The organism is Rhodococcus sp. P4_F5, from assembly GCF_056401315.1.
Window position 1 is genome coordinate 1 of sequence record NZ_JBFUJP010000017.1, and the last position, 57,671, is coordinate 57,671.

Genomic DNA, 57,671 nt, shown 5'->3' on the forward strand with positions numbered 1-57,671 from the left:
CCTCGGTACCGATGCTCGGCTGCCGCTGCGCTACGCCTCGGTACCGATGCTCGGCTGCCGCTGCGCTACGCCTCGGTGCAGATGCTCGGCTGCCGCTGCGCTACGCCTCGTCCAGCAGGTCGGACGTGACCACGGACTCCGTGTCCGGGATGCCGGTCTCGCGGGCCTTGCGGTCCGCCATCGACAGCAGCCGCCGGATCCGGCCCGCCACCGCGTCCTTCGTCATCGGCGGGTCGGCCAGCTGGCCGAGCTCCTCCAGTGACGCCTGCCGGTGCTCGACCCGCAGGCTGCCCGCGGCCGCGAGGTGGTCCGGCACGTCCTCACCGAGGATGTCCAGCGCCCGCTCCACCCGGGCGGCCGCGGCCACCGCGGCCCGCGCCGAGCGCCGCAGGTTCGCGTCGTCGAAGTTCGCCAGCCGGTTCGCGGTCGCCCGCACCTCCCGGCGCATCCGGCGCTCCTCCCAGGTCAACCGCGTGTCCTGGGCGCCCATCAGGGTCAGCAGCGCGCCGATGGCCTCGCCGTCCCGCACCACCACCCGGTCCGCGCCCCGCACCTCACGGGCCTTCGCCGCCACCCCGAGTCGACGAGCCGCGCCCACCAGGGCCAGCGCCGCCTCCGGCCCGGGGCAGCTCACCTCGAGCGACGAGGAGCGGCCCGGCTCCGTCAGGGAACCGTGTGCCAGGAAGGCCCCGCGCCATGCCGCCTCCGAGTCGGCGAGGCTGCCGCCGACCACCTGGGCCGGCAGTCCGCGCACCGGACGACCGCGCAGGTCCAGCAGCCCGGTCTGGCGCGCCAGCGCCTCGCCCTCCTTTGCCACCCGGACGATGTACCGGGAGGTCTTGCGGAGCCCGCCGGCGCCGAGCACGTGGACGTCTGCCCCGTAGCCGTACAGCTCGAAGATCTCCCGGCGCAGCCGCCGCGCGGTGTTGCCCAGGTCCACCTCCGCCTCGACGACGACCCGGCCGGCCACGATGTGCAGCCCGCCCGCGAATCGGAGCAGCGACGAGACCTCTGCCTTGCGGGCCGAGACCTGGGTCACAGCGAGCCTGCTCAGCTCGTCCTTGACCTCCGCTGTCATTGCCACGAAGTGGACTCCCTTCCGGGGGTTGAGTGAAGTGCGGAGCGCTCGCCGGCTCCGACCGCCAGCAGGCTGTCGAGCGCGGCGGCGAGCTTGCCCGCGTGATGGGTGGCGGTGCCGGGCTCGGCGACGTCCGCGTAGGTCACCGCGGCGCCGAGGCGCCGGGCGGCGCGGCACAGGTGCTCGCGTTCGCTGCCATCCGGCACCGAACTCGAGTCGACGATCACGTCGTCGACGGTGAGTTCCGGCGCATGCTGGGAGAGCACGTGCAGGTGACGCTCAGCGGAGAAGCCGGCGGTCTCGCCGGGCTCGGCCGCCAGGTTCAGGATCAACGCCTTGCGGGCGCGGGACTGGATCAACGCCTGCAACTGCTCCGGCACCAGGACGTGCGGGATCACGCTGGAGAACCAGGACCCGGGCCCGAGCAGCACCAGGTCGGACCGCTCGATGGCGTCCAGGGCGTCCGGGCACGCCGGCGGGTCGGACGGCAGCAGCCGGACCCGTCGGACCTTGCCCGGCGTGGTGGCCACCGCGACCTGGCCGCGGATGCACCGGCTCACCCGCGGGTCCGACTCGAGTCCACCGACATCGGCCTCGATCGCGAGCGGGATCGGCGACATCGGCAGTACCCGGCCCTGGATCCGCAGCACCCGCGACATCTCGTCCAGCGCGGACACGGTGTCCCCCAGCACCTCCGTGAGGCCCGCGAGGATCAGGTTGCCGACCGAGTGACCGGCCAGCGCGCCGGTGCCGCCGAACCGGTGCTGCAGCGTCTCCGTCCAGGTTCGCACGTCGGGTTCGTCGGCGGCGAGGGCCGCCAGCGCCATCCGAAGGTCGCCGGGCGGGATCACCCCGAGTTCCGACCGCAGCCGGCCGGAGGACCCGCCGTCGTCGGCGACGGTGACCACCGCGGTCACGTCGGTGCTGAGCCGGCGCGCGGCGCGCAGGGTGGCGAACAACCCGTGCCCGCCGCCGAGGGCGGTGACCACGGGGCCCGACACGATCGCCTCGCCCGTCATTCGCGCCCCAGGTCCCGGTGCACCACGGAGACGGTGACAGAACTGTCCCGCCCGAGCCGCGCCGCCAATGCCTCGGTCATTGCGACGCTCCGGTGCTTCCCACCGGTGCATCCCACCGCAATCGTCATGTACCGCTTGCCTTCCCGACGGTATCCGTTGGTTGTCAACTCCACCACGTGCCGATAGGTCTCGAGGTAGTCCTCGGCGCTGTCCTGGCCGAGGACGAAGTCCCGGACAGCGGCGTCTCGGCCGGTGTGCTCGCGAAGTTCGGGGACCCAGTGCGGGTTCGGCAGGAACCGGACGTCGCACACCAGGTCGGCATCCATCGGCAGGCCGTACTTGAAGCCGAAGGACTGCACCGTCACCGCGATGGTGTCGACGTCGCCGCCACCGAAGGCGGCCTCGATCTTCTGCCGCAACTCCTGGGCCAGCAGCTGCGAGGTGTCGATCACCAGGTCCGCGACCGCCTTCACCGGCTCGAGCTGGGACCGCTCGGCCGCGATGCCCTCCATCAGCGTGCCGTCGATGCTCTCGGCCTGCAGCGGGTGGCTGCGGCGAACCTGCCCGAATCGTCGCACCAGCACCGGATCCGCGGCGTCGAGGTACAGCACCCGGGTCCGTGTGGTCTTCGGCGCGACCTCGCCGATCACCGAGACCAGGTCACCGGTGAACAGCCGGCTGCGCACGTCGATCACGACGGCGAGCTTCCGGATCCTCGATGCCGGCTCGAGCCCCAGATCGACCATCCTGGAGAGCAATTCGGGCGGCAGGTTGTCCGCCACGTACCAGCCGAGGTCCTCGAACACCTTGGCCGCTGTGCTCCGGCCCGCGCCCGAGAGCCCGGTGACGAGCGCCACCTCGATGCCCGGGTCGACGTCGTCGGTCTGAATGTCCACTCGATGCCCCCCCTCACTCCCTCGACGTGTCGAGCGCCGCTCCCGACTGCGCACCCGGCCCATCATCCCCCACCGGGCCGCTGACGACCGATGCTTCGACCCTGGACAGTACTTCCGTGTCCGCCGCCCGACTCGTCCCGGTGTCCGGTTCGGGCTCCGCGCCGAGCGCCGCCAGCACGGCCCGGGCGGTGGTGACCCCGATGCCCGGCACCGCCGTGATCTCGTCCACGGTGGCCTGTTTCAGCTTTGCCACCGAACCGAAGTGGGTGACCAGTGCCGTGCGCCGGGTCTCGCCGAGCCCGCGAACCGAGTCCAGTGCCGACGCGGTCATCCGGCGGGAGCGCTTGCTCCGGTGGAACGTGATGGCGAACCGGTGCGCCTCGTCCCGGACCCGCTGCAGCAGGTACAGCGCCTCGCTGGTGCGCGGCAGGATCACCGGATCCTCCTCCCCCGGCACCCACACCTCCTCGAGTCGCTTGGCCAGCCCCACGACCGCGACGTCGGTGACGCCCAGCTCGTCCAGCACTGCTGCCGCCGCCGCGACCTGCGGCGCGCCGCCGTCGACCACGAACAGGTTCGGCGGGTAGGCGAACCGGCGGGGCCGGCCGGTCTGCGGGTCGAGCGCGGCCTCCGGCGCGGTGTCCCCGCCGTTGTCGGTCTCGTCCCCCGGCGCGGGCACCGGGCCCGACTCGGCCCGGCCGGTGTCGAGACCGTGCCGCAGGAACCGCCGCCGGGTGACCTCCGCGATGCTCGCGACGTCGTCCGAGTGCCCGTCCCCCGCGGCCTCCCGGATCGAGTAGTGCCGGTAGTCGGACTTGCGCGGCAGGCCGTCCTCGAACACCACCAGCGACGCCACCACGTCGGTGCCCTGGACGTGGCTGATGTCGATGCACTCGATGCGCAGCGGCGCCTGGTCCAGGTCGAGCGCGTCCTGGATGCCCTGCAACGCCGCCGACCGCGACGTGAGGTCGCCGGCCCGGCGCAGCTTGTGCTGGCCCAGGGCCTCCTTCGCGTTGCGCTCGACGGTCTCCGCGAGCGCCTTCTTGTCGCCGCGCTGCGGCACCCGCAACGCGACCGCGGACCCGCGCAGCCCGCTCAGCCACTCCTGCAGCTGCCCGGAGTTGCCGGGCAACACCGGCACCAGCACCTCCCGCGGGACCACCGTGGCCTTGTCCGCCTGCAGCTCCGGGGCGTCGGTGAGGGCGGCCTGCTCGCCGTAGAACTGGGTGAGGAACTGCTCGACGAGTTCCTCGGTGCCGCTGTCCCCCGTCCGTTCCACCACCCAGCCGCGCTGACCGCGGACCCGGCCGCCGCGCACGTGGAAGACCTGCACGGCCGCCTCGAGCTCGTCCGCCGCGAACGCCACCACGTCGGCGTCGGTGCCGTCGCCGAGCACCACCGCCTGCTTCTCCAGCGCCTTGCGCAGCGCGCCGAGGTTGTCGCGGAGCCGGGCGGCGGACTCGAAGTCCAGCTCGTCCGAGGCCTCCTGCATCCGGCGTTCGAGCTCCCGGACCAGCTTGTCGGTGCGGCCGGCCAGGAAGTCGCAGAAGTCCTCGACGATCTCGCGGTGCTCGACCGCGGAGACCCGCCCGACGCACGGCGCAGAGCACTTGTCGATGTAGCCGAGCAGGCACGGCCGGCCGATCTGGTTGTGCCGCTTGAACACCCCCGTCGAGCAGGTCCGCGCGGGGAAGACCCGCAGCAGCAGGTCCAGCGTCTCGCGGATCGCCCAGGCATGCGAGTAGGGGCCGAAGTAGCGCACGCCCTTGCGGCGCGGGCCGCGGTAGACGAACAGCCGCGGGAACTCCTCGTTCAGCGTGACCGCGAGCACCGGGTAGGTCTTGTCGTCCCGGTAGCGGACGTTGAAGCGGGGATCGAACTCCTTGATCCAGTTGTACTCGAGCTGCAGCGCCTCGACCTCGGTGGTCACCACCGTCCACTCGACGCTGGCGGCGGTGGTGACCATCTGCCGGGTGCGTGGGTGCAGCGACGCGACGTCCGCGAAGTACGAGTTCAGTCGGCTCCGCAGGCTCTTCGCCTTGCCGACGTAGACGACCCGGCCGTGCGGATCGCGGAATTTGTACACGCCGGGCGCCACCGGGATGGTTCCCGTGGCGGGGCGGTAGCTGGCGGGATCTGACACCCCACCAGGCTAGTCGTCCGCCCCGACAGGCCACGGCGTCACTCCCGGCGGACGCTGTCCACGCTCGTGGAAGACCCTGCCCAGGCCCCCGACGGAGCCTCTCTACGCTCCCGCAGAACCCTGATTCGTCTGCACCGGCGCGTATTTCGCCTCGAGGGTCCGGAACCGGCGGACCGCGTCGACCGCGTGCTCCCGGTCGTTCGCCTGGATCGCCAGCACCGGGATGTACTCGTCGTCGGGCAGGTCGATGCGGGCCCACGCGGCGCCGTCGGGGAACGAGAGCCCCTGTACCAGGTCCCACTCCACGAAACGTTCGGAGATCGCGTTGCGCACCCCGACGCCCTCCGCGTTGACCCGCAGCCGCGGCCGCGTCAGGATCAGCGTTCCACCGGCCAGGGCCACACCGATCCCGGCCATCGACAACTGGTCGACGAAGCGGAAGTACACGCCGGTCTGCGAGCCGCGCAGCAGCACCCCGAGCACCACGAACACCAGCACGAAGACCGCCGCGATCACGACCGCGAAACGGGCGGTCTTCCTGGACCGGACCTCCATCTCCCAGGCACTCATCGGAAGGAATCCTCCGTCCACGGCTGTCGCAGGTGCTTGAGCGTGACCGCGGTGTCGATCGCGGCCGCGCACGCCTGCCCGCCCTTGTCCTCGACCGATCCGGGCAGCCCCGAGCGGTCCCGGGCCTGCTGCTCGTTGTCGGTGGTGAGCACGCCGTTCCCGACCGGGGTGCTCTCGTCGAGGGAGACCCGGGTCAGCCCTGCGGTGACGGCGTCACACACGTACTCGAAGTGCGGGGTGCCGCCGCGGATGACGACGCCGAGCGCGACGACCGCGTCGTGCGTGCGGGCCAGGGCCTGCGCGACGACCGGCAGCTCGATGGCGCCTGCCACCCGGATCAACGTGACGTCCTCGATCTGCGCCTGCTTGGCCACCCGCTTGGCGCCCGCGATCAGCGCCTCGGAGATCTCGGTGTGCCACGACCCGGCCACGATGGCCAGCTTGAGGTCCTTGGCCGCGCCCAGCTGCAGGGACGGAAGTCCTTCACCGCTCACCGTGCTCCTCCGGTCTCGAAGTCGTCCAGTCCGACCAGGTCGTGGCCCATCCGGTCCCGCTTGGTGCGCAGGTAGGTCAGGTTCTCGGCGTTCGCGCGCAGCGGCATCGGCACCCGCTCGGTGATCTGCAGGCCGTAGCCGTCCAGGCCCACCCGCTTCGCCGGGTTGTTGGTCAGCAGCCGCATCGAGGTGATGCCGAGGTCGACGAGGATCTGCGCGCCGATGCCGTAGTCACGGGCGTCGGCGGGCAGGCCCAGCTCGAGGTTCGCGTCCACCGTGTCGGAGCCGGCGTCCTGCAGCTGGTAGGCCTGCAGCTTGTGCATCAGGCCGATGCCGCGGCCCTCGTGGCCGCGCATGTAGAGCACCACGCCGCGCCCCTCCTGGGCCACCATGTCGAGCGCGGCGTCCAGCTGCGGGCCGCAGTCGCAGCGCAGCGAGCCGAAGACGTCGCCGGTCAGGCACTCGGAGTGCACCCGCACCAGCACGTCGCTGCCGTCGCCGTCCGGGCCCGCCAGGTCGCCGCGGACCAGGGCGACGTGCTCGACCTCGTCGTAGATGCTCTGGTAGCCGACGGCCCGGAAGTCGCCGTGGGCGGTGGGGATCCGCGCCTCGGCGATCCGCACCACGTGCTTCTCGTGCTTGCGACGCCAGGAGATCAGGTCGGCGATCGAGATCATCGCCAGGTTGTGGTCGTCCGCGAACACCCGCAGCTCGTCGGTCTGGGCCATGTGGCCCTCGTCCTTCTGGCTGACGATCTCGCAGATCACGCCGGCCGGACGCAGGTCCGCCATCCGGGCCAGGTCGACGGCCGCCTCGGTGTGGCCGGGGCGGCGCAGCACGCCGCCCTCCTTGGCGCGCAGCGGCACCACGTGGCCGGGGCGGGTGAAGTCGTGGGCGCCGCTCGACGGGTCCGCCAGCAGCCGCATGGTCGCGGCGCGGTCGGACGCCGAGATGCCGGTGCCGATGCCTTCCTTGGCGTCGACCGTCACCGTGTAGGCGGTGCCGTGCTTGTCCTGGTTGCTCGAGACCATCGGCGGCAGGCCGAGCCGGTCGCAGTCGTCCCCGTCCAGCGGCACACAGAGATAGCCGGAGGTGTACCGCACCATGAACGCCACGAGCTCGGGCGTCGCCTTCTCCGCGGCGAAGATGAGGTCGCCCTCGTTTTCGCGATCCTCGTCGTCGACGACGACGACGGCCTTGCCTGCGGCGATATCGGCTACTGCGCGCTCGATACTGTCGAACCTGGTCACGTGCCTGCGCTCCATCAATGTCATGAATAGCCCTGTGTGCACCCGTCGATGCACCTCAACAGTACGACCACCGGGTGTGGCGGCCGTAATTCGACCTGCCTAGCGGCCGGCGGTCTGCAACCGCTCGACGTACTTGGCGATCACGTCCACCTCGAGGTTCACCGGGGTGCCGACCACCGCGGCGCCGAGCGTGGTCATCTCCAGGGTGGTGGGGATCAGCGAGATCTCGAAGTACTCGCCGTCTGCGTCCGCGCCGAGCGAGGAGACGGTCAGCGACACGCCGTCGACGGTGATCGAGCCCTTCTCCACCACGTACCGGGAGATCGAGGCGGGCAGCGAGATGCGCACCACCTCCCAGTTCTCGGAGGGCGCCCGGTTGACCACGGTGCCGGTGGCGTCGACGTGGCCCTGCACCAGGTGCCCGCCGAGCCGGCTGTTCAGCGCGGCCGCGCGCTCGAGGTTGACCTTGCTGCCGACGGACAGCGCGCCGAGGCTGGAGCGGTCCAGCGTCTCGGCCATCACGTCGGCGGTGAACGAGTCACCGTCCAGGATGTCGACCACGGTCAGGCAGACGCCGTTGACCGCGATCGAGTCGCCGTGGCCGGCGTCGGAGGTCACCAGCGCGCCGCGCACGGTGAAGCGCGCCGCGTCGGCCAGGTCCTCCTTCGCGACGACCTCACCCAGTTCTTCGACGATCCCGGTGAACACTTCAGTCCGCTCCTTGCGTGTGGTTCTTCTCTGATGACGACGGAAAACTCGGGGTCAGGCTGAGCAGCAGGTCGTCGCCGACGGTCTCGACCGACTCCCGGTGGAACCGCAGGGCCTGCCCGATGGTGCCGACCCCAGCATCCTCCACCGCGCTCGCGCCCGCACCGAGCAGTACCGGTGAGAGGAACGCGAGGACCCGGTCGACGAGCCCGGCGGCGAGGAACGCCCCGGCCAGGTGCGGTCCGCCCTCGAGCAAGACGTCGGGCCGGTCGGCCAGCGCGTCCAGCACCTCACGCGGGTCCCGGGTCCGCAGCACCAGGGTGGGCGCGGCGTCGTCGAGCACCTTCGCGCCGGCCGGGATCGGCCGCTGCCCGACGACCACCCGCAGCGGCTGGTGCGCGGCGAGGGTGCCGTCGGGGTTGCGGGCGGTCAGCCACGGGTCGTCGGCCAGGACCGTGCCGGTGCCGACGACGATGGCGTCGAGCTTGGCGCGCTGCGCGTGCACCCGGGCCCGCGCCTGCGGTCCGGTGATCCACTGGCTGGTGCCGTCGGCGGCGGCGCTGCGGCCGTCGAGACTGGCGGCAAACTTCCAGGTGACGTGGGCGCGGCCGGTGCGCTGGCGGTGCAGCCAGGCCCGCAACGGTCCGGATTGGACGTCGTCGTGGCCGAATCCGGCGATGACCTCGACGCCCGCCGCGCGCAGCGTGTCGGCTCCCCCGGCGGCCTGCGGGTTGGGGTCCGACACGGCGAACAGCACCCGGGTGACGCCCGCCGCGAGCAGCGCCGCCGAGCAGGGCCCGGTCCGGCCGTGGTGGTTGCACGGCTCGAGCGTCACCACCGCGGTGCCGCCGCGGGCCCGCTCCCCCGCGGCCCGCAGCGCCGCGACCTCGGCGTGCGGCCCGCCGGCGGGCGCGGTCGCGCCGACCCCGGCGACGACGCCGTCGGCGTCGAGGATCACCGCACCGACCGGCGGGTTGGGGCTGGTGGTGCCCCGCACCCGCTCGGACGCGTCGACGGCCAGGAGCAGTGCCGCCGCCTCCGCCGCGGTGGGCTCGTGGGGTGCCGGCACGCTACTGGACGAGCGTCAGGTGCGGCGACGCGGAGGCGGCCTGGGCGCGCAGTGCCCGCACCGCCGCGGCCGGGTCCGCCGCGCCGTACACCGCGGAACCGGCGACGAAGCAGTCGACACCGGCCTCGGCGGCGGCCTCGACGGTGTCGGTGTTGATGCCGCCGTCGATCTCCACCACCAGGGTCAGCTCGCCCGAGTCCACCAGGCGACGGACGGCGCGAGCCTTGCTCAGCACCTCCGGCATGAAGGACTGGCCGCCGAAGCCCGGCTCCACGCTCATCACGAGCAGCGTGTCGAACTCCTTGAGGATCTCCAGGTACGGCTCGATCGGGGTGCCCGGCTTGACGGACAGCCCGGCCTTGGCACCGGCCGCGCGGATGTCCCGGGCGACCGCGATCGGGTCGTCGGTGGCCTCGGCGTGGAAGGTGACGTTGTGGGCACCGGCCTCGGCGTAGGGCGGGGCCCAGCGGCCGGGGTTGTCGATCATCAGGTGGCAGTCCAGCGGGATGTCGGTGGCCTTGAGCAGCGACTGCACCACGGGCAGGCCCAGGGTGAGGTTCGGTACGAAGTGCGCATCCATCACGTCGACGTGCAGCCAGTCGGAACCCGCCACGGCGGCGGCCTCCTCGGCGAGCCGGGCGAAGTCGGCGGACAGGATGGACGGGGCAATCATCGGGTGGGCCACGGGCGCCAAGTTTAGTGGGTGCCGCCGCGCCGCTCGCCGAGGCTCGGGCGGAGCCGGGCCGGGGCCTTGATCAGCCACGCGTCGGTGAGCAGTTCGAGCAGTTGCCGACGGTCGACGCGGTCGAGGTCCACCAGGATCGCGCCGTAGCCGTCGTAGTGCGCGGTGGTGTAGAACGCCTGGTCGCCGGAGTCGAGCAGGGCCGCCTTCTCGTCGAGTCCGCACATCACCACCAGCCCGCCCTCGACCTCGCTGCGCAACCTCGCGAAGCCCTTGCCTGCGACCTTGAGCGCCGGGGTGCGATACCAGGTGCTCTCCTCGACCTCGGGCAGGTCCCGGGCGAGCTCGACGACGTCGTCCCACGTGTGCATGAACTCAGCATGCGCCCACCCGTCCCACGACGCGTGGTGAAGCGGGTGGCTGCGGATCCTCGATCTGTAGGCCTCGCGCGGTAGCGCGCGCGCCGACCACTCCGCGGCTACTCTCGAACGGTGACGCCCGAGCGCATCGTCCGCGTCCGACGCGAGGCGTGGGGATTCGCCGTCGGATCGATCTTCTTCGCCGTCGGGGCGGTACCGCCGTACGCCGAGGCGGTCGGCCCCGTGCTCACCAACCTCACGTTCTTCGTCGGCGCCATCTTCTTCACCCTTGCCGCCCTGATCCAGCTCGCCCTCAGCGGCCGGCGCCCGCCCCGACGGTCCACGAACCCGGCCGACCGGGCGGACTGGTGGGCCGCCGCCATCCAGTTCGGCGGCACGCTGTTCTTCAATGTGAGCACCACGGACGCCCTGATCACGGCAGTGAACGCCGAGGCCCGTCTGTCGGACGGCTGGCGTCCCGACGCCTTCGGCTCGATCTGCTTCCTGGTTTCCAGCGGACTCGCGGTGGTGGCCACGAGGGATCGCAACACGCTGTGGGACAAGCGCGCTCGCACGTGGCACGGCACGTGGCTCAACATGCTCGGCTCGGTCTTCTTCGGCTTCTCCGCGGTCGGCGCGTACGTGCTTCCCGCGACCGACGACCTCGTCAGCCTGTTCTGGGCGAACCTGGGCACCTTCCTCGGTGCCCTGTGCTTCCTCGCCGCGGCGGCACTGAGCCGGCGATCCGTCCCCACGGACGTAGCGCCGGCTCAGGCCTGAACGACCCGCAGCGATCCGGGTGCCAGTCGGGCCTGGCGGTCACTCAGGCTCACTGGTCACTCCGGCTTGCTGGTCACTCCGGCTTACGCAGCGCGGCCATGAACATGGCGTCGGTGCCGTGCCGGTGCGGCCACAGCTGCACCCCGAGACCGTCGCCGAGCGAGGGCACCCCGGGCACCAGCTCCCGGGTGTCGAGCGGGGTGACGCCGTAGCGCCGGACCGCGTCGGCGACCACGGCCACCGTCTCCGACAGGTGCGGCGAGCAGGTGGAGTACAGCACCACGCCGCCGGGCCGGACCAGTTCGATGGCCGAGGCCAGCAGCTCGCGCTGCAACGACACCAGACCCGCCACGTCCGAGGGCTGCCGGCGCCAGCGCGCCTCCGGGCGGCGGCGCAGCGCGCCCAGCCCGGTGCACGGCGCGTCGACGAGCACCCGGTCGTAGCCGGGGGTCAGTCCGGACTCGCGCCCGTCCGCGACGTGCACGTCGACCGGCAGGCCGCGGGTGGTCTTGCGCACCAGGTCGGCCCGGTGTTCGGCGGGCTCGACGGCGTCCACCCGGGCGCCGTCGATGTCCGCGAGCGCGCCGAGCAACGCGGCCTTGCCGCCGGGCCCGGCGCACAGGTCCAGCCAGCGTCCGCCGTCGGTGCCGGAGATCGGGGCCAGGGTCAGCGCGCGGGCCACCAGCTGGCTGCCCTCGTCCTGCACGCCGGCGAGGCCCTCGCGGACCGCCTCGAGCTGGCCGGGGTCACCGCCGTCGAGGTACACCGCGTACGGCGAGTAGGTGCCGACCTCGCCGCCGGTCGCCATCGCCAGCTCCTCGGCCGAGATCTCCCCGGGCCGCGCCACCAGGTGCACGACGGGCCGGGCGTCGTCGGCGGCCAGCACGGCCTCGAGCTCGGCGGCGTCGGGTCCGAGGGCGTCCGCGAAGGCCTGTGCGATCCAGGTCGGGTGCGCGTACCGGAACGCGAGGTGCCCGACCGGGTCGGCGGTGGCGGAGGGGGCCAGCCGGGCCACCCACTCGTCCTCGGACCGCTCCGCGACCCGGCGCAGCACGGCGTTGACGAATCCCGCTCGGCCGCCACCGAATTCGTCACGCGCCAGGTCCACCGAGGTGGCCACGGCCGCGTGTGGGGCGATGCGGGTGCGCAGCAGCTGGTAGGCGCCCAGGCGGAGCACGTCGAGGATCGGTCCGTCGATCTCGTCGACGGAGCGGCCGGCGCCCTCGGCGATGACGGCGTCGAGCAACCCGCGCGCACGGCACGCGCCGTAGGCGAGTTCGGTGGCGAGAGCGGCGTCGCGGGCGTCGAGCTTGCGCTCGCGGAGCAGGCCGGGCAGCACCAGGTTGGCGTAGGCGTCGCGCTCACGGACCGCGCGCAGCACGTCGCGCGCGGCAACCCGCGGCTGGTCGACGGCTGCCGCGGCCGGGTCCGGGCGGCGGGCCTGGCGCGGCCGGTTGTTCGGACCGCCCTGCTTGCCCTGACCGCGCTGTCCGCGGGCCGGTCGACGGGATTCGGTCACAGTGCACGCACCTCGGGGTCGAGGCGCGCTCCGCGCGCCCAATCGGCGGCCGCCATGGCCTTCTTACCTTGCGGCTGAACGTGACTGAGCCGGACCGGAGTGGTCGCGGTGCCCACGTAGCAGCCGTCTTTTCGGACGAGGAACTGTCCGGGTTCCAGCGCCTGGTCGAGGAGCGTCGCCTCGACCGGGGTGACCGGGCCGACCTTCAGCCGCAGGTCACCGACCTGGGTCCAGGCGCCCGGTGCGGGCGTGACCGCACGCACCAACCGGTCCACGGCGAGCGCCGGCTGGTCCCAGCGGATCCGCGCGGCCTCGACGGTGATCTTGGACGCGTGCGAGACGCCTTCTGCCGGTTGCGGAACCGGCGTCAACGCGCCGTCCTCGATTCCGTCGAGCACCGACTCGAGCAACTGGGCGCCGCTGTCGGCGAGGCGGCCGAGCAACACGCCGGCCGTGTCGTCCGGGCGGATGCGCTCGGTCATCACGCCGAACACCGGCCCGGTGTCGAGGCCCTCCTCGAGCAGGAACGCGCTCGCGCCGGTCATCTCGTCACCCGCGGCGATGGCCGCCTGCACCGGCGCGGCACCGCGCCACGCGGGCAGCAGCGAGAAGTGCAGGTTCACCCAGCCGTACTTGGGCACGTCCAGCACCGGGCGCGGCAGCAGCGCCCCGTAGGCGACGACGGGGCAGCAGTCCGGCGCCAGCTCGGTGAGCCGGGCCAGGAAGTCGGGATCCGACGCGCGCGCCGGGGTGAGCACCTCGATGCCGTGCTCGTCTGCCAGCTGACCGATCGGCGACCGGGTGACCTTGCGGCCGCGGCCGGCGACGGCGTCGGGGCGGGTGACCACCGCGACCACCTCGTGCCGCTCGGACGCGAGCAGCCGGGCGAGGGACGGCACCGCGGGATCGGGGGTGCCTGCGAAGACGATCCGCATGTCAGCGATCACCGCCGAGCGTCGAGACCGTCTGGCGCCCGAACCACTGCGACTCACGGATCTGCCGCATCGCGGCCTTGCGCGCCGCCGGGTCCAGCCGCTGCATGAACATCACCCCGTCCAGGTGGTCGGTCTCGTGTTGGACGCACCGGGCGAGGATGTCGGTCGCGTCGAAGGTCACGGGCTCGCCGTGCATGTCGAAACCGCTGGCGGTCACCCGCTTGGCCCGCAGGCACTCGGCCCGCACGCCGGGCACCGACAGGCAGCCCTCCTCGCGAAGAACCTGCTCGTCGCCGACCACCTCGAAGGTGGGGTTCACCAGGTGACCGGACGCACCGCCGCAGTCGTAGGCGAACACCCGCAGGCCGACGCCGATCTGCGGGGCGGCGATGCCGGCGCCGCCGCGGGCGCGCATGGTGTCGACCAGGTCGGCCACGAGGACACGGAGTTCGTGGTCGAAGTTCACGACCTCGTCCGCCCTGGTCCGCAGGACGGGATCGCCGAACAGGCGAACCGGCTGGATGGTCACGGAGTCTGCTCCCCTGCTCGGGCGTCGCCGCGGCCGCGGCAGCGTCGAATCGAATGTCACGGACAGTCTAGGGATGTCGCGGCACACCGCTGAACCACCCGCGCCAGGAAAACTCTCGAGGATTTCCCGGCGAATCGCCGAGCGAAAGAATTCGCGCGGCGCCGACGCGGGTATTGACTGTCCCTGATCGACCCGAAAGCCGTGCGACAGCGGAAATCGGCGCACGGCAACGCTGAAATGTCACGCACTCATCTGGAGGTTGCCATGGCTGGAACTGCGAACAAACTGATCAAAGCGTGGGAAGACAAGACCCTCGAGGAAATCGCGAAGGCCCCGGTGACCGCGTTGCAGGGCGTCAGCGAGTCCGATGCGGAGCACCTGCTGGCGGCGTTCAACATCAAGACCGTCGAGGACCTGGGTACCAACAAGTTCTTCCTGTGGGCACAGGCGTTCGCCAAGCTGTCCGAATAGCGTTCCCACGTGGGCACACTCGCCGCGGCCGGGCAGTCCGGACGCGGCGAGTGCCGCCGTCGACGGGGATGGGGTGGACGTCAGACTCCGAAATTGCTGGCGATCATCATCTCGACCATTCCGGTGCCCAGCGGAACGGGTGCACACAATGGCTCGGGCGCGTGCTCGGGATCGAGTGCACCCACCACCAGCGAAATGGTGAACGGGTCGTACGCCATGTTCATGTGCCCGGTCTTGTTCTGCGGGCACAAATCCTGAATCAGGACATTCCGCGCACCGGCGCCGTGCAATTCGACGTTTGTGTACGGCTGGATCATCTCGTCGTACCGGGTGCCGATGGTGGTGTAACTCACGCCGGGGACGGTGTCGCCGCCCGCATTGAGCGCGGTGAGCAACTCCGATCCCTGCACCTGCTGCGCGACCGCCTGGCCCAGCACCGCGGCGATCACGGCCGTGCCGCCGGGAATCGCGGCCGCAACCGGCGCGACTCCGTAGAACTGCCCGCCGTAACTGGGCGAGGCCACGCCGACCCACCGGTCGACCACCGCGGCGCCGCCCATCTGGTTGACGAACATGCGGGTCACCGTCGCACCCTGGGAGAAGCCGACCAGGTCCACCTTCGCGGCGCCGGTCGCCGTCCGCACCCGGTGCACGAAGTCCGCGACCTGGCCGGCACTGACATACATGTCCTCGGTGCCGAACCGGGCCCCGCCCGGCTTGCCGCCGTAATTCACCGCGAATACGCAGTACCCGGCGGACTTCAGCTGCGGCGAGATCGCCGACCAGTCGGAGTAGGCGGTGGCGTCGGTGCCGTGCGCCAGGATCACCGGTTTCGGGTGCGCCGCGGTGGGGACGCAGCCGAAATCGTTCGAGCCGGGCGGCGCGGACCCGGGGTGCTTGCCGTCGTACACCGTGGCCGCGGCGTGGGTGGGCTGGGGCGGCCCCGGCAGTTCGGGGACCTCGGTCACCGATTCCGCCGCCACCGACGACCCCGCAGATCCTAGATCCACAGATCCGAGATCCGCCGACCCGAGATCCGCCGACCCGGTCGCACCGGCAGCCGGCGCCATCAGCAGCGATCCGGCCAGCAGCGCAGCCGAGACCACGGTCACCGCGCGCTCTCTCGCCGCCTGCCGTTCGACAATTCGACGGTTGGTTCCCCGCATGGCGCCCCCTCGCGACGATGGTTCAGAGCTCCATCATGAGCGCTGCGGGCTGCACTGTAACCATCAGGGGGCTAGCTTTTCGTCGAATCAGCGTCGGCATCATCCATCGTGGACGGATCCTCGGCGAGCATGCGGTACAGCGAACGCCGAGCCTCGACGAGAATCTGCCCGGCCGCGCTCACCTGCTCGGGGGTCCCGACTGCGGCGACCTGCCCGACCGCACCCATCAACTGGCCGACGAGTCCTCGCAGGTCCTGCGTCTCACGCCCGACGCCGGCGCTCACCTCGTCCCAAGGGCTGCCGAGGTCGGTCTTGTTCTCCTCGACGTACGTCGCACCGGCCTCGGTGAGCCGCGCGGTCTTCCTGCCGGCCACCTTCTCGATCAGTACGAGACCCTCGTCCTCGAGCTGGGCCAGCGCCGGGTAGATCGATCCGGGACTCGGCTTCCAGATCCCGTTGCTGCGCTGCTCGATTCGCTGGATCAGTTCGTATCCGTGCATCGGCCCCTCGGCGAGGAGCAAGAGGATCGCGGCCCGCACGTCGCCGCGCCGACCCCGTCCACCGCGACCGCGGCCCCGGCCGAAGCGCGGCCCGCCGCCGGGTCCGGGCCCGAATCCCGGGCCGAATCCGTCCGGCCGGCGGTCGCGCCCCACGCGTCCCGGATGGCGCCTGCCGCGCCGATGTTCCCTGTTCATGTTCATGCCTTCCATGTCAGCCTCCTACGACTGTCACCTCGACTACGTGGTTCGTGTCGATCATGTTATCGACGATATATCGACAATCTATCGACGGCAAGGTCGATTCAGGCGCCCCCGGCACCTGTGCGCACTTCTGGTTGCCCAGAGCTACCAAAAGCATGCACAGGACACAGGCCGTTCACCAGGCGAAACATCATTGTGATCGAATGCGCGTGCGAGTAGAATTTGGTGTATGAAACTCGACGCCATGCTCACCGACCCCGCCCGGGTCGAGGCATGGCGACTCGACGAGACCGAGATTCTGGCGGCGGTGCCGGAGCTGGTTCAGGACATGCGTAGGCGGGAGGCGCTACTGGTCCGGTTCGTCCGCGAGGCCGACCAAAGATGCCTGCCCGAGCACGCCGGGGCCGCGGACACCACCGCCTGGCTCGCCGGCATCACCCGGATGCACCGAGCCCATGTCGCGCAGATCGTCCGACTCTCCCGCGAACTCCCCCTGCACCCACGGATAACCGACGTGCTGAACGAGGGACGGATCGAACTCGCCCACGTCCAGGTGATCGTCAACTTCCTGGACCGCCTCGCGAAACTCACCCGCGACTTCGACATCGAACCCGCCGAAACCGACTGGGACCATCCCGACCCCGACAGCGGACGGGCCGACGACTGCGAGGCCTACCTGCTCATCGCCGCCCGCGTCGAGGACCCCGCACAGTTGCGCAAGCGGGCCCGCGAGATGGAGATCTTCTTTGAGCGCGACAGCGATCTCCCCTCGGACGCCGAGAATCCCGAGCTCAACGAATTCCACGCCTCCAGCACCCTGGGCGGTCGGGTGCTCGTGAAGGGCAGCTTCGACGCCGAGTCCGGCGAGGCCCTACAGACCGCCCTGTCCGGGCTGTCCAAGCCGCACCCGACCACCGACGACGCCGGCAACCCGATCCGCGACCCTCGCACCGCCTCCAAGCGCAATGCCGACGCATTCACCCAGATCGTCCGCGGCCACCTCGACAACGCTCGTGGCCCGATGGAAGGTGGGGAACGACCGCACGTCACCGTCACCATCGACGTCGACGCCCTCAAGGACGCAGTCACCGCGACCGCGCCGGCCCCCGCGACCGGAGCCTGGACGAAGAACGGCTGGGCCTACCACGCCGGCAACGCAACCGGACCCGTCGGCGGGGAACCTGACCACCGCGCCTGCGGGACCTGCGAGAACTGCACCGCCGGTAAGGACTGCCGGTGCAACGCCGGCTGCACCAGCCCCGCCGGAACGAGACCRCCCCGCCGGTACCGCCGCGTCCGGCACGCCAGCATGCCCTGGGCCGGACCCGTCTCCGCGGCCATCGCCGCCCGCCTGTCCTGCGACGCGAAGGTCACCGCGGTCTTCGTCGACAAGGAAGGCAACCCACTCGACGTCGGCCATACCACCCGCATGATCTCCCCGCGACTGCGGAAAGCATTGGTGGCGCGGGACTGCGGCTGCGCRTTCCCCGGCTGCGGCCGACCCGCCGCSTGGACCGACGCCCACCATATTTGGCACTGGTCCAAGGGTGGTCCGACAGCGCTGTCGAACCTGGTGCTGCTGTGCAAGAAGCACCACACGATCATCCACAAGAACCACTGGGCGGTGGCCATCGGCGACGACGGCCATCCRTGGTTCACCCCACCCGCCTGGGTGGACCCGTTGCGAAAACCACGGCCGGCCCACAACCGGCGCGCGATCCACGGGGCCTGACCCACAGGCACAGACCCGAACACTCACCCACAACCAGACCGGTTGCGGCCGAGACACACTCGGCCGCAACCGGTCGGCGCTGCGCCAGGAGGCCAACAACGGAGATTCCACGTCATTCAATCCGGCACCCGAGGCCACCCCAGACTCTGCGCCTGCTCCACTCAAACGTCAGCGTCGTCCGGCCACGGAATCACCGTCAATCGTGGCCACTCCGCCAGCCACCGAACTGCCTTCGCCTCGTAGACCTCCCGTGGCGCCAACACCGGGTTGGGCCGCAGCACCATGCCGAAGAGGTCGTCGAACCCGTGCGGTGCATACACCCGGAGCTCGCTGTCTGCGGCTTGCGTGATCCCGAAACAGCAGGTGGTGGATGCGAAGTGGTCGATCGCATCCTCGGTGCTGGCGAAGGGGGCCGCCGGGACCCCGAAATGCTCCTCGTACCAAAGGTGGACCCGCGCCTCGTTGCGCACCTCGACGGGCCGGCCGATGTCGGAGAAGAGTGCCCTGGCTCTCCTGATGATCCGGTCCTCGGCGTCGTAGCCCAGGTCCGATGCGTCGAAGTAGAAGAGGTCGTAGTCCCTGATGCCGGCCCGCAGATCGCGGCCGTCCAGGTGGTTCCAGACCGTCTGAAACACCCCGCCAGCGGTGAGGTACCAGTCTCGAACACCGAGTTCGTCGGCGCGATCGACGATCCTGCGCACGTCGGGGTTGGCGAGCACGATCTCGAGCATTCGATGCTCGTCAGCGTGTGAGCTCACGACGACAATCTTGCACGGCAGCGGCCGCATTCGTGGTGTCCCCGTCCACTACGCCACCACGGCGTCCGTGGACGATCGGTCGCCCGCGAACTTGGCGGCCGCGACGCCCAGCGCGATGGCGCTGAACGTCCCGCACCACAGGATCCAGGCACCCGCGTAGTACAGCAGCCACAGCGCGAACCGGAGTTGGATCACGATGAACGGGATCAACGCGATCGAGCGGAGGGTTCGCAGGTCACCGGCTCGATACAGGATCTCGGCGAGGACGCAGACCGCCGCGAGCACCGTGAAGAACGGCAGGTTGTGCCATTTCAGGGCGTTGGTCCAGTAGGCCTCACCCGAAACCCAGCTCATGCGTTCAGACGCGTAGTAGCCCAGTACGCAACCGGTCAGCCAGTAGGCCGTTGGCGCCGCGACTGCCCGCGACAGCAGGCTGCGCCTGCCCACGGGGTAGGACACGGACTCTTCCACGGCCTCGAATGTACTGATGGCCGAGGTGCGGGGAACTGGAAACCTCCCCGACCGGCCGCCGAGTCAGCCGATCCGCACCGGATCCATCTGCACCCGAACCGAACCCACGGCCCGCCGCGCACTCCGCACCGCCTGCGCCTCCGCCAACGCACGCGCCAACGCACCGCCCGCGGCCCGCGGCACCCGCAGCAACATCCGCTCCACCTCGACCGGTTCGGGTCCGTCACCGGAGAACGGCAACCGCTCCCCCGGCGGCAACGGCACCGGACCCAACGGCTCCACCCCGTCGGGCAGCGCCGCCGCCGCGAGCAGGTCCTCGATGGCGGCTCGGCCGCCGTCGACCGCGGCCAGGTGCACCGCGGGCGGGAAGCCGACCTCCGCCCGCTGCTCGAGCTGAGACTGCGCCGCCCCCACCGGATCCCACCGCACCAGGGCCTGCACCGTCGGCAGCCCCGCGTCGGCGACCACCACCACCTTGCCGCCGGCACCCGCCGGGCGCACCAACGCGCCCGCCGTCATCCAGCGTCGCAGCGTCTCCTCCTCCGCCCGCAGGTCGGCCCGGCCGAGCAGCGCCCAGCCGTCGAGCAGCAGCGCGGCGCCGTAGCCACCCGGCATCACCGGCTCCGCCCCCACCGTCGCGACCACCAGGCTGGCACCGGCAGGCACCGTCGCGGACACCTCACCGCCACCGGAGGTGCGTACGGGCACTCCGGGGAACGCGCGCCCCAGTTCCTCGGCCGTCCGGCCCGCGCCCACCACCACCGCGCGCAGCGAACGGTTCCCGCAGGCCTGGCACCGATGGTTCGCGTCGGCGACACCGCACCACCGGCAGGCTGGCGTGCCCGCGCCGTCCGGCCCGACCGCCGACGGCAGCGACAACGGACCGTTGCAGCGGCGGCACCGGGCGGGCGCCCGGCACTTCCCGCAGGCCAGCGACGGGACGTAGCCGCGACGCGGCACCTGCACCAGCACCCCGGCACCCGCCGTCAACGCCTCCCGGGCCGCGGCGAACGCGATCGCGGGCAGTCGCGCCGCCCGCGCCCCCGGGTCACGGGCCAAGGCATGGTCGCTGTCGGCCAGCGCGGTCACGTGCGGCGCCCGGGCCCGCACCTCCGGCCGCCCCGCGACCAGGTCGTGCGCCCACCCGGAGTCCACCAGCGCCTGCGCCTCCGCGGTCCGCGCATGACCGCCCAGGATCACCGCGCAGCCGGTGCCGAAGGCCCGCAGCAACGCCACCTCCCGGGCATGCGGGTAGGGCGAGCGCGGCTCCGAGTGGTTGTCGTCCCCGTCGTCCCACACCGCGATCAACCCGAGCTCGGGGACCGGCGCGAACACCGAACTGCGGGTACCGACCACAATCCGTGCGGTGCCTCGCAGGGCGGCCAGCCAGCGCCGATACCGCATCGCGGGACCCAGTCCCGCCGCCAGCGGCACCACCAGGTCGTCACCGACCAGCGCGACGCACGCGGCCGCCACCCGGTCCAGGTCCTTCTGGTCCGGCACCACCAGCACCGCGGACCTGCCCCCGCCCGCGACGACGGCAGCCAGCTCCGCCAGCCTCGTCGGCCAGTCCTCGCCGGGCAGCGCCTGCCAGGCCGCCCGCGGGCCACGGCCGGCCTGCACCGCGGACACGAAGGCCTCGCCGTGCACGTAGGCGGCCCACGCCTCGACATCCGGGACCACCTCCGGCGCCGTCACCGGCTCGGGCACCGGCTCGGCCTCGACCCGCGCGTGCCGCGGCGGCACCGCCAGCCGCAGCACGTCCGCGCGGGTGCCGGCGTACCGGCGGGCGACGGCGTCGACGAGATCGGAGACCTCCGGGGTCAGGACCCGCTCGGCCGAGACCACCCGGTCGAGCCAGCCCAGCTTGCCGGGGTGCTCGCTGGTCGCGACGCGGGCGACGACGAACCCGTCGACCAACCGGCCCGCGAAACGCACCCGCACCCGCACCCCGGGCTGCGCCTGTTCGTCGAGTTCGGCCGGAACCCGGTAGTCGAACTCCCGGTCCAGGTGCGCGAGCGGCATCATCGGAAGTACCCGGGCGACAGGCAGTTCCGGCGCGGGCTCGCGCTCGGCCTTCACCGCCACGGGACCACCCGCACATCTCGGTGCAGGGTGCACCGCCAGCGACCCGGCCCGAGGCTCCGCCCGAGAGCAGACGAGCCGCCCACCACGATCGGTGAGCGGCTCGGTGCTGACGCCATTTAGAGCCCGGCGGCCGCGCGCAGCTTCTCGGCGCGGTCCGTGTGCTCCCAGGGCAGGTCGATGTCGGTGCGACCGAAGTGCCCGTAGGCCGCGGTCGGCGCGTAGATCGGCCGCAGCAGGTCCAGGTCACGGATGATCGCGCCGGGACGCAGGTCGAAGATCTCCGTGATCGCGGTCTGGATGCGAGCCGGGTCGACCTTCTCGGTGCCGAACGTCTCGACGAACAGTCCGACCGGCGCCGCCTTGCCGATGGCGTAGGCAACCTGCACCTCGATGCGCTCGGCCAGACCGGCGGCGATCGCGTTCTTGGCAACCCAGCGCATGGCGTAGGCCGCGGACCGGTCGACCTTCGACGGGTCCTTGCCCGAGAAGGCGCCGCCGCCGTGACGGGCCATGCCGCCGTAGGTGTCGACGATGATCTTGCGACCGGTCAGGCCGGCGTCGCCCATCGGGCCGCCGAGGACGAACTTGCCGGTCGGGTTGACCAGCAGCCGCACGTTCGAGGTGTCGAGATCGGTGTCGCCGAGGTCGGCGAGCACCGAGCCGAGCACCTTCTCCCGGACGTCGGGGGTCAGCAGGTTGTCCAGGTCGATGTCAGCGGCGTGCTGGGTGGAGACGACGACGGTGTCGAGTCGGACGGCCTTGTCGCCGTCGTATTCGATGGTGACCTGGGTCTTGCCGTCCGGACGCAGGTACGGCARCACGCCGGTCTTGCGGACCTCGGTGAGCCGGCGGGAGAGCCTGTGCGCCAGCGCGATCGGCAGCGGCATCAGTTCCGGGGTGTCGGTGCACGCGTAGCCGAACATCAGGCCCTGGTCGCCGGCGCCCTGACGGTCGATCTCGTCGTCGGTGACGCCGTCGACGCGAGCCTCGTGCGAGTGGTCGACGCCCTGCGCGATCTCGGGCGACTGCGCGCCGATCGCGATGTTCACGCCACAGGAGTTGCCGTCGAAGCCCTTGGCGGACGAGTCGTAGCCGATGCCGAGGACGACGTCGCGAACGATCTTCGGGATGTCGGCGTAGGCGGTGGTGGTGACCTCACCGGCGACGTGCACCTGGCCGGTGGTGACCAGGGTCTCGACGGCGACCCGGCTGCGGGGATCCTGCTCGAGCAGCGCATCCAGGATGGAGTCGCTGATCGCGTCACAGATCTTGTCCGGATGGCCCTCGGTCACGGACTCGCTGGTGAATAGCCGACTACCGGACTTGCTCACAGATCTCCCTCTCGCCAACGCTGCTGTTGTGTACCGAGCCAAACCTAGTGCGAGGCACGGCAGATGTGCACTGCTGAAATCACGTCAAAACCGAAATTCACGAAGATCGGGAATCGCGCCGAACCCGACGCGACACCGATTTCCACATTACGAGCTTTTTTCACATTACGAGCACCGGACTCAGCCGGCACTCGCGCCCCCGCCGACGGCCAGCAATGCCGACGTCGCGTCGACGACCCGGCTCGCCATCAGCGACTTGGAGCCGTGCGCCAGCGCCCGCTCCGAACCGTCGGCGCCGAGGATCCAGCCACTGTTGTCGTCGACCTCGAAGGCCTTGCCCTCGCCGACCGCGTTGACCACCAGCAGGTCGCAGCCCTTGCGGGCGAGCTTGCTGCGGGCGTGGGTGAGCACGTCGCCCTGCGCGTCCCCGGTCTCGGCGGCAAAACCGACGATCGCGGTGGTCAGCGGCAGGTCGCCGTCGTTGCGTGCCTTCACCAGCCCCGCCAGGATGTCGTCGTTGCGGGTCAGCGGGATCATGTCCGGCTCGTCCGCGCCCTTCTTGATCTTGGCGGTGGCCACCGTGGACGGACGGAAGTCGGCGACGGCAGCGGCCATCACCACGGCCTCCGCACCGACCGCGGCCTTGTCGACGGCCTCGCGCATCTCCTGCGCGGTGCGCACCCGGATCACGTCGACCGCGGCCGGGTCGGACAGTTCCGCGGTGTACCCGGCGATCAGCGTGACCTGGGCGCCGCGCTGCGCCGCGAGCCGGGCAATGGCGTAGCCCTGCTTGCCGGAGCTGCGGTTGCCGAGGAACCGGACCGGGTCCAGCGGCTCGCGGGTACCGCCGGCGGAGACCACGATGCGACGACCCGCGAGGTCCCGGGGCAGTGCATCGGGACGCTCCAACAGCAGGGTCGCGAGCCCGACGATCTCGTCCGGTTCGGGCAGCCGACCGGCGCCGGTGTCCTTCCCGGTGAGCCGGCCGGACGCGGGTTCGATCACGGTGATGCCGCGCGAGCGCAGGGTCGCCACGTTCGCGACCGTGGCCGGATGCTCCCACATCTCGGTGTGCATCGCGGGTGCGAACACGACCGGACAGCGGGCGGTGAGCAGGGTCGCGGTGAGCAGGTCGTCCGCGCGGCCGTGGGCGGCGCGGGCCATCAGGTCCGCGGTCGCCGGGGCGATGACGACCAGGTCGGCCTCCTGGCCGAGCCGTACGTGCGGCACCTGCGGCACGTCCGTGAAGACACCGGTCTGCACCGGGTTCCCGGACAGCGCCTCGAAGGTCGCGCTGCCGACGAACTCCAGCGCGGCGTCGGTCGGGATCACGCGGACGTGGTGTCCGCTCTCGGTGAAGCTGCGAATTATCGCGCAGGCCTTGTAGGCCGCAATGCCGCCACCCACTCCGACGACAATGCGCCGGTGCCGGGTGGCGGCACCCGAGTCAAGTTCGGTCACGGCCGGCGGTCACTCGCCTTCGGTGTGCTCGAGCAGATCGGCGTGGATCTCGCGCAGCGCGATGGAGAGCGGCTTCTCCTGCAGGCCGGGCTCGACGAGCGGGCCGACGTACTCGAGGATGCCGTCACCGAGCTGGTTGTAGTAGTCGTTGATCTGACGGGCCCGCTTGGCCGAGTAGATGACCAGCGCGTACTTCGAGGAGGTGCGCTCGAGCAGCTCGTCGATCGGCGGGTTGGTGATACCGAGCGGGGTGTCGTACGCCGGCACGCCGTGGCGATCGGCTTCGGACGCGGCTGTCTGAGTGGCACTCATGTGCGTATCTCCTGAAATTGGTCGGCGCTGGGTCAAGCTTTGTGTACTAGTCAGGACTGACTGGAGGTCAGAGCTGGGTACAAGTCGGTACGGCGAAATACGACGGCGGTCGGCTACCGCTGACCACCAGCCAACAAGGATACCAACTCCTCGCAAGCACGATCGACATCCTCGTTCACGATGACCGTGTCGAACTCGTCCTTGGCCGCCAGTTCGACCTTCGCGGTCTCCAGGCGGCGGGCCACAACCTCTGCCGACTCGGTGCCCCGCGAGGTGAGCCGGGACACCAGCTCCTCCCAGCTCGGGGGTGCCATGAAGGCGAGGACCGCCTCCGGCATCGCAGCGCGCACCGCGCGGGCGCCGACCAGGTCCACCTCCACCAGCACCGGATGGCCTGCCTCGAGGGCCGCCTCCACCGGGGCCGCCGGGGTGCCCGAACGCTGCAACCCGCCGTGGATGTCCGCCCACTCGAGCAGTTCGCCCGCTTCGATCATCCGCTCGAACTCGGCCGCCGTGACGAACCGGTAGTCCTTGCCGTCCACCTCGCCGGGGCGAGGGTCTCTTGTCGTGGCAGACACGCTGAAGACCAGTTCAGGCATGCGTTCGTGGAGCTTGCGCACCACGCTCGACTTGCCTACGGCGGAGGGGCCGGCCAGAACTACCAGCCGACCCCTCTGCACTGCACTGTCCCCGGCCACATTCACCGAGGTGGTCTTGCTGCTGTCTGACACCTGTTCTGCGTCAGCCACCACGTTTGTTCTCAGGCCTCGAAATCGAACCTGGTCAGCAGGGCCTTGCGCTGACGATCGCCGAGTCCGCGCAGACGGYGCGTCGGGGCGATCTCCAGCTCGGTCATGATCTCCTGCGCCTTGACCTTGCCCACCTTGGGGAGGGCCTCGAGCAGGGCGGACACCTTCATCTTGCCGAGAATCTCGTTCTCTTCGGCGTCCTTGAGGACCTGCTTCAGGTCGGTGCCGCCGCGCTTGAGGCGCTCCTTGAGCTCAGCCCTGGCCTTACGGGCGGCAGCCGCCTTCTCCAAAGCAGCGGCGCGCTGCTCATCAGTCAACTGGGGAAGGGCCACGGTTCCTCCGTCTCGTAGTGTGCAAATAGTGTTCAACCACTGGATAACCAGCGGCGATAGCGACCGTACTCACGCTTCGCCACGATTGCTAACTCGCCCCCGGACTCCGGTGGCGAATCTCGTCAGCTATGCGAGTCCGGCCTCGACCTCGTCTCGGACCCGTTCCGCCGCCGCACGCAGCGCCGAAACTGAGGGACCGTGACGAAGTACATCACGAGAAGTGTTGGGCAACAACAACTCTCGTGAATCATAGAATATCTCTGCGAGATCGGCCACAGTGGCACCCTGCGCGCCCAGCCCGGGCGCCAGGATCGGACCGGAAAACTCCGACAAATCCAATCCGTGCCCGCGTGTCGCACCCACGACCAGGCCCACCGTGTCACGGCCGTCACGGTTGTGCGCGACCGCGTCGTCCACCACCGACTGTGCCACAGACACCGCCTGGACTGGGGAAACCTCGCCGTCCGGGGCGCCGGAACCCGACGTTTCGGACAACCGGGCACCCTGCAGGCGCCCGCCCTCCGGATTGGAGGTGCGCGCCAGCACGAACACCCCCCGCCCCGTCTCCGACGCCAGCGTCAGGGCCGGGTCGAGCGACCCGAAGCCGAGGTAGGGCGACGCCGTGACGGCGTCCGAGGCCAACGGAGAGCCGTCGCCGAGCCAGGACTGCGCGTAGGCGGCCATGGTCGAGCCGATGTCGCCACGCTTCGCGTCAGCGACCACCAGCGTGCCCGCCGAGCGCACCACCGAGATGGTGCGCTCGAGTACGGCGTAGCCGGCGGAGCCGTAGGCCTCGAAGAACGCGACCTGAGGCTTCACCAGGGCCACCTCCCCGACGAAGGCCTCCACGCAGATCTCGGAGAACGCCTCGACGCCCTCCGCGGTCTCCGGCAGCCCCCACGCCTGCAACAGCGACGGGTGCGGGTCGATGCCCACGCACAGCCGGCCCCGGGCTCCGATCGCGGATCGGAGCCGGTGACCCCAACTGTGGCCGTGGCTCATGACCGCGCTGCCGGCTCGCGCAGCGTCGCGTGCAGGTCCTGCAGGGACTGCACCCCGATGTCGCCACGGATGGCGGCCTCGATGCCCTGCACCGCCGCGGAGGCGCCCTGGACGGTGGTGATGCACGGGATGGTCGCCGCCACCGCCGCGCTCCGGATCTCGTAGCCGTCCACACGGGGGCCCGAGTTGCCGTACGGGGTGTTGATCACCATGTCGATCTCGCCGGCCCGGATCTGGTCGACGATGGTCTGCGCGCCCTCCGGGTGGTCCTCACCCGACTGCTTGTAGACCTGCTCGCAGGCGATGCCGTTGCGGCGCAGCACGTCCGCGGTGCCCTCGGTGGCCAGGATGGTGAACCCGAGGTCCGCGAGCCGCTTCACCGGGAAGATCAGCGACCGCTTGTCCTTGTTGGCCACCGACACGAACACCGAACCCGACGTCGGCAGCGAGCCGTACGCCGCGGTCTGGCTCTTGGCGAACGCGGTGCCGAAGTCGGAGTCGATTCCCATGACCTCGCCCGTCGACTTCATCTCGGGGCTGAGCAGGGTGTCGACGCCGGTGCCGTCCGCCTTGCGGAAACGGTTGAACGGCAGCACCGCCTCCTTGACCGCGATCGGCGCGCCGGCCGGGGTGTTGCCCCCGTCGCCGGTCGCGGGCAGCACACCGCTCGCGCGCAGGTCCGCGATGGATTCCCCCAGCATGACGCGGGCACAGGCCTTGGCCAGCTGCACCGCGGTCGCCTTGGAGACGAACGGCACGGTCCGGCTGGCCCGCGGGTTCGCCTCGAGCACGTAGAGGATGTCGTCCTTGAGCGCGTACTGGACGTTGAGCAGGCCCTTGACGCCGATGCCCTTCGCCAGCGCCTCGGTGGACCGGCGCACGTTCTCCAGGTCCGCCCGGCCCAGGGTGATCGGCGGCAGCGCACAGGCCGAGTCGCCGGAGTGGATGCCGGCCTCCTCGATGTGCTCCATCACGCCGCCGAGGTACACCTCGGTGCCGTCGCACAGCGCGTCGACGTCGATCTCGACCGCGTCCTCCAGGAACCGGTCGACCAGCACCGGCCGGTCGTCGGAGATCTCGGTGGCACGAGAGATGTAGTCCTGCAACGACTTCTCGTCGTACACGATCTCCATGCCGCGACCGCCGAGCACGTAGGACGGGCGCACCAGCACCGGGTAGCCGATGCCGGCCGCGATCTCGCGGGCACCGTCGAAGGTGGTGGCGGTGCCGAACTTCGGCGCGGGCAGGCCGGCCTCGGTGAGCACCCGGCCGAACTCGCCGCGGTCCTCCGCCAGGTCGATGGCCTCGGGGCTGGTGCCCACGATCGGGACACCCGCCGCCTTGAGCCGCTTCGCCAGGCCCAGCGGCGTCTGGCCGCCGAGCTGGACAATGACGCCCGCGACCGTGCCGGAGATCGACTCCGCGCGGTACACCTCGAGCACGTCCTCGAACGTCAGCGGCTCGAAGTACAGCCGGTCCGCCGTGTCGTAGTCGGTGGAGACGGTCTCGGGGTTGCAGTTGACCATGACGGTCTCGTAGCCGGCCTCGGACAGCGTCAGCGCCGCGTGCACACAGGAGTAGTCGAACTCGATGCCCTGGCCGATGCGGTTCGGGCCGGACCCGAGGATCAGCACCTTGGGACGCTCGGTCTGCGGCGCCACCTCGGACTCGGCCTCGGGGTCGAGCTCGTACGTGGAGTAGTGGTACGGCGTCTTGGCCTCGAACTCGGCCGCGCAGGTGTCCACCGTCTTGTAGACCGGGTGCACCTTCAGCTCGTCACGCAGGGCGCGGACGCCGTCCTCGTCGCCGAGTTCGGGGCGCAGCGCGGCAATCTGCCGGTCGGACAGGCCGTGGTACTTCGCCTGACGCAGCAGCTGCTCGTCGAACGCCGCCGCCTCGCGGATCTCGTTGCCCAGCTCGTGGATCTGGAGCATCTGGTCGAGGAACCACGGATCGATCTTGGTGGCCTCGAAGAGCTGCTCGACGGTGGCGCCGAGGGCAAAGGCCTTCTCGATGCCGTACATCCGGCCGTCCTGCGGAACGCTCAGGTCGGCGAGCAGCGACTCCAGGTCGGTGGCCTCCACCTCGGGGCCGGTCCAGTAGCCCGCGCGCTTGGTCTCGAGCGAGCGCATCACCTTGCCGAAGGCCTCGGTGAAGTTGCGGCCGATGCTCATCGCCTCGCCCACGGACTTCATCGTGGTGGTGAGCGTGCCGTCGGCGCCGGGGAACTTCTCGAAGGCGAACCGCGGCGCCTTGACGACGACATAGTCGAGCGTCGGCTCGAAGCAGGCCGGCGTCTCCTTGGTGATGTCGTTGACGATCTCGTCGAGCGTGTAGCCGATCGCCAGCTTGGCGGCCATCTTCGCGATCGGGTAGCCGGTCGCCTTCGACGCCAGCGCCGACGAGCGCGAGACCCGCGGGTTCATCTCGATGACGACCAGGCGGCCGTCCGTCGGGTCCATCGCGAACTGGATGTTGCAGCCGCCGGTGTCGACGCCCACCTCACGCAGGATGTCGATGGAGAGGTCGCGCATCTTCTGGTACTCGCGGTCGGTCAGCGTCATTGCCGGGGCGACGGTGACCGAGTCGCCGGTGTGCACACCGACCGGGTCGACGTTCTCGATGGAGCAGACGATCACGACGTTGTCACGGCCGTCGCGCATCAGCTCGAGCTCGTACTCCTTCCAACCGAGGATGGACTCCTCGATCAGGACGTTCGCGGTCGGCGACGCGGCCAGACCGCCACCGGCGATCCGGTTCAGGTCCTCCTCGTTGTACGCCATGCCCGAGCCGAGGCCGCCCATGGTGAACGAGGGGCGCACGACGACCGGGTAGCCGAGTTCGGCGACCGTGGCGTGCACCTCGTCCATCGTGTAGCAGACGGCGGACTTCGCGGACTCGCCGCCGACCTTGGCGACGATGTCCTTGAACTTCTGCCGGTCCTCGCCGCGCTGGATGGCGTCGAAGTCGGCGCCGATCAGCTCGACGTCGTACTTCTCGAGGATGCCCTGTTCGTGCAGCGCGACCGCGGTGTTCAGCGCGGTCTGGCCGCCGAGGGTGGCGAGCACCGCGTCGATYGGGTGGCCCTTCGCCGCCTCGAGCGCGATGACCTTCTCGACGAACTCGGCGGTGATCGGCTCGACGTAGGTGGCGTCGGCGAACTCCGGGTCGGTCATGATGGTGGCCGGGTTGGAGTTGACCAGGCTCACGCGCAGGCCCTCCTCGCGCAGCACGCGGCAGGCCTGGGTGCCCGAGTAGTCGAACTCACAGGCCTGGCCGATCACGATAGGCCCGGAGCCGATCACCAGGATGTGCTTGAGATCTGTGCGGCGTGGCATTACTTGCTGCCTTTCTTGGTCGAGCGAGCCTCGAGCAAGCCGGTGAAACGGTCGAAGAGGTATGCGGCGTCGTGCGGGCCTGCGGCGGCCTCGGGGTGGTACTGGACGGAGAAGGCGGAGTCGTCGAGCAGTCGGACGCCCTCCACGGCCCCGTCGTTGGCGCAGGTGTGGCTGACCACGGCCCGGCCGAAGGGGGTGTCGAACTCCTGTCCGGCCTCACCCTCGAGGGCGAACCCGTGGTTCTGCGCGGTGATCGCGATGCGACCGGTGTGGTGCTCGATGACCGGGATGTTGATGCCCCGGTGACCGAACTTCATCTTGTAGGTCTCCATGCCGAGCGCGCGGCCGAGGATCTGGTTGCCGAAGCAGATGCCGAACAGCGGCAGGCCCTGGCCGAGCACCTCCTTGGTCAGGTGCACCGCGCCGTCCGCGGTGGCAGGGTCGCCCGGTCCGTTGGACAGGAACACCCCGTCGGCCTCGAGGTCGAGGATCTGCTCGAGCGTCGCGTTGGACGGCAGCACGTGTACCCGGATGCCGCGCTCGGCGAACATCCGCGGGGTGTTGGTCTTGATGCCGAGGTCGATCGCGGCGACCGTGAACCGGGCGTCACCGCCGGTGGGCTCGACGATGTAGCCGCTGGTGGTGCTGACCTCACCCGCGAGGTCCGCGCCGAGCATGGTCGGCTGCTGCCGGACCCGGTCCACCAGGATGTCGTCCGCCGCCAGGGCGTCGCCGGAGAAGACGCCGGCCTTCATGGAACCGCGGGTGCGCAGGTGCCGCACCAGGGCCCGGGTGTCGATGCCGGCGATGCCGACGATCCCCTGCTCCTCCAGCTTGGCCTGCAGCGAACCCGTCGCCCGCCAGCTCGAGGTGACGCGGGAGGGGTCCCGGACCACGTAGCCGGCCACCCAGATCTTGGCGCCGGCGGCGTCGCCAGTGGGGCCGACGGACTCGTCGTCCTCGTCGTTCCAGCCGGTGTTGCCGATCTGCGGCGCCGTGGACACCACGATCTGGCGGTGGTAGCTGGGATCGGTGAGGGTCTCCTGGTAACCGGTCATACCGGTGCTGAAGACCGCCTCGCCCAGGGTCTGCCCGACCGCACCGAAGGTGCTGCCGCGGAAGACCCTGCCGTCCTCGAGGACCAGGACCGCTGCCGAATTGCTCACGCGTTCTCTCCGTTCAACGCTCATGAGGCGTTCTCTTCGTTCACCCAGGCCGGGTACACACTCTTGTCGTCTCCACGGAAGCCGGTGTCGATCTCGGTCCCGGTGGGCAACTCCCACCGGATCACCAGCACTCCGTCCTTGCTCATGACCTTGCCCGCGAGCCCGCGCTCGGTTCGGATCGCGCGGATCGAGTCCTGCGGGATCCAGATCGCCGACGCGCCGTCGCGTTCGAGCAGCACACCCGCCTCGTAGCGGGACAGGTCTCCGGTCGCGCGGTAGCCGAGGTCGCCGACCGCGATCCGGTCCTGCCAGCTCGGCGCCAGCGTGCTGCCGACGTACAGTCCGCTGCTCGGTTCGATCAGCCGGGCGCCCAGTTCGGCGGGCGGCTCCGGCAGCACGCCGATCCGGTCCTGCTGGCGGCGGGCACGGCCCTTCCAACCCCAGTACATCAGCGCCACCATGACCACCCAGAACACCACGAATCCGAGGGTCAGCAGCAGCCGGTCCATGCTCATCGCTGTACCTGCCCGTCCCGGACGGTGACCCGGCCGCGCAGCAGCGTGGTGGTCACGCGGGCCGCGAAGGTCATCGCCTCGAACGGGGTGTTCGCGGCGATGGACGCCAGTTCCGGCCCCCGCACCGTCCACTCCCGCTGCGGGTCGACCAGCGTCAGGTTCGCCGGCTCGCCGACCGCGATCGGGCGGCCCTGGTCGGTCAGCCCGACGATCTCGGCGGGCCGCTCGCTCATCACCTTGGCTACGCCGCGCCAGTCCAGCAGGCCGGGCTCGACCATCGTCTGCGCGACGATCGCCAGCGCCGTCTCCAGGCCGAGCATGCCGGGCCGGGCCGCCGAGAACTCGCAGCACTTGTCCTGCTCGGCGTGCGGCGCGTGGTCGGTGGCGACGCAGTCGATGACGCCCTCGGCCAGGCCCTTGCGCAGCGCCTCGACGTCGCTGCGCTCACGCAGCGGCGGGTTCACCTTGTTCACCGCGTCGTACGTCTCGAGCCGCGAGTCGTCGAGCAGCAGGTGGTGCGGGGTGACCTCGGCGGTGATCGAGATGCCCTGCCCGCGCGCCCACTTCATCAGCTCGACGGTGCCGGCGGTCGACGCGTGGCAGATGTGCACGCGGGCGCCGGCGTCGCGGGCCARCAGCGCGTCACGGGCCACGATCGACTCCTCGGCGGCGCGCGGCCAGCCGGCCAGTCCGAGCCGGGCCGCGGTCGGGCCCTCGTGCGCGACGGCGCCGACGGTCAGGCGCGGCTCCTCCGCGTGCTGCGCGATGAGCACCCCGAGCGAGYTGGAGTACTCGAGCGCGCGACGCATGATCAGCGGGTCGTCCACGCAGTGGCCGTCGTCGGAGAACATCTTGACCTTGCCGATGCCCGCCGCCATGGTCGCCATCTCGGCGAGCTGCTTGCCCTCCAGCCCGACGGTCACGGCACCGACCGGGTGTACGTCGACCAGGCCGACCTCCTGCCCGCGTCGCCACACGTGGTCGGTGATGACCACGGAGTCCGCGACGGGGCTGGTGTTCGCCATCGCGAACACCGCGGTGTAGCCGCCGAGCGCGGCGGCGGCGGACCCGGACTCGATGGTCTCGGTGTCCTCGCGGCCGGGCTCGCGCAGGTGGGTGTGCAGGTCCACGAAGCCGGGCAGCAGCACCTGGCCGTCGGCCGCGACGACCTCCGCGCCCTCGGGCACGTCGAGTCCGGCGCCGATCGCGAGGATCTCGCCGTCGCCGATCAGCACGTCCTGCGGCTCGCCCTCGCCGTACAGGCGGGCGCCGCGGATCAGGACCCCGCCGCGGGCGAAGCCTCGGGAAGTGTTTCTGGCCTCACCGGTCACAGCGCTGCCCCCTCGGTACCGACCAACAACCCGAACAGGACCGCCATGCGAATGTGAACTCCGTTCGTGACCTGCTGCAGCACAGCAGTTTTCGGTGAATCCGCGACGGCGGAGGCGATCTCCATGCCGCGCAGCATCGGGCCGGGGTGCAGCACCACGGCATGCTCGGGGAGCATCGCGAGCCGCTTCTCCGAGAGCCCGTAGCTGATCGAGTACTCGCGCTGCGACGGGAAGAACCCGCCGTTCATCCGCTCGGCCTGCACGCGCAGCATCAGCACCGCGTCGGCGCCGGGCAGTTCCGCGTCGAGCGAGTGCGAGACCGTCACCGGCCAGGTGGAGACGCCGATCGGCAGCAGCGTCGGCGGCGCGACCAGCACCACCTCGGCGCCCAGCAGCGAGAGCAGGAAGGCGTTGCTGCGTGCGACGCGGCTGTGCAGGATGTCGCCGACGATCACGACGCGCTTGCCCTCGATCGAGCCGAGTCGCTGACGCAGGGTCAGCGCGTCGAGCAGCGCCTGGGTGGGGTGCTCGTGGGTGCCGTCGCCGGCGTTGATCACGGCCGGGCCGTCGTCCCCGTCCGCGGTCCACTCGGCGATCCGGTGCGCGGCACCGGAGGCGGGGTGGCGCACGATCAGCGCGTCCGCGCCGGCCGCCCGCAGCGTCATCGCGGTGTCCCGCAGCGACTCGCCCTTGGAGACCGAGGAACTCGAGGCGCTGACGTTGATCACGTCGGCGCTCATCCACTTGCCGGCCACCTCGAACGAGACCCGGGTGCGGGTGGAGTTCTCGAAGAAGACCGTCATGACGGTGCGACCCCGGAGCGTGGGCAGCTTGCGGACCTCGCGGCCGAGCAGCGCCTGCTCGAACCGTTCGGCCTCGTCGAGCAGCCCGGTGGCGGTCTCGACCGTGAGGTCCGAGACCGAGAGAAGATGCTTCACTTGCCCGCTCCCCCGTTCGCCCCGTCGCCCGGCGCCGCCTGGACGCCGCCGCTGAGCGTGACACTGTCGACGCCGTCGTGCTCCACGAGCTGCACCTTGACGTCCTCGGTGCGCGCGGTGGGCACGTTCTTGCCGACGTAGTCCGCCCGCAGCGGCAGTTCGCGGTGCCCGCGGTCCACCAGGACGGCGAGCTGCACGGCCTTGGGCCGGCCGAGGTCGCGCAACCCGTCGAGGGCCGCGCGCACGGTGCGTCCGGAGAACAGCACGTCGTCGACGAGCACCACCAGCGCGTTGTCGACGCCGCCGTCGGGCACGGAGGTGCGCTCGAGCGGACGGTGCGGCTTGGTCCGCAGGTCGTCGCGGTAGAGGGTGATGTCGAGCGAGCCGGTCGGCGGGCGGACCCCCGAGAACTCCTCGATCTTGTTCGCCAGCCTGGTCGCCAGGGTGGTGCCGCGCGTCGGGATGCCGATCAGGACCACGCGGGGCGGGTCGGTCTCGGCGTCGAGCGCGGTCTTCTCGATGATCTGGTGCGCGATACGGGCGATCGTGCGGCCCACGTCGGCGGGAGACAACAGCTCCCTGGTCGCCGGTGACTCGGCGGAGGACGGCTCTGGGGAGAGCAAACTGGACCTCCTTCTCCGCCTCTCGGGACGGGTCGTTAAAGGATGTCTGACGTCGTCGAGCGTATCAGCGCGCGACCGCCGGGACGGCAGCGGCGCCGGGTGTGCTCAGCCACACCGGCCGGCCGCCGGCGGAGACGACGAACGCCGCGGACCGATTCTCGATCGGTCCGCGGCGTTCGTGTCTGCACGGTCTTCCTCAGGCCTCGTCGCCGGAGGCCGAAACCGGGTCCGACTCCGGTTCGGCGGGCCGCGCCGACTGCGCGGTGGCGGCGGCGGCCGCCCGCACCTGCGGCGCGACGAGCACCACCTGTCCGAGCACGCCGTTGACGAACGCGGGCGAGTCGTCGGTGGAGAGCTCCTTCGCGAGCTCCACCGCCTCGTCCACCGCGACGACGGGCGGCACGTCCGTGGCGTGGAAGAGCTCCCACACCGCGATGCGCAGGATCGCCCGGTCCACCGCGGGCAACCGCTCCAGCGTCCAGTCCTGCAGGTGGTCTGCGATGACCCGGTCCAGGCGGTCCAGGTTCTCCGCCACCCCGGTCACCACGGTGACGGTGTACGGGCTGACCGGCGCGACGGTCTCGTCGCGGGTGGCCATCGTCGTCCGCTCGGAGGCCAGGGCCACCGGGTCGACGTCGCGGGCCTCGGCCTCGAAGAGGAAGTCGACGGCGCGCTTGCGGGCCTTGTGCCGGGCGCCGAACTTCTTGTGACTGCTGGACACGCTACGAATTCACGCGACCCAGGTAGTTGCCGTCACGCGAGTCGATCTTCAGCTTGTCGCCGGTGTTGACGAACAGCGGGACCTGCACCTCGGCGTCGGTCTCGAGGATCGCGGGCTTGGTGCCGCCGGTGGAGCGGTCGCCCTGCAGACCCGGGTCGGTGTGCTTGACGACCAGCTCGACGGTGACGGGCAGCTCGACGAACAGCGGCGCGTCCTCGTGCGTGGCGACCTGGACGCGCATGTTCTCGAGCAGGAAGCGGGCCTGGTCCCCGACCGTCGCCTCGCTGATCGAGATCTGGTCGTAGGTGTCGTCGTCCATGAAGACGTAGTCGCTACCGTCGTGGTACAGGTACGTCATGTCGCGGCGGTCGACGGTCGCCGTCTCGACCTTCACGCCGGCGTTGAAGGTCTTGTCGACGTTCTTGCCGGAGAGCACGTTCTTGAGCTTGGTGCGTACGAAGGCCGGGCCCTTGCCGGGCTTGACGTGCTGGAACTCGATGATCTGCCACAGCTGACCCTCGATCTTCAGCACGAGCCCGTTCTTGAAATCACTGGTATCTGCCACTTACTTCGCGTCTCCTTCAGACGATGACGAAATCCTTGCTGGTGAGTGTGAGGAGCTCCGGCTCCTGCTCGCGAACGACGAGCGTGTCCTCGATCCTGACGCCACCGCGCCCGGAGAAGTACACACCCGGCTCGACGGTCACCACAGCACCGCAAAGGAGTGTACCGGTGCCGAGCGCTCCGATCCCCGGTGCTTCGTGGATCTCCAGCCCCACCCCGTGCCCGAGACCGTGCAGGAACAGCTCCCCGTGACCCGCGTCGGCGATCACCGACCGCGCCGCGGCGTCGACGGCCGACACCTCGACGCCGGGCGCCAGGGCGGTGCAGCCCGCCGCCTGCGAACGCGCGACGAGGTCGTACGCCTCGCGCTGCCAGTCCGCCGCGACACCCAGCACATAGGTCCGCGTCATGTCGGAGTGGTAGCCGCCGACCTGCGCACCGAAGTCGAGCTTGACGAAGTCGCCGGTCGCGAGCACCGCGTCGGTGGGCCGGTGGTGCGGGATCGCCGAGTTCGCCCCGGCCGCGACGATGGTCTCGAACGAGATGCCGTCGGCGCCGTGCTCGAGCATCAGGAACTCCAGCTCCCGCCCGACCTCCCGCTCGGTGCGACCGGGCCGCAGCCCCCCGCGTTCGACCAGCACCGCCAGTGCCAGGTCCGCGACCGCGCAGGCCCGGCGCAGCAACCCGATCTCGTGCTCGTCCTTGACCATTCGCAGCTGTTCGATCGCGCCCGGGGTCCGGACGAACTCGAGGTCCGGCGCCGCCGACTGCCAGCCGGACAGGTTGTCGACCGTCACCACGTGGGACTCGAAACCGACCCGGGAGACCGGTGCGGCGGACAGCCCGCGCACCAACGCCGCGGCGCCGGCCCGGTCGATCAGCGAGGGCAGGTCCGGCACCTGGGCCGCCACCTGCGTCAGGTACCGGCCGTCGGTGCAGATCACGGTCCGGTCCTCGGAATCGGCGGTGTCCCGGGCGTCGACGACCAGCGCGGCGCTGGACCCGGTGAAGCCGGTCAGGTACCGGATGTTGAGCAGGTCGGTGACGAGCATCGCGTCGAGGCCGCGTTCGCGAATCTGCGCGCGCAACGCGGCCCGGCGGGACCCGTGATCGGCGGAGGACATGGCCCCAACCTACGGCAGCGGAACCCGTCGCGAGCGTCACCCGGAGCGGTCGCTGTGGGTTAGGACACAGACCTGTCGTGACGGTCGTTACGCTGTCGGCATGAACTCGTGGCTTCTTCGTGGACTCGGGATGGCGTTTGTGCACGTGGTGACACGTGTACTGCTCGGAATCGCCGTCACCGAATGGCCCCTGCACGGCACCTCACTGCGGTGGGTCAGCATCGTCGTGGTGATTCTCGCGGCGCTGATCTGGGGTGGCCTCGACGGCATCCGTGACGCGCGTGCGTACCCGGGTGAGGACGAGGGCGCCGACCTCACCATGATGTGGCTCAAGGCCGCCGTCCTCGCCGGCCTGCTCGCGGGCGCGGTCGTCTGGGTGGTGGGCATGGTCAGCGACATCGCCCTCGGCGAGAACTCGCTGTTCTTCGAACTGACCTCCGGCGCGGCCTTCACGGTGCTGCTCGTCTTCATCCCCGCGACCCTCGGCGGCGCCATCGGCCGCCTCATCGTCCGGCGCGACGCGAAGAAGTCCGTCGCCGCCCCGGTCGCGGTCGGCGCCGCGGGTGCGGCCGAGGCCGCGTACGACGACGACTACGTCGACGCGGGCTCCGAGACCGTCGCCTACGCCGAGGAGGGCTACGCCGAGTCCGACTGGACGTACGAGCACGGCGCCGGCGAGCAGGTCCCGAACGGCCAGTACCCCGACGCCCAGGACCCCAACGCACAGGGCGGGTACTACCAGCAGAACGCCTACCCCGAGGGCGGCTACAGCGACCCGTCCGCGGACACCGAGGTCTTCCGGGCCGTGCAGCCGCAGTCCGACGACACCGTCGTCTTCCCCGCGATCCAGGACCCGGGCAACGGGAACCAGGGCGGCGGGAACGGCGCACAGGGCACTCACCGAGCCGACTGACCGTACCGGCCCGCCCACGAGTGTGAGAACAGCTCGGCGAGGTAGCGCTACCGCTCGGCCGGAAGCCGCTAACGCTCCGCGAGGAACCTCAGCGCCAACGGATATCCGGCGACGCCGCACCCCACGATCACGCCGGTCGCGATCGCGCTCAGGTACGACTGGTGACGGAACTCCTCGCGGGCGTGCACGTTCGAGATGTGCACCTCGACCAGTCCGGCCTCCAGCTCCGCGCAGGCGTCCCGCAGGGCAATCGAGGTGTGGGTGAGCGCGCCGGCGTTGAGCACCACCGGCTCCCCCGCGTCCGCTGCCGCATGGATCCAGCCGAGCAGCTCGGCCTCGCTGTCGCTCTGCCGAACCTGCACCTCGACACCGAGTTCGGCCGCGGACCGCTCGCACAGCGCGACCAGGTCGGCGTAGGTGGTCGCGCCGTACACCTCGGGCTGGCGCTTGCCGAGCCGGCCGAGGTTGGGCCCGTTGATCACCTGGATCCTCACAGCAGCACCGTCCCCCTGCCCGCGGCGTCACCCTCACGGGCGACGGCGGAGTAGGCGGCGGCCAGCAGCGACGGGTCCGGGCCCTCGAGGCGGCCGGGCTTGGCCAGGCCGTCGAGCACCACGAAGCGGAGCATCCCGGCGCGGTTCTTCTTGTCCGTCTGCATGCCCTTGACCAGGTCCGCGAACGCGTCCGCGTCGTAGCCGGTGGGCAGGCCCACGGCGGTGAGCACGCTGCGGTGCCGGTCCGCGGTGGCGTCGTCGAGGCGACCCGCCAGGCGGCCCAGTTCGGCGGCGAACACCAGGCCCACCGACACGGCCGCGCCGTGCCGCCAGCGGTACTTCTCGCGGCGCTCGATGGCGTGGCCGAGGGTGTGGCCGTAGTTGAGGATCTCGCGCAGGTCGGACTCCCGCAGGTCGGCCGCCACCACCCGGGCCTTGACCTCGATCGAGCGTCGGATCAGTTCGGGCAGCACGGTTCCGGTGGGGTCGAGCGCGGCCTCGGGGTCGGCCTCGATCAGGTCGAGAATCACCGGGTCCGCGATGAAGCCGGTCTTGATGACCTCGGCCATGCCCGCGACGATCTCGTTGCGCGGCACGGTCTCGAGCGTCGCGAGGTCCACCAGCACGGCGGACGGCTCGTGGAAGGAGCCGACCAGGTTCTTGCCCGCGTCGGTGTTGATGCCGGTCTTGCCGCCGACGGCCGCGTCGACCATGGCCAGCAGGGTGGTCGGCACGTGCACGATCCGGACGCCGCGCATCCAGGTCGCGGCGACGAAGCCGGCGAGGTCGGTGGCGGCGCCGCCGCCGAGGCTGACGACGGCGTCACTGCGGGTCAGGCCGATGCGTCCGAGGACGTCCCAGCAGAACTCCGCGACCTTCAGGTCCTTGCCGTCCTCGGCGTCGGGGATCTCGACGCGGTGCGCGTCGATGCCCTTCGCGGCGAGCGCGGCGCGCACGGCCTCGGCGGTCTGCGCCAGCGGCGGCTGGTGGAAGATCGCCACCGTGCGGGTGCCGATCAACTCGTCGACGAGTTCACCGAGCAGTCCGCGCCCGATGATCACCGGGTAGGGGCTCGCCGTCTTGACCTCGACACGTACCGGTTCGGTCACTGTGCTGTTCTCCGCTTCTGTGCGCAGGGCCTGCTCGTTGTCTGTCACGTTCTCTACCCCAGCTTCGTGAGGATCTGCTGCACCACCCGCGCGGGGCTGCGGCTGTCGGTGCGCACCCGGATCGTCGACACCTCACGGTAGAGCGGGCGCCGGCGACGCATCAGGTCCCGGTACTTCTGGCGCGGGTCTCCCCCGTTGAGCAGGGGCCGGGAGTCGTTGGTGCCGGTGCGCTTGAGCCCCTCGGAGATGCTGATCTCCAGGTACACCACCGTATGCCCGACCAGTCGGGCGCGGGTGGCGGCGGACAGGATTGCGCCGCCGCCGAGCGAGACGATGCCGTCCTGCTCGAGCAGCGCCCGCCGGACCATGTCCTCCTCGAGCGCCCGGAACGCCGGTTCGCCGTCCTTCGCGAAGATGTCCGGGATGGTGCGTCCGGTCTCCTCCTCGATCGCGACGTCGGTGTCGAAGACGTCCACGTCGAGTGCCCGGGCCAGCCGGCGACCGATCGTGGACTTACCCGCTCCCGGCGGCCCGACCAGCACCGCGACGGGACTCATCGGGACTCACGACCGGCGGTCACCTCGCGAGACGCTCCTGCACTGCGGCCAGGTAGCCCTCGACGTTGCGGACGGTCTCGGTCAGCGAGTCGCCGCCGAACTTCTCGAGCGCGGCCTGCGCGACGACCAGCGCGACCATCGACTCCGCGACGACGCCGGCGGCGGGCACGGCGCACACGTCGCTGCGCTGGTGGATTGCCACAGCCTCCTCGCCGGTGGACATGTCCACCGTCGCCAGCGCGCGCGGCACCGTGGAGATCGGCTTCATCGCCGCCCGCACCCGCAGGGCCTCGCCGTTGGTCATGCCGCCCTCGAGCCCGCCGGCGCGGTTCGTCGAACGCAGCACCCCGTCGGGACCGGGACGCATCTCGTCGTGCGCGGCGCTGCCGCGGCGGCGGGAGGTCTCGAAGCCGTCGCCGACCTCGACGCCCTTGATCGCCTGGATGCCCATGAGCGCGGCGGCCAGGCGCGAGTCGAGCCGGTTCTCGCCGCTGACGAAGGAGCCGAGGCCGACGGGCAGTCCCTCGACGATCACCTCGACGACGCCGCCGAGGGTGTCGCCCTCGCGCTTGGCGGCCTCGATCTCGGCGATCATCGCCGCCTCGGCATCGCTGCCGAACGCCCGCACGGGGCTGGCGTCGATGGCGGCCAGGTCGGCGGCGACCGGCAGCGGCGCATCCGCGGACCGGGCCGCGGTGCCGATGGAGACGACGTGCGAGAAGACCTCGACGCCGAGGGCCTCGCGCAGGAACTGCCGCGCGACGGTGCCGGCGGCGACGCGGGCCGCGGTCTCGCGGGCGCTGGCGCGCTCGAGCACCGGGCGGGCGTCGTCGAAGCCGTACTTGAGCATGCCGGAGTAGTCGGCGTGGCCGGGACGYGGCCGGGTCAGCGGCGCGTTGCGCGCGAGGTCCTTGAGCAGCGCCTCGTCGACGGGGTCCGAGGACATCACGGTTTCCCACTTGGGCCACTCGGTGTTGCCGACCTCGATGGCGATCGGGCCGCCCATGGTCCGGCCGTGGCGGACGCCGCCGAGCACGGTGACCTTGTCGGCCTCGAAGGCCATCCGGGCGCCACGGCCGTAACCGAGACGGCGGCGGGCCAATTGGGCAGAAATCTCGTCCGAGGTGACCTCGACCCCGGCGACCATTCCGTCGAGGAGGGCGACCAGGGCGGGACCGTGGGATTCTCCGGCAGTTATCCAGCGCAGCACGGCGCCCATCTTTCCACGGCGGGCCTCCGCGAATGCACACCGGCTACCCGAGCGCCGTCACACCCAACGCCAAGAGCGTCGCCAGACACATCGACGGCCCGTGCGGCACGGCCCGTCCGCGGCGCCCTGATGCGAGCAGAACCACCCCGGCCGCCGCGGTGAGCGCGAACGCACCGAGCGCCGCCAGGACCCAGGCCTGCGCACCGGCCGCCCCCGTGACTGCGCCGAGCCCGAGCGCGAGCTTCACGTCGCCGCCGCCCATCCCCGTCGGTACGGCCAGGTGCGCGGCGAGGTAGAGCCCCGCCAACAGCGCCGCCCCGACCAGTGCGGCCCGCCCCTGCCCGGCGACCGTGGCCAAGACCAGCACGACGGCGGCGCCGGGCACGGTCAGCGCGTTCGGCAGCCGTCGGGACGCGATGTCCACGGCGCTCAGGCACGCACACCACACCAATAGACAACCCGCCGCGAACATCGGCCAGGACTCCGCGCGCACGGCCAGTACACCCGTCCCGGCGATCGTGACGAGGGCCGCCACCCCCGCCCCGCCCTGCCCCCACCCGGTGTCCATGCGTTTCACCGTGCCAGGCGCCACACCCAGGTCGGGGTCCTCGACCTGGGAATACTCCTGTCCTGTGGATTGATTCGGGACCTGTGGAGGAAAATTCTTCCCACCAGGGCGGCAGGCCCCACCCGGTCGGCGGAATCGAGGAACGGACATGACGAGCCCGCAGATGGATCCCACCAGCGCCGTGACCTGGGGCCCGTTCGTCCAGGCCGCCTACGACCAGTTCCGCCTGCACCCGCGCGACGACAATCCGGCGGCCGTCGCGAACCTGCCCGCGGGGTACACCCTGGTCCGCACCATCCAGATGACAGATGTCGTCGGTCCGCTGCAGGACCGGGTGTTCTACGGCTACGTCGCCGTCGGCGGCGACCCCCAGACCGTGGTCATCGCCCTGCGCGGCACCGCGTCACCCCTGGAGTGGTGGGCCGACCTGCACTGGGACCTGGTGCCGTTCACGCAGGTGTCGAACGGCGGGAGCGTCGCGGAGGGCTTCCACAACCTCTACGCCACCTTCGGCACCATGACGCCCGGGCAGTCCGCGCGCGCGGCGCCCGGCAGTTTCGCGTCCGCACTCGCGCGGGCGGCCGCCGACGGTCTCGGCGCCACGCTCGGCGCCGCATCACCCGTCGTCGTGTGTGGTCACAGCCTCGGCGGCGCGTTGGCGACCCTGCTTGTCGCAGATCTCGCCGCGAACACCGCGTTGCGCCCGCAGGCGTGGACGTTTGCCTCACCGAAGGCGGGAGATGCGACGTTTGCGGCGCGGTACGGCGGGCTCAGCGGCGTGTCGTGGCGGATCTACAACCAGGTCGACGTGGTGCCGTACTTCCCCCTCGACCCCGACGACAACTACCAGCACGTGACCGCCGGATACGCGATCAACTCACTCGGGTCGGCGCGCTGGAACGTGGGCTGCGCCCACGCCCTCAACACCTACCTCAGCGTGCTCTCGGCGGGCGCCGTCCAGCTCGATCCCGGCTGCCGCTGACGGTCAGCGCGCGACGACGGCCGCCATCGCCTCGCGGGGAGCGGGCCGGCCGGTGAACTGCTCGACCTGACCGAACGCCTGGTTGAGCAGCATCCGCAGGCCGTCGACGACGATGCCGCCGGCCGCCTCGACGGCGGCGGCGAGCGGGGTCGGCCACGGGTCGTAGATCGCGTCGAGCAGGACCGGCACACTGGCGACCGCCGAGGCGAGGTCCGCGCCGGCGGCGGCCGGGATGGTGCTGACCACCACGGCGGCCCCCGCGCAGGTCCGGGTCAGCGCATCGAGTTCGAAGTCCTGGTGCCGCACGGTCAGGCCCATTGCACGCCCGCAGTCGAGGGTCTCGGCGGCCCGCTCGGCCGACCGCGCCACCACCACGGCCTCGGTCGCGCCGAGGTCGGCGAAAGCCCGCAGGCTCGGCCGGGCGGTACCGCCGGCCCCGAGGACCACCGCGGTGCGCCCGGTCAGGTCGGTCACCCCGACCTCGGCCAGGGCCCCGGTGACGCCGTCGACGTCGGTGCAGTCCGCCCGCCAGCCGCCGGCCGTCCGGACCAGGGTGTTCGCGGAGCCGATCTGCACGGCCCGCTCGGTGCGCTCGGTGGCGAACTCGAGGGCCGCGAGCTTGCCCGGCATGGTCACCGACAGCCCCACCCACTCGGGGCCGAGTACGTCCACCAGGCCCGGCAATTGCTCGCCGGTGCACTCGATCCGGTCGTAGGTCCAGTCGGTCAGGCCGAGCGCCCGGTACGCGGCCAGGTGCAGCTGCGGGGACCGTGAGTGGGTGATCGGGCTGCCCAGTACCGCGGCCCGACGCGGCCCGGTCTGGTTCCCCACCTCGGATGTCGAATCAGCGGCCACTGTCGAGAATCCCACTGCCCTGGGCCTTCACGATGTTCGCCAGGTGCTCGTCGTAGCCCTTGGTGAACAGCGTGGTGCCCCGCTTGTCGATGGTCACGAAGTACAGCCAGTCCCCCGCGGGCGCGGTCTCGACGGCCTGCACCGCGGCGATGCTCGGCGAGGAGATCGGCGTGGCGGGCAGCCCGTCCTTGGCGTACGTGTTCCACGGGGTGACCCGCGCGCGGTCGGCGTCGGTGGTCGCGACCTCGGTCGTGTCGAGGGCGTAGTTGACCGTGGAGTCGAACTCGAGTTTCTGCGGCTCCGCGAGCCGGTTGATGATCACCCGGGCCACCTTGCCGAAGTCCTCGGGCAGCGACTCACGCTCGACGAGCGATGCGGCGATGAGGACCTGGTACGGCTGCAGCCCGACCGCGGCACCGGCCGTCCTGATGCCGGTGGACTCGTACTTCTCGGCGCTCCCGCTGACCAGGGTCTGCAGGATCTCGGTCGCGCTGCCGGTGGGGTCGAAGTCCCAGCTGCCGGCGGCGATCAGGCCCTCGAGCTGCCGGTTACGGTCCGGCACGTCGCGGACCTGCGACGCCGCCCAGTCCGGCACGCCGAGCGCGGTGAGGTCGGAGTCGGCGCCCGCGGCCTCGAGCTCCGCGGCGCTGATGCACTTCGGCGCGGCGCCGCCGGGCAGGCAGCTGGCCTTCGAGATCAGGGTGTAGATCCCGTTCTTGGTGGCTCCGGTGGTGACGTCCCGGGTGTCGTGCAGCTGACGGCCCTCGGAGATCACCAGAGCGCCGACCCGCGACTCCGGGTTCACCAGGGCGGTGACGGCGGCGGTGGCCGGCAGTCGGGACTCGACGGAGTAAAAGCCGGGCTGGAGCGAGGTCATCGATCCATGCTGGACCGCGGCGTTGTAGAACGCGTCGCTGCTCTTGACCACGTCCTTGGCCAGCATCTCGGCGCCGATCTGCTGCGCGGTGTCGCCGGGGTGCACCTGCACGACCACCTCGGGACCGGCCTCGCCGACAGCGTAGTCGGCCGGCAGGCCCGGGCCGCCGAAGAGCTTCTTGACGCCGAAATAGCCTATGCCGCATATCATCACGACGGCGACCAGCGACGCCAGCATCACGACTGCCCGGCCCTTGCCGCGCCGTCGGCGGTTGGCTGCCTCGCGCGCGCGGCGCGCCTCCGCGCGGCTGTTGTACACCTGGGGCTCGCCCGACCGGGTGTCGGTCACTGACCATCCTCCGTCTGTGAGTGCAGGTCCTGCGCGGCACGCAGAGCCCTGCTCCGCTGGTCCAACCATCCCTGCAGGATCGCGACGGCCGCCGCCTGGTCGATCACCGACCGTTGGCCCTTGGCCTTGACCCCGCTCTCCCGCAGTGCCCGTGACGCGGTGACCGTCGTGAAACGCTCGTCGGTCATCCGCACGGGCACCGGCGCGAGCCGATCCCGGAGCTGAGCGGCGAATGTCGAAGCCAGCCCCGCAGCACTGCCGCGCTCCCCCCGGAGGGTCTGCGGCAGACCGACAATAACCTCGACCGCCTCGTATTCCTCGACTATCGCCGCGAGTCGCTCGATGTCGGACCTGTCGGCCTTGGACTTCGCCCGCGGCACGGTCTCCACCGGCGTGGCGAGAATGCCGTCGGGATCACTGGACGCGACGCCGATCCGGACGCTGCCGACATCGACGGCGATGCGGCGGCCGCGCCCGGGGTCGTCGACCCCGGGCTGATCGGCCGCGGCCGGGTCCTCCCGACTCAACCCGCGAGCTCGGCGACGCGGGCGCGCACTGCCGAGAGCGCGGCGGGGATGCCCGACGCGTCGCTGCCCGAACCCTGAGCCATCTCGGGCTTGCCGCCGCCGCGGCCGCCGATGCTCGGTCCGAACGCGGCCACCAGGTCTCCGGCCTTGACGCCGAGGTCCTGCGCGGCCTTGTTGGCGCTCACCACGAACGGCACCTTGCCGTCGGCGGAACCGATCAGGACCACCACGGCGGGCTCGGTCCCGAACCGGCCGCGGACGTCGGTGGCGAGGGTGCGCAGGTCGTTGCCCGCGACGCCCTCCGGCGCCGCCTCGGCGACCAGCAGCAGCCCGCCGATCCGTTCGGCCCGCTCGACGAACGCGCCGGCGCCGGCCAGCACCGCGGCCGCCTTGGTCTGCTCGAGTTCCTTCTCGGCGACCTTGAGCCGCTCCACCAGCTGCTCGACGCGGCCGGGGACCTCGTCGGAGGGCACCTTCAGCGCGGTCGCGACGCCCGCGAGCAACGCCCGCTCCTTGGCCAGGTACTTGTACGAGTCCAGCCCCACGAACGCCTCGACGCGGCGGATGCCGGAGCCGACGGACGACTCGCCGAGCAGGGTGACCGGCCCGATCTGCGAGGAGTGCGCGACGTGGGTGCCGCCGCACAGCTCCATCGAGAACGGTCCGCCGATCTCCACGACCCGCACCTCGTCGCCGTAGTTCTCGCCGAAGAGCGCCATCGCGCCCATCTGCTTGGCCTTGGTCAGGTCGGTGACGAAGGTGTTGACCGGGTGGTTCGCGGCGACGGCCTCGTTGGTGACGGCCTCGATGTCCTGCTTCTGCGCCTCCGAGAGCTGACCCTGCCAGGAGAAGTCGAAGCGCAGGTAGCCCGGCTTGTTCAGCGAGCCGGCCTGAACGGCGTTGGGGCCCAGCACCTGTCGCAGCGCCGCGTGCACCATGTGGGTACCCGAGTGGCCCTGGGTGGCGCCGGCGCGCCAGTTGGCGTCGACCTGCGCGAGGACGGCGTCGCCCTCGGTGAGCTGGCCCTCCTCGACGGTGACCTTGTGCACCCACAGCTTCTTGGCGATCTTCTGCACGTCGCGCACCCGGACCTTGAGGCCCGGCGCCGTGATGACGCCGATGTCCGCGATCTGGCCGCCGGACTCCGCGTACAACGGGCTGCGGTCGAGGATGACCTCGACCTCCTGGCCGACGGTGGCCACCGGCACCCGGACGCCGCCCGAGATCAGCGCGAGGACGGACGCCTCGGTGGTGAGCTCGGCGAAGCCGGTGAACTCGGTCTCGCCGCGGTCGACGAACTCCTTGTAGACGGTGAGGTCGGCGTGCGCGTGCTTGCGGGCCTGCGCGTCGTCCTTGGCGCGCTGACGCTGCTCGGCCATCAGCGACCGGAAGCCGTCCTCGTCGACGGACAGGCCGGCCTCCGCCGCCATCTCCAGGGTCAGGTCGATCGGGAAGCCGTAGGTGTCGTGCAGGGCGAACGCCTCGCCGCCGGCGAGGACCTTCTGGCCGGCGTTCCTGACCTCGTCCGCGGCGGTCTCGAACCGCTTCTCGCCGGAGACCAGGGTGCGACGGAACGCCGCCTCCTCGCCGACGGCGACGTTGAGGATCCGCTCGAAGTCGGTGTCGAGCACCGGGTACGACGGCGCCATGGTGTCGCGGACGACGGTGATGAACTCGCGCATGCTGGGCTGCTCGGCGCCGAGCAGCTTGGCCGAGCGCACGATCCGGCGCAGCAGCCGGCGCAACACGTAGCCGCGGCCGTCGTTGCCGGGATTGACGCCGTCGGCGATCAGCATCGCGGCGGTGCGAGCGTGGTCGGCGATGACGCGGAAGCGGACGTCGTCCTCGTGGCTGCCCGCTGCGTACGGGCGACCGGTGAGCTCCTCGGCCTTGGCGATGACCGGTCGCACCAGGTCGGTCTCGTACACGTTGTCGACGCCCTGGAGGACCAGCGCGACCCGCTCGACACCCATGCCGGTGTCGATGTTCTTCTTCGGGAGCACGCCGACCGGCGCGTGACCGAGCTTCGGACTGAGCTCACCGCGAACGTCCTGCATGAACACGAGGTTCCAGATCTCGAGGTAGCGGTCCTCGTCCACGACGGGACCGCCCTCCTTGCCGAACTCGGGGCCGCGGTCGTAGTAGATCTCCGAGCACGGGCCGCCCGGACCGGGCACGCCCATGTCCCAGTAGTTGTCCTTGCCGTCGCGGAACTGGATCCGCTCCTCCGGGATCCCGGCGACGCGACGCCAGATCTCCGCGGCCTCGGGATCCTTCTCGTAGGCGGTCACCCAGATGCGCTCGGGGTCGATTCCGTACCCGCCCTGGTCCAGCGGCTTGGTGATCAGCTCCCAGGCGAGCGTGATGGCGCCCTCCTTGAAGTAGTCGCCGAACGAGAAGTTGCCCGCCATCTGGAAGAAGGTGTTGTGCCGAGTGGTGACGCCGACCTCCTCGATGTCACCGGTGCGCACACACTTCTGCACGCTCGTCGCCCGCTGGTACGGCGGGGCCTGCTGGCCGAGGAAGAACGGCTTGAACTGCACCATGCCGGCATTGACGAAGAGCAGGTTCGGGTCGTCGAAGATCAGGGAGGCGCTGGCCACCTCGGTGTGACCCGCCTTGACGAAGTGGTCGAGGAATCGCCTGCGGATCTCGTGGGTCTGCACGTCATGGTCCTTACAGATGGGACGGTGTGGGCTGCCGATGTGTCCGCTCCGGACGCGCACGGGTATGCGCGCACGCCAGTATTGCGACACCTCGGCCAACCGCCAGCCTATCGCGCGGACCCGGACACTCCGTCGCCGCCGCGGCCGGTGTCGAGTCCGCGCCCGTACCGCGACGGTGGAACACCCACCGCCGCGGTGAAATCCCGGGTGAGATGGGACTGGTCGTACCAGCCCAGGGTGAGCGCCAGCTCGGCCAGGTCGAGGCCCGGGTCCTCCTGCAGAGCGGTCATCGCGTCGAGCAGGCGGTAGCGGCGGATCAGCCAGGCCGCGGAGATGCCGACATACCGGCGCAGCAGGCGCTGCATCGTCCGATCGCTCATGGCGTGTCGCCGAGCCAACTCGGCGGACCGGACCACTCCGCGGTCGGCGGCGACGTCCTCAACGAGGGCGCGGACCCGGACGTAGTCAGGGTCCACCTCCGACGGCAACCGGGCCACGAGATGACGTTCCGCGACCGCGCACCGGCCCTCGTCGTCCTCGCAGGCGAACACCTCGTCCCGCAGACCCTCGGCGCCGCGGACGACAGTCGGCAGCGAGGCCACCGAGTCCGTGAACCGGCTCGCGTCCAGGCCGGTGAGTGCGGTGAACCCACCGGGACGGAACTTCACCCCCAGCACGCGCCCTCGCCCGGCCAGTTCGATGTCGAAACGCGTGGTGATCACGCCGTGCACCAGCACCGACGGCAACGGGTGCCCGTGCCTGACCGGCTCCTCCCCCTCCTCGAACGACAGGTGCACGGCCGGATGCGAGAGCACCGACGACTGCTCCCGCCGCGGGGTGTCCAGGGCCCATCGCACCGACCAGTAGTGCTCGACGTACGGGTCGAGGCGCGGGTCGCACGGGTAGCGGCCGAGCTGGTAGACGGACCCCACCTGGGACGGCCGGAGAATCCCCCGGCTTCCTGTCGCATCTGTCAAAGACGCCATCGGCCGAGTGTAGGCAGGCTGGGACCGTGAACACGATCCCCACGCCCGTCCCCGACGGCTACACCACCCTCACCCCGTTCCTGGTAGTCGACGGCGCCGCCGCCGCGATCGACTTCTACGTCGACGTCTTCGGCGCCCGCCTGATCTCGCGCAACGACCTGCCGGACGGCCGGATTGCGCACGCCGAGTTCGACTTCGGCACCGGCCGGCTGCAGCTGTCGGACCCGATGCCGGAATCGGGCCTGGTCGCGCCCGACCCGACCGCGCCGGTCAACCACTCGTACGTCCTCTACTGCGCCGACGTGGACCGGGTCTGGCGCACGGCGGTCGACGCCGGCGCGACGGCGTTCGAGGAGCCGTCCACCTTCGTCACCGGCGACCGCTTCGGCGCGGTGCTGGACCCGTTCGGCCATCGCTGGGCGATCATGACCCGGGTCGAGGAGGTCTCCGAGGAGGAGGCGCGCCGCCGCGTCGACGCGTGGCTGGCCGACGAGGCCGCGTCCGTCAACTCCCCCGGATGATCCGACGCAGCTTCGGAACCCGTTGCGCCAGCTCACGTTCGGCGCCGTGGCCGGTGGGTTCGTAGTAGTCGACGCCGACCAGCTCGTCCGGCGGGTACTGCTGGCCGAGGACCCCGTCCGGGTGGTTGTGCGGGTACCGGTAGCCGACGGCGTTGCCGAGCTTCTCCGCCCCGGCGTAGTGGCCGTCGCGAAGGTGCGGGGGCACCAGCCCGTCGCGGCCCTGGTTGACGTCGGCCATCGCCGCACCGAGCGCCGCGATGACGGCACCGGACTTCGGCGCGGTGGCCAGGTGGATGGTGGCCTGCGCCAACGCCAACCGGGCCTCCGGCATGCCGATCAGCTGCACGGCCTGCGCGGCGGCGGTCGCGGTCTGCAGGGCGGTCGGGTCCGCCATCCCGATGTCCTCGCTGGCGTGCACCACCAGCCGGCGGGCGATGAAGCGCGGGTCCTCCCCCGCGACGATCATCCGGGCCAGGTAGTGCAGCGCGGCGTCCACGTCGGAGCCGCGGATGGACTTGATGAACGCGCTGATCACGTCGTAGTGCTGGTCGCCGTCGCGGTCGTAGCGGACGGCGGCCTTGTCGACACTGGACTCGACGGTCTCGAGATCGAGCAACACGGGACGCACCGCGGTGCGGTCCAGCGCGGCGCCCGCCGCGGCTTCGAGCGCCGTCAACGCCCGTCGAGCGTCGCCGGCGGCGAGGCGGACGAGATGTTCGAGTGCGTCGTCGGCAATCTCGACGGATCCGCCCAGTCCCCGCTCGTCGGTGCGGGCGCGCTCGATCACGACTCGGATGTCGTCGGACGTCAGCGACTGCAACTGCAGCACGAGCGAACGCGACAACAGCGGCGAGACCACCGAGAAGGACGGGTTCTCGGTGGTCGCCCCGACCAGCAGCACGATGCGGTTCTCCACCGCAGCGAGGAGCGCGTCCTGCTGCGTCTTGGAAAACCGGTGGACCTCGTCGATGAACAGGACAGTCTGCTCGCCGTGGAGCAGCCGCCGTCGGGCCAGTTCGATGACGCCGCGCACTTCCTTGACACCGGCCGACAGCGCCGACAGCGCCTCGAACCTGCGCCCGGTGGCGCCCGAGATGAGCGACGCCAGCGTGGTCTTGCCGGTCCCGGGCGGACCGTACAGCAGCACCGACGACGCGCCGGACCCCTCGACGAGGCGACGCAGCGGGGCCCCCGGCGCCAGCAGGTGCTGCTGACCGACCACCTCCGCCAGCGTCGCCGGCCGCATCCGCACCGCGAGTGGCGCGCCCGGATTCGGCGTCGACGTTCGCGCGGGGACCGACCTGAACGGTTCGGGTGCCGACTCGGTGGCCGGAGCCTCGAACAGGCCCGTCCCGTCGCCGCCCGCGTCTGTGTCGCCGAAGAAGTCAGTCACACCCCGACGCTACTAGCCGACCCCGACGTCAACCCCCCGCCGCCGGTGCGGAGTGAGCTGGGCGACTCGGGGGTGGGAGGGCGAACATCGGGTGAACACCGCGCACATGCCCCGTTTTGAACTGGTCAAGCGTCCAGGTTTGGGGTGTGATCCCGAGGTGCCTCAATCACCCGTGCCCGAACACTCCTCCCGACCCGCTGCCGATCGCGCCGGAATGAGCCGGCGCGGACTCCTCCGCGGCTCCGCCATCGCGGCCGGCGCCGGCCTCGCCGTCTCCGTGACCGGAATGCCCGCCACCGCCACCGCCGCCGCGCCGGCCGTTGCCTTTGGGCACGGCATCGCGTCCGGCGACCCGCTCCCCGACCGCGTCATCATCTGGACTCGCGTCACGCCGTCCACCGACGCGCTTCCGGGGTCGGGTGTGGGCGAGCCGATGTCGCTGGACTGGCAGGTCGCGACCGATCCCGGCTTCACCTCCGTCGTGCGCAGCGGCACCGCCACCGCCACCGCCGAGTCCGACCACACCGCCAAGGTCGACGTCACCGGCCTCGAGCCCGCGACCGCCTACCACTACCGCTTCACCGCCCGCGGCGGCGCGGTCGGCGGCCAGGTCTCGCCCGTCGGACGCACCCTCACCGCGCCCGCCAACGATGCGGACCTGGCGCGGCTGCGGTTCGGCGTGGTGTCCTGCTCGAACTGGGAGGCCGGATTCTTCTCCGCCTACCGCCACCTCGCCCAGCGCGAGGACCTGGACGCGGTCCTGCACCTCGGTGACTACATCTACGAGTACGGCCGCGGCGAGTACGGGGGACGCAACGGTCCGGTCCGGCCCACCGACCCGGCGCACGAGATCGTCTCCCTCGCCGACTACCGGATCCGGCACGCCCAGCACAAGACCGACCCGGACCTGATGGCGCTGCACGCGCGGGTGCCGTTCATCGCGACCTGGGACGACCACGAGTCGGCCGACAACGCCTACAAGAGTGGCGCCGAGAACCACAACCCCGCCACCGAGGGCGACTGGGCCACCCGCAAGGCCAGTTCCGCGCGCGCCTACTTCGAGTGGATGCCCGTGCGGCCCACCGGGGCCGGCACCGAGGTGATGCTGTACCGGCGATTCCGGTTCGGTAACCTCGCCGAGATCTCCATGCTCGACCTGCGCACCTACCGCGACGTGCAGCCCACCGCCACCGCCGGACGCGAGGTGGACTCCCCCGACCGGACCATCACCGGCCGCGCGCAGATGGACTGGCTCACCAAGGGCATCGTGTCCTCGCCCACCCGGTGGAAGGTGGTCGGCAACCCTGTGATGATCGCACCCACCCTGGTCCCGCCGCTGGACCTCAAGACCACCAAGGCGCTCACCGATCTCATCGGAGTGCCCCAGGCGGGCATTCCCTACGGCACCGACTCGTGGGACGGCTACGCCGCCGACCGCCGCCGCCTGTACGACGCGATTGCCGCGGCGGGTGTCGACAACACGGTCTTCCTGACCGGCGACGTCCACACCTCCTGGGCCTGCGACCTTCCTCTCGACGCCGCGAACTACCCGGCGGGCCCCACGATCGGCACCGAGCTGGTGGTGCCGTCGGTGACCTCGCCGAACATGGACGACTCACTGGGGGTGCCGCCCCGCACCGCCAGCCTCGCAGTGGAGGAGGCATACAAGGCTGTCAACCGCCACATCCGGTACCTCGACTTCGACTCGCACGGATACGGCGTGTTCGAGATCGCCACCGCCGGTTCGCAAATGGACTGGTACTACATCAGCGATCCGATCGACCCCCGTGCGACCGTGCGCCATGGTGCGAGCTTCCGGGTCGCGGACGGCGCCCAGCGCGCGGTCCCGGTCGGCGCTCCGCTCGACCCCGCCTCCCACCGACCGGGCGCATGAGCGCCCGGCTGGCCCGGCGGCGAACATCGGGTGAACATCGCGCGCACAGCCCTGTTTTGAATTGAGCAGGCGTCCAGGTTCGGGGTCTGATTCCCAGGTGCCTGAATCATGCGTGCCCGAATGCTCCCCCCGACCCGACGCCGAACGCCCCGGACTGAGCCGGCGCGGACTGCTACGCGGCTCGGCCATCGCGGCCGGCGCCGGCCTCGCCGTCTCGGTGACCGGAAAGGCTGCGGCCGCAACCACGCCGGTCGTCGCGTTCGGGCACGGCGTCGCGTCCGGAGACCCGCTCCCCGACCGCGTGGTGATCTGGACCAGGGTCACGCCCGACGCCGCGGCGACACCGGGTTCCGGTGTCGGCGAGCAGGTTCCGGTGCGCTGGGAGATGGCCACGGACCCGGCCTTCGCCTCCGTGGTGCGCAGCGGCACCGCCACCGCCACCGCCGAGTCCGACCACACCGTCAAGGTGGACGTCACCGGCCTCGAGGCCGCGACCACCTACCACTTCCGCTTCACCACCCGCGGCGGCGCGGTCTCCGGCCAGGTCTCCCCCGTCGGGCGGACCCGCACCGCACCCGCGACCGACGCGGACCTGGACCGACTGCGGTTCGGCGTGGTGTCCTGCTCCAACTGGGAAGCCGGCTACTTCGCCGCCTACCGCCACCTGGCGCTGCGCGAGGACCTGGACGCCGTCATCCACCTCGGTGACTACATCTACGAGTACGGCCAGGGCGAGTACGGCGCCAGGAACGGATCCGTGCGCCTGCACGAGCCCGCACACGAGATCGTCTCCCTCGCCGACTACCGGATCCGGCACGCCCAGTACAAGACCGACCCGGACCTGGCGGCCCTGCACGCGCGCCTGCCGTTCATAGCGACCTGGGACGACCACGAGTCCGCGGACAACGCGTACAAGGCCGGTGCCGAGAACCACAACCCCGCGACCGAGGGCGACTGGGCCACCCGCAGGGCCAGTTCCGCGCAGGCCTACTTCGAGTGGATGCCCGTGCGGGTCAACGGGTCCGGCACCGAGGTGGCGCTGTACCGGCGATTCCGGTTCGGCAACCTCGCCGAGATCTCCATGCTCGACCTGCGCACCTACCGCGACGAGCAGGCGTCCCCCGGCGCGGGCTGGCGCAAGGTCGACGCCCCGGAGCGGACCATCACCGGCCGGGCCCAGATGGACTGGCTGACAAGCGGAATCGTGTCGTCGCCGACGCGGTGGAAGGTCGTCGGCAACCCGGTGATGATCGCACCCAGCCAGATCCCGCCCCTGGACACCAGGACCACCGCCGCGGTCACCGAGATGATCGGCGTGCCCGCCGCGGGCATTCCCTACGGCACCGACTCGTGGGACGGCTACACCGCCGACCGCCGGCGACTGTTCGACGCGATCGCCGGGCAGGGCGTCGACAACACGGTGTTCATCACCGGCGACATCCACTCCTCGTGGGCGTGCGACCTGCCGGTGGACGCGGCGAACTACCCGGCCGGACCGACGGTCGGCACCGAGTTCGTGGTGCCGTCGGTGACCTCACCGAACATGGACGACTCGCTGAACGTGCCGCCGCGCACGGCCAGCGTCGCGGTGGAGGAGGCCTTCAAGGCGGTCAACCGGCACATCCGGTACATCGACTTCGACTCGCACGGCTACGGGGTGTTCGAGGTGAACCGGGCCAACGCGCAGATGGACTGGTTCTACCTGTCCGACCCCACCGCCCCCCGCGCCGCCGCCACCCACGGCGCCAGCTTCCGGGTCGGGTCCGGCGAGCAGCGGACGCAGCCGGCGGCGCCTCTCGACCCGGCCGCCTACCGGCCGTAGGGCCGGCCGGGGCTCAGCCCCAGTGCCGGTCCATGGCGTCCGCCACGAGCCCGGCGTGGTCCGCCACGCCGGGCTCACCGGTCCGCCGGGCCGACACCTCGAGCGCACGCCAGCGCGCAATCAGCGCCTTGGACCGGGGCACGGACATGTGGTGTTCGCGCGCCGCGGCGATCCGGGCGTGGTCGTCGGGCAGGAACCAGTAGGTGGACAGCCAGGTCCACATCAGCTGCGCCTCGAGCAGTCCGGTCGCCAGCAGGTGGTCGTCGGCCAGCTGCGGCCACATCCCGACAACCTCGGCGCGCCAGGCGTCCACCATGGCTGCCGAACGTTCCTGGGTCAGCTCGATGCTGCACAGGCATCCCGGGAACGAGGTGAGCGCGTAGGAGAGGTCGAGGGTGGCGTCCCGGAAGCCGCCCCACTCGTAGTCCAGGAACTGCACGCCCTCGCCGTTGACGATGATGTTGTCCGGGCACAGGTCCGACGGGCTGAAGGCGCGGTAGCGGCCGCCGTTGAACAGCCGCACGGCGTGACCGGCACGGTTCGCCAACTCCGGCGGGACGGTGATGCCGAGCTCGCGCTCGATCAGACCGGGCACCTTGGGCATCGTCGCACCGACCTGCTCGGCGACACTGCTGTGGTACTTCTCCACCCCGGCCCGCCGCAGCAGCGCGGTGAAGTCCTCCTCACGGCCGACGGTGGCCGCGTGCATGCGTCCCATCGACTGGGCCATGGCCATCAGCGAGTTGGTCACCGAGGCCTCGTCGGCGCGTGCCAGCAGGCTCGCGATCGGGGTGGCGTCGCCGAGATCGGCGAGGACCAGCAGGCGGGCCGAGAGGTCGTAGGCGATAAGTTCGGGACCGGGCCGCGATTCCGTCGCGAGGGCGTTCGCGAACTGGTACGAGACCGCCTCGCGGAGGAACGCGGTGTCGACCAGCTCGCCGTCTGCGGGGCCGGCGGCCGGCGTGCCCGGTCCGTACACCGCGACGCTGCGGGCATGGGATGCGGCGGAGAGTTCCCGCACCTGCTTGATCACCAGGGTGCGGGGCAGCGAGAACGGATTCTCGGCGCACCGGACCCGCAGCACGATCGTGCGGCCACTGCCACCGAGGTCGACGGGGTCGACGAGGGTGACGGGCGCTCCGGTGCGTCGTTCGAGCAGCGCCTCGGCTGCTGTCACAACCTCAGAAACTGGGTCGGCCAATAATGCGGTCATCGCGATCCAACCTACCCGCCCTCGGCCCGATTCGGGCCGTCTAGTTCAACGCTCCGCCCACCCGCGGAGCCACATACCGGCGCGACCAGCAAAAACAGACCGGGCCGTACGATTAATCTCAAACAGGTTACGCCAGCGGGCCATCCGGCACAGACCCGGCCCGGCGGATCACCACACCCCGGTCGGGTCGCGCGCCCCGCCGATGCCGCAGCGACTGTCGCCGACGCGGGTGCAACGCCAGCACCAGCACCCCGGCGGAGACGATGCCGATCATGTTCACCGCGAGCTGGCATGCCGACAGCAACGCGACGTGCCACTGCCCCACCGTCGCGGCCACCACGGCGAATCCGGCTGCGGGCACCGTGGTCACCGAGATGAACACCCCGACCAGCGCCGCCGACTTGGAACTGACCAGCGCCAGCATCCCCGCCGAGCCCGCCAGCAGGGCCACGACCAGCGAGAACGGGCCCACCTGGTAGATGAAGTCCACCTGATGGATCCGGTCGAAGGTCTCGAGGCTCAACCAACCGGCCGCCTCCGCCGCGAGCGCCCCGACCGCGGTGACCAGCATGGCCACCGGGAAGCCGACCACCAGCGCCGCCAGCGAACGCCGGGCAAGCCGGCGTTCGCGCCGCACGATCGCGACGGCCAGCGCCGCCAGCGGGCCGAACTCGGGACCGACCACCATCGCGCCGACGATCGTCACCGGCGAGTCGGTGACCACCCCGATTGCCGCCAGCAGGCAGGCGATGGTGAGGAAGGCGAGGAAGGTCGCGTTGAGCGTCGACTCCTCCCGGGTGCGCCCGAGCAGTTCCTCCCAGACGACCGTGTCGTCGGGGTCCCCCGGCGCCAGCCGCCGCGCCTGCCTGGCGGCGTCGGAGATCACGGTGTCGAGCGGCTCGAGCGTGATGGCGCCGGTGTGCTCGAGCCCCATCGACTCGAGCGCGTCGACCACCTCGTCGGTGCACTCGCGCGCCAGGTCGGCCTGGACGGCGTCGCCCTCCGGAGAGAGCGCGCCGCCGCGCGTGAGCACGATGTGGGTTGCCCCCGGCTGCGCCCGCAGCATGGCCAGTACGTCCTCGGTTCGCGAGACCGGACTGATCACGCGCAGGTGCAGCACGGGGTCACCCGGCCGATCAGGCCTGCTCGGCCTTGCCGTCCTTCGGCTCCTTGGTCTCCTTGGACTCCGGCTTGGCGTCGATGCCCGACTCCTTGCGCTGCTGCGGCGTGATCGCCGAGGGCGCGTCGGTGAGCGGGTCGACGCCGCCGCCGGACTTCGGGAACGCGATGACCTCGCGGATCGAGTCCATGCCCGCGAGCAGGGCGGTGATCCGGTCCCAGCCGAACGCGATGCCGCCGTGCGGGGGCGCACCGTAGGCGAAGGCGTCGAGCAGGAAGCCGAACTTGTCCTCGGCCTCCTCGTGCGAGATGCCCATCACCTTGAAGACGCGTTCCTGAATGTCCTTGCGGTGGATACGGATCGAGCCGCCGCCGATCTCGTTGCCGTTGCAGACGATGTCGTAGGCGTACGCCAGTGCGGTGCCCGGCTCGGTGTCGAAGGTGTCGATCGACTCCGGCTTCGGCGAGGTGAACGCGTGGTGCACCGCGGTCCAGGCGCTGTAGCCCAGGGCCACGTCGCCGCTGGCGGTGGCGTCGGCGGTCGGCTCGAACAGCGGCGCGTCGACCACCCACAGGAACGCCCACGCGTTGGGGTCGATCAGGTCCTGCTTGCGGGCGATCTCGCCGCGCGCGGCACCGAGCAGCGCGCGCGAGGACTTGGTCGCGCCCGCGGCGAAGAAGATGCAGTCGCC

At 71.0% G+C, this 57,671-nt stretch carries 56 protein-coding genes (1 of these 56 running past the window's edge); 8 read left to right on the top strand and 48 right to left on the bottom strand.

Annotation, left to right across the window (positions count from 1 at the left end):
- Positions 1-100: 100 nt before the first annotated feature.
- The 11 genes from whiA to AC1DU4_RS09775 form a co-directional block, all read right to left on the bottom strand.
- Positions 101-1,084 (bottom strand): DNA-binding protein WhiA, encoded by a 984-nt coding sequence (gene whiA / locus AC1DU4_RS09725; protein WP_072847410.1) that lies wholly within the window; start codon positions 1,082-1,084, stop codon positions 101-103.
- Positions 1,075-2,097, bottom strand: coding sequence for a gluconeogenesis factor YvcK family protein (locus AC1DU4_RS09730; protein ID WP_477839320.1), 1,023 nt, complete (start codon positions 2,095-2,097; stop codon positions 1,075-1,077). Before AC1DU4_RS09730 ends, whiA begins: the two co-directional genes overlap by 10 nt.
- Positions 2,094-3,059: an RNase adapter RapZ gene (gene rapZ, locus AC1DU4_RS09735; RefSeq protein WP_477839322.1), complete on the bottom strand. Its 966-nt coding sequence runs from the start codon at positions 3,057-3,059 to the stop codon at positions 2,094-2,096. Before rapZ ends, AC1DU4_RS09730 begins: the two co-directional genes overlap by 4 nt.
- The gene (gene uvrC, locus AC1DU4_RS09740; RefSeq protein ID WP_477839324.1) at positions 3,007-5,136 is read right to left on the bottom strand and encodes an excinuclease ABC subunit UvrC; all 2,130 of its coding nucleotides are present in this window, start codon (positions 5,134-5,136) and stop codon (positions 3,007-3,009) included. Before uvrC ends, rapZ begins: the two co-directional genes overlap by 53 nt.
- Before the next feature lie 102 nt (positions 5,137-5,238).
- Positions 5,239-5,706, bottom strand: a complete 468-nt coding sequence (locus AC1DU4_RS09745; protein WP_477839326.1) for a PH domain-containing protein — start codon at positions 5,704-5,706, stop codon at positions 5,239-5,241.
- Entirely contained in the window at positions 5,703-6,200 is a 498-nt protein-coding gene (ribH, locus tag AC1DU4_RS09750) for a 6,7-dimethyl-8-ribityllumazine synthase (RefSeq protein WP_477839328.1), read from the bottom strand. The genes AC1DU4_RS09745 and ribH overlap by 4 nt, the downstream gene beginning before the upstream one ends.
- On the bottom strand, positions 6,197-7,450 hold the full coding sequence (locus AC1DU4_RS09755; RefSeq protein WP_072847422.1) for a bifunctional 3,4-dihydroxy-2-butanone-4-phosphate synthase/GTP cyclohydrolase II: 1,254 nt from the start codon (positions 7,448-7,450) through the stop codon (positions 6,197-6,199). The genes ribH and AC1DU4_RS09755 overlap by 4 nt, the downstream gene beginning before the upstream one ends.
- A gap of 99 nt (positions 7,451-7,549) precedes the next feature.
- The gene (locus AC1DU4_RS09760) at positions 7,550-8,158 is read right to left on the bottom strand and encodes a riboflavin synthase (RefSeq protein WP_072847404.1); all 609 of its coding nucleotides are present in this window, start codon (positions 8,156-8,158) and stop codon (positions 7,550-7,552) included.
- Position 8,159: 1 nt separating this feature from the next.
- Positions 8,160-9,227, bottom strand: a complete 1,068-nt coding sequence (gene ribD, locus AC1DU4_RS09765; protein WP_477839330.1) for a bifunctional diaminohydroxyphosphoribosylaminopyrimidine deaminase/5-amino-6-(5-phosphoribosylamino)uracil reductase RibD — start codon at positions 9,225-9,227, stop codon at positions 8,160-8,162.
- A gap of 1 nt (position 9,228) precedes the next feature.
- A complete protein-coding gene (gene rpe, locus AC1DU4_RS09770; protein ID WP_072846931.1) occupies positions 9,229-9,912 on the bottom strand; it encodes a ribulose-phosphate 3-epimerase in 684 nt (227 codons plus the stop codon).
- A gap of 11 nt (positions 9,913-9,923) precedes the next feature.
- Positions 9,924-10,280 carry an MmcQ/YjbR family DNA-binding protein gene (locus AC1DU4_RS09775; RefSeq protein ID WP_477839333.1) on the bottom strand — a complete coding sequence of 119 codons (357 nt, stop codon included), beginning with the start codon at positions 10,278-10,280 and terminating at the stop codon, positions 9,924-9,926.
- A 120-nt stretch (positions 10,281-10,400) separates the two neighbouring features.
- Between AC1DU4_RS09775 and AC1DU4_RS09780 the strand changes: the two genes are divergently transcribed.
- Entirely contained in the window at positions 10,401-11,048 is a 648-nt protein-coding gene (locus AC1DU4_RS09780) for a hypothetical protein (protein ID WP_477839335.1), read from the top strand.
- Positions 11,049-11,121: 73 nt separating this feature from the next.
- On the opposite strand, the gene AC1DU4_RS09785 is transcribed toward AC1DU4_RS09780, so the two are convergent.
- From AC1DU4_RS09785 to def, 3 genes are read right to left on the bottom strand one after another with little or no spacing between them, the layout of a single operon-like run.
- Complete coding sequence (locus AC1DU4_RS09785) at positions 11,122-12,567, bottom strand: RsmB/NOP family class I SAM-dependent RNA methyltransferase (RefSeq protein WP_477839337.1); 1,446 nt, start codon at positions 12,565-12,567, stop codon at positions 11,122-11,124.
- On the bottom strand, positions 12,564-13,502 hold the full coding sequence (gene fmt / locus AC1DU4_RS09790; protein WP_477839339.1) for a methionyl-tRNA formyltransferase: 939 nt from the start codon (positions 13,500-13,502) through the stop codon (positions 12,564-12,566). Before fmt ends, AC1DU4_RS09785 begins: the two co-directional genes overlap by 4 nt.
- A gap of 1 nt (position 13,503) precedes the next feature.
- A complete protein-coding gene (gene def, locus AC1DU4_RS09795) occupies positions 13,504-14,031 on the bottom strand; it encodes a peptide deformylase (protein ID WP_477839341.1) in 528 nt (175 codons plus the stop codon).
- Positions 14,032-14,295: 264 nt separating this feature from the next.
- Here def and AC1DU4_RS09800 point away from each other — a divergent pair, with 264 nt between their 5' ends.
- The gene (locus AC1DU4_RS09800; RefSeq protein WP_477839343.1) at positions 14,296-14,502 is read left to right on the top strand and encodes a hypothetical protein; all 207 of its coding nucleotides are present in this window, start codon (positions 14,296-14,298) and stop codon (positions 14,500-14,502) included.
- 80 nt (positions 14,503-14,582) lie between these two features.
- Here the strand turns inward: AC1DU4_RS09800 and AC1DU4_RS09805 are convergent, their stop codons facing one another.
- Together AC1DU4_RS09805 and AC1DU4_RS09810 are read right to left on the bottom strand one after the other, a co-directional pair.
- Positions 14,583-15,572: an esterase/lipase family protein gene (locus AC1DU4_RS09805; protein ID WP_477839423.1), complete on the bottom strand. Its 990-nt coding sequence runs from the start codon at positions 15,570-15,572 to the stop codon at positions 14,583-14,585.
- 167 nt (positions 15,573-15,739) lie between these two features.
- Positions 15,740-16,378 carry a PadR family transcriptional regulator gene (locus AC1DU4_RS09810; protein ID WP_477839345.1) on the bottom strand — a complete coding sequence of 213 codons (639 nt, stop codon included), beginning with the start codon at positions 16,376-16,378 and terminating at the stop codon, positions 15,740-15,742.
- A gap of 220 nt (positions 16,379-16,598) precedes the next feature.
- Here AC1DU4_RS09810 and AC1DU4_RS09815 point away from each other — a divergent pair, with 220 nt between their 5' ends.
- Complete coding sequence (locus tag AC1DU4_RS09815) at positions 16,599-18,101, top strand: HNH endonuclease signature motif containing protein (protein ID WP_477839347.1); 1,503 nt, start codon at positions 16,599-16,601, stop codon at positions 18,099-18,101.
- 161 nt (positions 18,102-18,262) lie between these two features.
- Here AC1DU4_RS09815 and AC1DU4_RS09820 read toward each other — a convergent pair whose 3' ends face one another.
- The 18 genes from AC1DU4_RS09820 to AC1DU4_RS09905 all read right to left on the bottom strand — a co-directional run bounded on the left by AC1DU4_RS09820 (position 18,263) and on the right by AC1DU4_RS09905 (position 36,925).
- Positions 18,263-18,859 carry a nucleotidyltransferase family protein gene (locus AC1DU4_RS09820; protein WP_477839349.1) on the bottom strand — a complete coding sequence of 199 codons (597 nt, stop codon included), beginning with the start codon at positions 18,857-18,859 and terminating at the stop codon, positions 18,263-18,265.
- 48 nt (positions 18,860-18,907) lie between these two features.
- The gene (locus tag AC1DU4_RS09825; RefSeq protein ID WP_477839351.1) at positions 18,908-19,330 is read right to left on the bottom strand and encodes a hypothetical protein; all 423 of its coding nucleotides are present in this window, start codon (positions 19,328-19,330) and stop codon (positions 18,908-18,910) included.
- A gap of 63 nt (positions 19,331-19,393) precedes the next feature.
- Positions 19,394-21,358, bottom strand: a complete 1,965-nt coding sequence (locus AC1DU4_RS09830; RefSeq protein WP_477839425.1) for a primosomal protein N' — start codon at positions 21,356-21,358, stop codon at positions 19,394-19,396.
- 176 nt (positions 21,359-21,534) lie between these two features.
- Positions 21,535-22,749 (bottom strand): methionine adenosyltransferase, encoded by a 1,215-nt coding sequence (gene metK / locus AC1DU4_RS09835; protein WP_477839353.1) that lies wholly within the window; start codon positions 22,747-22,749, stop codon positions 21,535-21,537.
- A 180-nt stretch (positions 22,750-22,929) separates the two neighbouring features.
- Complete coding sequence (gene coaBC, locus AC1DU4_RS09840) at positions 22,930-24,210, bottom strand: bifunctional phosphopantothenoylcysteine decarboxylase/phosphopantothenate--cysteine ligase CoaBC (protein WP_477839355.1); 1,281 nt, start codon at positions 24,208-24,210, stop codon at positions 22,930-22,932.
- A 9-nt stretch (positions 24,211-24,219) separates the two neighbouring features.
- Positions 24,220-24,522, bottom strand: coding sequence for a DNA-directed RNA polymerase subunit omega (gene rpoZ / locus AC1DU4_RS09845; protein ID WP_072846880.1), 303 nt, complete (start codon positions 24,520-24,522; stop codon positions 24,220-24,222).
- 113 nt (positions 24,523-24,635) lie between these two features.
- Positions 24,636-25,220, bottom strand: coding sequence for a guanylate kinase (gene gmk / locus AC1DU4_RS09850; RefSeq protein ID WP_477839427.1), 585 nt, complete (start codon positions 25,218-25,220; stop codon positions 24,636-24,638).
- A gap of 62 nt (positions 25,221-25,282) precedes the next feature.
- Positions 25,283-25,603 carry an integration host factor, actinobacterial type gene (gene mihF / locus AC1DU4_RS09855; protein ID WP_477839357.1) on the bottom strand — a complete coding sequence of 107 codons (321 nt, stop codon included), beginning with the start codon at positions 25,601-25,603 and terminating at the stop codon, positions 25,283-25,285.
- A 126-nt stretch (positions 25,604-25,729) separates the two neighbouring features.
- Positions 25,730-26,605, bottom strand: a complete 876-nt coding sequence (pyrF, locus tag AC1DU4_RS09860; RefSeq protein WP_477839359.1) for an orotidine-5'-phosphate decarboxylase — start codon at positions 26,603-26,605, stop codon at positions 25,730-25,732.
- Positions 26,602-29,943, bottom strand: coding sequence for a carbamoyl-phosphate synthase large subunit (carB, locus tag AC1DU4_RS09865; RefSeq protein ID WP_477839361.1), 3,342 nt, complete (start codon positions 29,941-29,943; stop codon positions 26,602-26,604). The genes pyrF and carB overlap by 4 nt, the downstream gene beginning before the upstream one ends.
- Positions 29,943-31,109: a glutamine-hydrolyzing carbamoyl-phosphate synthase small subunit gene (carA, locus tag AC1DU4_RS09870; protein WP_371851191.1), complete on the bottom strand. Its 1,167-nt coding sequence runs from the start codon at positions 31,107-31,109 to the stop codon at positions 29,943-29,945. The genes carB and carA overlap by 1 nt, the downstream gene beginning before the upstream one ends.
- 20 nt (positions 31,110-31,129) lie before the next feature.
- The gene (locus tag AC1DU4_RS09875) at positions 31,130-31,618 is read right to left on the bottom strand and encodes a PH-like domain-containing protein (RefSeq protein WP_477839429.1); all 489 of its coding nucleotides are present in this window, start codon (positions 31,616-31,618) and stop codon (positions 31,130-31,132) included.
- Positions 31,619-31,620: 2 nt separating this feature from the next.
- Entirely contained in the window at positions 31,621-32,955 is a 1,335-nt protein-coding gene (locus AC1DU4_RS09880) for a dihydroorotase (RefSeq protein WP_477839364.1), read from the bottom strand.
- The gene (locus AC1DU4_RS09885) at positions 32,952-33,893 is read right to left on the bottom strand and encodes an aspartate carbamoyltransferase catalytic subunit (protein ID WP_477839366.1); all 942 of its coding nucleotides are present in this window, start codon (positions 33,891-33,893) and stop codon (positions 32,952-32,954) included. Before AC1DU4_RS09885 ends, AC1DU4_RS09880 begins: the two co-directional genes overlap by 4 nt.
- A complete protein-coding gene (pyrR, locus tag AC1DU4_RS09890; RefSeq protein WP_072846872.1) occupies positions 33,890-34,516 on the bottom strand; it encodes a bifunctional pyr operon transcriptional regulator/uracil phosphoribosyltransferase PyrR in 627 nt (208 codons plus the stop codon). The genes AC1DU4_RS09885 and pyrR overlap by 4 nt, the downstream gene beginning before the upstream one ends.
- Before the next feature lie 196 nt (positions 34,517-34,712).
- Entirely contained in the window at positions 34,713-35,237 is a 525-nt protein-coding gene (gene nusB / locus AC1DU4_RS09895) for a transcription antitermination factor NusB (protein ID WP_072846871.1), read from the bottom strand.
- A 1-nt stretch (position 35,238) separates the two neighbouring features.
- Positions 35,239-35,802 carry an elongation factor P gene (gene efp, locus AC1DU4_RS09900; RefSeq protein ID WP_477839369.1) on the bottom strand — a complete coding sequence of 188 codons (564 nt, stop codon included), beginning with the start codon at positions 35,800-35,802 and terminating at the stop codon, positions 35,239-35,241.
- 16 nt (positions 35,803-35,818) lie between these two features.
- A complete protein-coding gene (locus tag AC1DU4_RS09905; RefSeq protein WP_477839371.1) occupies positions 35,819-36,925 on the bottom strand; it encodes a M24 family metallopeptidase in 1,107 nt (368 codons plus the stop codon).
- A 100-nt stretch (positions 36,926-37,025) separates the two neighbouring features.
- Between AC1DU4_RS09905 and AC1DU4_RS09910 the strand changes: the two genes are divergently transcribed.
- Positions 37,026-37,838: a B-4DMT family transporter gene (locus AC1DU4_RS09910; protein ID WP_477839373.1), complete on the top strand. Its 813-nt coding sequence runs from the start codon at positions 37,026-37,028 to the stop codon at positions 37,836-37,838.
- Positions 37,839-37,906: 68 nt separating this feature from the next.
- On the opposite strand, the gene aroQ is transcribed toward AC1DU4_RS09910, so the two are convergent.
- The 5 genes from aroQ to AC1DU4_RS09935 are packed head-to-tail and all read right to left on the bottom strand — an operon-like array spanning position 37,907 to position 41,680.
- The gene (gene aroQ / locus AC1DU4_RS09915; RefSeq protein WP_477839374.1) at positions 37,907-38,332 is read right to left on the bottom strand and encodes a type II 3-dehydroquinate dehydratase; all 426 of its coding nucleotides are present in this window, start codon (positions 38,330-38,332) and stop codon (positions 37,907-37,909) included.
- Positions 38,329-39,441 (bottom strand): 3-dehydroquinate synthase, encoded by a 1,113-nt coding sequence (aroB, locus tag AC1DU4_RS09920; RefSeq protein WP_072843829.1) that lies wholly within the window; start codon positions 39,439-39,441, stop codon positions 38,329-38,331. The genes aroQ and aroB overlap by 4 nt, the downstream gene beginning before the upstream one ends.
- 53 nt (positions 39,442-39,494) lie before the next feature.
- The gene (locus AC1DU4_RS09925) at positions 39,495-39,998 is read right to left on the bottom strand and encodes a shikimate kinase (RefSeq protein WP_072843830.1); all 504 of its coding nucleotides are present in this window, start codon (positions 39,996-39,998) and stop codon (positions 39,495-39,497) included.
- Positions 39,999-40,017: 19 nt separating this feature from the next.
- A complete protein-coding gene (aroC, locus tag AC1DU4_RS09930; RefSeq protein WP_174556678.1) occupies positions 40,018-41,217 on the bottom strand; it encodes a chorismate synthase in 1,200 nt (399 codons plus the stop codon).
- Positions 41,218-41,251: 34 nt separating this feature from the next.
- The gene (locus AC1DU4_RS09935) at positions 41,252-41,680 is read right to left on the bottom strand and encodes a prepilin peptidase (protein ID WP_477839431.1); all 429 of its coding nucleotides are present in this window, start codon (positions 41,678-41,680) and stop codon (positions 41,252-41,254) included.
- A 244-nt stretch (positions 41,681-41,924) separates the two neighbouring features.
- Here AC1DU4_RS09935 and AC1DU4_RS09940 point away from each other — a divergent pair, with 244 nt between their 5' ends.
- Positions 41,925-42,758: a lipase family protein gene (locus AC1DU4_RS09940; RefSeq protein ID WP_477839376.1), complete on the top strand. Its 834-nt coding sequence runs from the start codon at positions 41,925-41,927 to the stop codon at positions 42,756-42,758.
- A 3-nt stretch (positions 42,759-42,761) separates the two neighbouring features.
- On the opposite strand, the gene AC1DU4_RS09945 is transcribed toward AC1DU4_RS09940, so the two are convergent.
- The 5 genes from AC1DU4_RS09945 to AC1DU4_RS09965 form a co-directional block, all read right to left on the bottom strand.
- Positions 42,762-43,589, bottom strand: coding sequence for a shikimate dehydrogenase (locus AC1DU4_RS09945; RefSeq protein WP_477839378.1), 828 nt, complete (start codon positions 43,587-43,589; stop codon positions 42,762-42,764).
- Positions 43,590-43,602: 13 nt separating this feature from the next.
- Positions 43,603-44,838, bottom strand: coding sequence for an endolytic transglycosylase MltG (locus tag AC1DU4_RS09950; RefSeq protein WP_477839380.1), 1,236 nt, complete (start codon positions 44,836-44,838; stop codon positions 43,603-43,605).
- On the bottom strand, positions 44,835-45,365 hold the full coding sequence (ruvX, locus tag AC1DU4_RS09955; protein ID WP_477839382.1) for a Holliday junction resolvase RuvX: 531 nt from the start codon (positions 45,363-45,365) through the stop codon (positions 44,835-44,837). Before ruvX ends, AC1DU4_RS09950 begins: the two co-directional genes overlap by 4 nt.
- On the bottom strand, positions 45,362-48,031 hold the full coding sequence (gene alaS / locus AC1DU4_RS09960) for an alanine--tRNA ligase (protein WP_477839384.1): 2,670 nt from the start codon (positions 48,029-48,031) through the stop codon (positions 45,362-45,364). The genes ruvX and alaS overlap by 4 nt, the downstream gene beginning before the upstream one ends.
- Positions 48,032-48,138: 107 nt before the next feature.
- Entirely contained in the window at positions 48,139-49,017 is an 879-nt protein-coding gene (locus AC1DU4_RS09965; protein ID WP_477839386.1) for an AraC family transcriptional regulator, read from the bottom strand.
- 26 nt (positions 49,018-49,043) lie between these two features.
- On the opposite strand from AC1DU4_RS09965, the gene AC1DU4_RS09970 reads away from it, so the two are divergent.
- The gene (locus AC1DU4_RS09970) at positions 49,044-49,538 is read left to right on the top strand and encodes a VOC family protein (RefSeq protein WP_477839388.1); all 495 of its coding nucleotides are present in this window, start codon (positions 49,044-49,046) and stop codon (positions 49,536-49,538) included.
- Here the strand turns inward: AC1DU4_RS09970 and AC1DU4_RS09975 are convergent.
- Entirely contained in the window at positions 49,522-50,931 is a 1,410-nt protein-coding gene (locus AC1DU4_RS09975; RefSeq protein ID WP_477839390.1) for a replication-associated recombination protein A, read from the bottom strand. The genes AC1DU4_RS09970 and AC1DU4_RS09975 overlap by 17 nt on opposite strands.
- 214 nt (positions 50,932-51,145) lie before the next feature.
- Between AC1DU4_RS09975 and AC1DU4_RS09980 the strand changes: the two genes are divergently transcribed.
- Both AC1DU4_RS09980 and AC1DU4_RS09985 read left to right on the top strand, forming a co-directional pair.
- On the top strand, positions 51,146-52,825 hold the full coding sequence (locus AC1DU4_RS09980; protein WP_477839392.1) for an alkaline phosphatase D family protein: 1,680 nt from the start codon (positions 51,146-51,148) through the stop codon (positions 52,823-52,825).
- Between the two features lie 112 nt (positions 52,826-52,937).
- On the top strand, positions 52,938-54,647 hold the full coding sequence (locus tag AC1DU4_RS09985) for an alkaline phosphatase D family protein (RefSeq protein ID WP_477839394.1): 1,710 nt from the start codon (positions 52,938-52,940) through the stop codon (positions 54,645-54,647).
- A 13-nt stretch (positions 54,648-54,660) separates the two neighbouring features.
- On the opposite strand, the gene AC1DU4_RS09990 is transcribed toward AC1DU4_RS09985, so the two are convergent.
- The 3 genes from AC1DU4_RS09990 to aspS all read right to left on the bottom strand — a co-directional run.
- Positions 54,661-55,860, bottom strand: coding sequence for a kinase (locus AC1DU4_RS09990; protein WP_477839396.1), 1,200 nt, complete (start codon positions 55,858-55,860; stop codon positions 54,661-54,663).
- 127 nt (positions 55,861-55,987) lie between these two features.
- Positions 55,988-56,980, bottom strand: coding sequence for a DUF389 domain-containing protein (locus AC1DU4_RS09995; protein ID WP_477839397.1), 993 nt, complete (start codon positions 56,978-56,980; stop codon positions 55,988-55,990).
- A gap of 16 nt (positions 56,981-56,996) precedes the next feature.
- Positions 56,997-57,671, bottom strand: partial view of an aspartate--tRNA ligase gene (gene aspS / locus AC1DU4_RS10000; protein WP_477839398.1) — the end only. 1,131 nt of this gene lie beyond the right edge of the window; 675 of the gene's 1,806 nt are visible here — the last part of the coding sequence; its start codon lies beyond the right edge, outside the window — the gene reads right to left on this strand; its stop codon occupies positions 56,997-56,999.

What these genes read in the sequence shown, in the direction of transcription:
- AC1DU4_RS09965 (WP_477839386.1), bottom strand. Translation starts at nt 49,017, where the DNA reads ATGGCGTCTTTGACAGATGCGACAGGAAGCCGGGGGATTCTCCGGCCG.
- AC1DU4_RS09925 (WP_072843830.1), bottom strand. Translation starts at nt 39,998, where the DNA reads ATGAGTCCCGTCGCGGTGCTGGTCGGGCCGCCGGGAGCGGGTAAGTCC.
- AC1DU4_RS09910 (WP_477839373.1), top strand. Translation starts at nt 37,026, where the DNA reads ATGAACTCGTGGCTTCTTCGTGGACTCGGGATGGCGTTTGTGCACGTG.
- rapZ (WP_477839322.1), bottom strand. Translation starts at nt 3,059, where the DNA reads ATGATGGGCCGGGTGCGCAGTCGGGAGCGGCGCTCGACACGTCGAGGG.
- AC1DU4_RS09805 (WP_477839423.1), bottom strand. Translation starts at nt 15,572, where the DNA reads ATGGCGCCGGCTGCCGGTGCGACCGGGTCGGCGGATCTCGGGTCGGCG.
- AC1DU4_RS09800 (WP_477839343.1), top strand. Translation starts at nt 14,296, where the DNA reads ATGGCTGGAACTGCGAACAAACTGATCAAAGCGTGGGAAGACAAGACC.
- pyrF (WP_477839359.1), bottom strand. Translation starts at nt 26,605, where the DNA reads ATGAGCCACGGCCACAGTTGGGGTCACCGGCTCCGATCCGCGATCGGA.
- AC1DU4_RS09810 (WP_477839345.1), bottom strand. Translation starts at nt 16,378, where the DNA reads ATGGAAGGCATGAACATGAACAGGGAACATCGGCGCGGCAGGCGCCAT.
- AC1DU4_RS09905 (WP_477839371.1), bottom strand. Translation starts at nt 36,925, where the DNA reads ATGTCCTCCGCCGATCACGGGTCCCGCCGGGCCGCGTTGCGCGCGCAG.
- AC1DU4_RS09775 (WP_477839333.1), bottom strand. Translation starts at nt 10,280, where the DNA reads ATGCACACGTGGGACGACGTCGTCGAGCTCGCCCGGGACCTGCCCGAG.
- AC1DU4_RS09940 (WP_477839376.1), top strand. Translation starts at nt 41,925, where the DNA reads ATGACGAGCCCGCAGATGGATCCCACCAGCGCCGTGACCTGGGGCCCG.
- AC1DU4_RS09730 (WP_477839320.1), bottom strand. Translation starts at nt 2,097, where the DNA reads ATGACGGGCGAGGCGATCGTGTCGGGCCCCGTGGTCACCGCCCTCGGC.
- AC1DU4_RS09980 (WP_477839392.1), top strand. Translation starts at nt 51,146, where the DNA reads ATGAGCCGGCGCGGACTCCTCCGCGGCTCCGCCATCGCGGCCGGCGCC.
- AC1DU4_RS09935 (WP_477839431.1), bottom strand. Translation starts at nt 41,680, where the DNA reads ATGTTCGCGGCGGGTTGTCTATTGGTGTGGTGTGCGTGCCTGAGCGCC.
- AC1DU4_RS09990 (WP_477839396.1), bottom strand. Translation starts at nt 55,860, where the DNA reads ATGACCGCATTATTGGCCGACCCAGTTTCTGAGGTTGTGACAGCAGCC.
- AC1DU4_RS09745 (WP_477839326.1), bottom strand. Translation starts at nt 5,706, where the DNA reads ATGAGTGCCTGGGAGATGGAGGTCCGGTCCAGGAAGACCGCCCGTTTC.
- fmt (WP_477839339.1), bottom strand. Translation starts at nt 13,502, where the DNA reads ATGCGGATCGTCTTCGCAGGCACCCCCGATCCCGCGGTGCCGTCCCTC.
- AC1DU4_RS09875 (WP_477839429.1), bottom strand. Translation starts at nt 31,618, where the DNA reads ATGGACCGGCTGCTGCTGACCCTCGGATTCGTGGTGTTCTGGGTGGTC.
- rpoZ (WP_072846880.1), bottom strand. Translation starts at nt 24,522, where the DNA reads ATGAGTGCCACTCAGACAGCCGCGTCCGAAGCCGATCGCCACGGCGTG.
- AC1DU4_RS09830 (WP_477839425.1), bottom strand. Translation starts at nt 21,358, where the DNA reads ATGATGCCGCTCGCGCACCTGGACCGGGAGTTCGACTACCGGGTTCCG.